Source organism: Cupriavidus sp. GW822-FHT03E04 (genome assembly GCF_058801495.1).
In genome coordinates this window covers 253,088-309,870 of record NZ_JBXANI010000006.1, presented here as the reverse complement: position 1 = coordinate 309,870, position 56,783 = coordinate 253,088, and the positions used below count along the sequence as shown (strand labels likewise).

The 56,783-nt window shown below is 63.3% G+C and carries 53 protein-coding genes and 1 tRNA gene (2 of these 54 running past the window's edge); 23 read left to right on the top strand and 31 right to left on the bottom strand.

Annotation, left to right across the window (positions count from 1 at the left end):
- Together AC1RQC_RS10585 and AC1RQC_RS10580 are read left to right on the top strand one after the other, a co-directional pair.
- A protein-coding gene (locus tag AC1RQC_RS10585; protein ID WP_492372290.1) for a heavy metal response regulator transcription factor crosses the window boundary here: on the top strand, positions 1–359 show its 3' portion. 328 nt of this gene lie to the left of the window's left edge; the window shows 359 of its 687 coding nt (coding positions 329–687); its start codon lies off the left edge, out of view; the stop codon is at positions 357–359.
- Positions 356–1,789, top strand: coding sequence for a heavy metal sensor histidine kinase (locus AC1RQC_RS10580; RefSeq protein WP_492883222.1), 1,434 nt, complete (start codon positions 356–358; stop codon positions 1,787–1,789). Before AC1RQC_RS10585 ends, AC1RQC_RS10580 begins: the two co-directional genes overlap by 4 nt.
- A 354-nt stretch (positions 1,790–2,143) precedes the next feature.
- Here the strand turns inward: AC1RQC_RS10580 and AC1RQC_RS10575 are convergent, their stop codons facing one another.
- The 3 genes from AC1RQC_RS10575 to AC1RQC_RS10565 all read right to left on the bottom strand — a co-directional run bounded on the left by AC1RQC_RS10575 (position 2,144) and on the right by AC1RQC_RS10565 (position 7,964).
- A complete protein-coding gene (locus tag AC1RQC_RS10575) occupies positions 2,144–3,592 on the bottom strand; it encodes an efflux transporter outer membrane subunit (protein ID WP_492372288.1) in 1,449 nt (482 codons plus the stop codon).
- A gap of 69 nt (positions 3,593–3,661) precedes the next feature.
- Positions 3,662–6,772, bottom strand: coding sequence for an efflux RND transporter permease subunit (locus tag AC1RQC_RS10570; protein ID WP_492883220.1), 3,111 nt, complete (start codon positions 6,770–6,772; stop codon positions 3,662–3,664).
- A gap of 1 nt (position 6,773) precedes the next feature.
- On the bottom strand, positions 6,774–7,964 hold the full coding sequence (locus AC1RQC_RS10565; protein ID WP_492812346.1) for an efflux RND transporter periplasmic adaptor subunit: 1,191 nt from the start codon (positions 7,962–7,964) through the stop codon (positions 6,774–6,776).
- 268 nt (positions 7,965–8,232) lie between these two features.
- On the opposite strand from AC1RQC_RS10565, the gene AC1RQC_RS10560 reads away from it, so the two are divergent.
- The gene (locus tag AC1RQC_RS10560; RefSeq protein WP_492883218.1) at positions 8,233–8,724 is read left to right on the top strand and encodes an MFS transporter; all 492 of its coding nucleotides are present in this window, start codon (positions 8,233–8,235) and stop codon (positions 8,722–8,724) included.
- Between the two features lie 44 nt (positions 8,725–8,768).
- On the opposite strand, the gene AC1RQC_RS10555 is transcribed toward AC1RQC_RS10560, so the two are convergent.
- Entirely contained in the window at positions 8,769–9,128 is a 360-nt protein-coding gene (locus tag AC1RQC_RS10555) for a hypothetical protein (RefSeq protein WP_492883299.1), read from the bottom strand.
- A gap of 166 nt (positions 9,129–9,294) precedes the next feature.
- The gene (gene dhaL, locus AC1RQC_RS10550) at positions 9,295–11,007 is read right to left on the bottom strand and encodes a dihydroxyacetone kinase subunit DhaL (protein WP_492883216.1); all 1,713 of its coding nucleotides are present in this window, start codon (positions 11,005–11,007) and stop codon (positions 9,295–9,297) included.
- Between the two features lie 227 nt (positions 11,008–11,234).
- Here dhaL and AC1RQC_RS10545 point away from each other — a divergent pair, with 227 nt between their 5' ends.
- The 8 genes from AC1RQC_RS10545 to AC1RQC_RS10510 all read left to right on the top strand — a co-directional run bounded on the left by AC1RQC_RS10545 (position 11,235) and on the right by AC1RQC_RS10510 (position 16,538).
- Entirely contained in the window at positions 11,235–11,549 is a 315-nt protein-coding gene (locus AC1RQC_RS10545) for an ArsR/SmtB family transcription factor (RefSeq protein WP_492883214.1), read from the top strand.
- Positions 11,546–11,905, top strand: coding sequence for an SRPBCC family protein (locus AC1RQC_RS10540; protein ID WP_492883212.1), 360 nt, complete (start codon positions 11,546–11,548; stop codon positions 11,903–11,905). Before AC1RQC_RS10545 ends, AC1RQC_RS10540 begins: the two co-directional genes overlap by 4 nt.
- 45 nt (positions 11,906–11,950) lie before the next feature.
- Positions 11,951–12,562 carry an ATP-dependent Clp protease proteolytic subunit gene (locus AC1RQC_RS10535; RefSeq protein WP_492830962.1) on the top strand — a complete coding sequence of 204 codons (612 nt, stop codon included), beginning with the start codon at positions 11,951–11,953 and terminating at the stop codon, positions 12,560–12,562.
- Positions 12,563–12,700: 138 nt separating this feature from the next.
- Complete coding sequence (locus AC1RQC_RS10530; RefSeq protein WP_492883210.1) at positions 12,701–13,588, top strand: DUF4261 domain-containing protein; 888 nt, start codon at positions 12,701–12,703, stop codon at positions 13,586–13,588.
- A 109-nt stretch (positions 13,589–13,697) separates the two neighbouring features.
- Positions 13,698–14,009, top strand: a complete 312-nt coding sequence (locus tag AC1RQC_RS10525) for a hypothetical protein (protein ID WP_492883208.1) — start codon at positions 13,698–13,700, stop codon at positions 14,007–14,009.
- An 82-nt stretch (positions 14,010–14,091) separates the two neighbouring features.
- Complete coding sequence (locus tag AC1RQC_RS10520; RefSeq protein WP_492883206.1) at positions 14,092–14,817, top strand: hypothetical protein; 726 nt, start codon at positions 14,092–14,094, stop codon at positions 14,815–14,817.
- On the top strand, positions 14,798–16,114 hold the full coding sequence (locus AC1RQC_RS10515; RefSeq protein ID WP_492883205.1) for a hypothetical protein: 1,317 nt from the start codon (positions 14,798–14,800) through the stop codon (positions 16,112–16,114). Before AC1RQC_RS10520 ends, AC1RQC_RS10515 begins: the two co-directional genes overlap by 20 nt.
- A 28-nt stretch (positions 16,115–16,142) precedes the next feature.
- Entirely contained in the window at positions 16,143–16,538 is a 396-nt protein-coding gene (locus AC1RQC_RS10510; protein ID WP_492883203.1) for a hypothetical protein, read from the top strand.
- 21 nt (positions 16,539–16,559) lie between these two features.
- On the opposite strand, the gene AC1RQC_RS10505 is transcribed toward AC1RQC_RS10510, so the two are convergent.
- From AC1RQC_RS10505 to AC1RQC_RS10490, 4 genes are read right to left on the bottom strand one after another with little or no spacing between them, the layout of a single operon-like run.
- Positions 16,560–17,237 (bottom strand): DUF2894 domain-containing protein, encoded by a 678-nt coding sequence (locus AC1RQC_RS10505; protein WP_492883202.1) that lies wholly within the window; start codon positions 17,235–17,237, stop codon positions 16,560–16,562.
- Positions 17,230–17,877 carry an OmpA family protein gene (locus tag AC1RQC_RS10500; protein WP_183035725.1) on the bottom strand — a complete coding sequence of 216 codons (648 nt, stop codon included), beginning with the start codon at positions 17,875–17,877 and terminating at the stop codon, positions 17,230–17,232. The genes AC1RQC_RS10505 and AC1RQC_RS10500 overlap by 8 nt, the downstream gene beginning before the upstream one ends.
- On the bottom strand, positions 17,874–20,861 hold the full coding sequence (locus AC1RQC_RS10495) for a DUF802 domain-containing protein (RefSeq protein ID WP_492883200.1): 2,988 nt from the start codon (positions 20,859–20,861) through the stop codon (positions 17,874–17,876). Before AC1RQC_RS10495 ends, AC1RQC_RS10500 begins: the two co-directional genes overlap by 4 nt.
- Positions 20,862–20,870: 9 nt before the next feature.
- Positions 20,871–21,614 carry a DUF3348 domain-containing protein gene (locus AC1RQC_RS10490; protein ID WP_492376289.1) on the bottom strand — a complete coding sequence of 248 codons (744 nt, stop codon included), beginning with the start codon at positions 21,612–21,614 and terminating at the stop codon, positions 20,871–20,873.
- Between the two features lie 299 nt (positions 21,615–21,913).
- Here AC1RQC_RS10490 and AC1RQC_RS10485 point away from each other — a divergent pair.
- Positions 21,914–21,988, top strand: a tRNA-Thr gene (locus AC1RQC_RS10485).
- Between the two features lie 132 nt (positions 21,989–22,120).
- Here the strand turns inward: AC1RQC_RS10485 and AC1RQC_RS10480 are convergent.
- From AC1RQC_RS10480 to AC1RQC_RS10430, 11 genes are all read right to left on the bottom strand, one after another.
- Positions 22,121–22,942 (bottom strand): DODA-type extradiol aromatic ring-opening family dioxygenase, encoded by an 822-nt coding sequence (locus AC1RQC_RS10480; RefSeq protein ID WP_492883198.1) that lies wholly within the window; start codon positions 22,940–22,942, stop codon positions 22,121–22,123.
- 40 nt (positions 22,943–22,982) lie between these two features.
- The gene (locus AC1RQC_RS10475) at positions 22,983–23,831 is read right to left on the bottom strand and encodes an IclR family transcriptional regulator (protein WP_492883196.1); all 849 of its coding nucleotides are present in this window, start codon (positions 23,829–23,831) and stop codon (positions 22,983–22,985) included.
- A gap of 49 nt (positions 23,832–23,880) precedes the next feature.
- Positions 23,881–25,011 carry an FAD-dependent monooxygenase gene (locus AC1RQC_RS10470; protein ID WP_492376292.1) on the bottom strand — a complete coding sequence of 377 codons (1,131 nt, stop codon included), beginning with the start codon at positions 25,009–25,011 and terminating at the stop codon, positions 23,881–23,883.
- Positions 25,012–25,521: 510 nt separating this feature from the next.
- Entirely contained in the window at positions 25,522–25,767 is a 246-nt protein-coding gene (locus tag AC1RQC_RS10465) for a helix-turn-helix domain-containing protein (RefSeq protein WP_492376293.1), read from the bottom strand.
- A gap of 239 nt (positions 25,768–26,006) precedes the next feature.
- Positions 26,007–26,804 (bottom strand): YdcF family protein, encoded by a 798-nt coding sequence (locus AC1RQC_RS10460; RefSeq protein WP_492376817.1) that lies wholly within the window; start codon positions 26,802–26,804, stop codon positions 26,007–26,009.
- Positions 26,805–26,889: 85 nt separating this feature from the next.
- Positions 26,890–27,384, bottom strand: coding sequence for a hypothetical protein (locus AC1RQC_RS10455; RefSeq protein ID WP_492830972.1), 495 nt, complete (start codon positions 27,382–27,384; stop codon positions 26,890–26,892).
- A gap of 157 nt (positions 27,385–27,541) precedes the next feature.
- Positions 27,542–28,162 (bottom strand): 3'-5' exonuclease, encoded by a 621-nt coding sequence (locus tag AC1RQC_RS10450; protein ID WP_253932072.1) that lies wholly within the window; start codon positions 28,160–28,162, stop codon positions 27,542–27,544.
- A gap of 55 nt (positions 28,163–28,217) precedes the next feature.
- Positions 28,218–29,192, bottom strand: a complete 975-nt coding sequence (locus AC1RQC_RS10445; RefSeq protein ID WP_492387154.1) for an oxygenase MpaB family protein — start codon at positions 29,190–29,192, stop codon at positions 28,218–28,220.
- A gap of 67 nt (positions 29,193–29,259) precedes the next feature.
- The gene (locus AC1RQC_RS10440) at positions 29,260–30,282 is read right to left on the bottom strand and encodes a cytochrome d ubiquinol oxidase subunit II (RefSeq protein WP_150986716.1); all 1,023 of its coding nucleotides are present in this window, start codon (positions 30,280–30,282) and stop codon (positions 29,260–29,262) included.
- Complete coding sequence (locus AC1RQC_RS10435; RefSeq protein WP_492883194.1) at positions 30,279–31,658, bottom strand: cytochrome ubiquinol oxidase subunit I; 1,380 nt, start codon at positions 31,656–31,658, stop codon at positions 30,279–30,281. Before AC1RQC_RS10435 ends, AC1RQC_RS10440 begins: the two co-directional genes overlap by 4 nt.
- Before the next feature lie 4 nt (positions 31,659–31,662).
- Complete coding sequence (locus AC1RQC_RS10430) at positions 31,663–32,280, bottom strand: GbsR/MarR family transcriptional regulator (protein ID WP_492883192.1); 618 nt, start codon at positions 32,278–32,280, stop codon at positions 31,663–31,665.
- Positions 32,281–32,735: 455 nt separating this feature from the next.
- On the opposite strand from AC1RQC_RS10430, the gene AC1RQC_RS10425 reads away from it, so the two are divergent.
- Positions 32,736–33,203 carry an FMN-dependent NADH-azoreductase gene (locus AC1RQC_RS10425; protein WP_492883190.1) on the top strand — a complete coding sequence of 156 codons (468 nt, stop codon included), beginning with the start codon at positions 32,736–32,738 and terminating at the stop codon, positions 33,201–33,203.
- An 81-nt stretch (positions 33,204–33,284) separates the two neighbouring features.
- Here the strand turns inward: AC1RQC_RS10425 and AC1RQC_RS10420 are convergent, their stop codons facing one another.
- From AC1RQC_RS10420 to AC1RQC_RS10400, 5 genes are all read right to left on the bottom strand, one after another.
- Complete coding sequence (locus AC1RQC_RS10420; RefSeq protein WP_492814323.1) at positions 33,285–34,379, bottom strand: transporter; 1,095 nt, start codon at positions 34,377–34,379, stop codon at positions 33,285–33,287.
- Between the two features lie 114 nt (positions 34,380–34,493).
- On the bottom strand, positions 34,494–36,143 hold the full coding sequence (locus tag AC1RQC_RS10415) for a bifunctional 3-(3-hydroxy-phenyl)propionate/3-hydroxycinnamic acid hydroxylase (RefSeq protein ID WP_492374891.1): 1,650 nt from the start codon (positions 36,141–36,143) through the stop codon (positions 34,494–34,496).
- Entirely contained in the window at positions 36,140–38,002 is a 1,863-nt protein-coding gene (locus tag AC1RQC_RS10410) for an acyl-CoA synthetase (protein WP_492374892.1), read from the bottom strand. Before AC1RQC_RS10410 ends, AC1RQC_RS10415 begins: the two co-directional genes overlap by 4 nt.
- 124 nt (positions 38,003–38,126) lie before the next feature.
- On the bottom strand, positions 38,127–39,005 hold the full coding sequence (locus tag AC1RQC_RS10405; RefSeq protein ID WP_416051824.1) for a fumarylacetoacetate hydrolase family protein: 879 nt from the start codon (positions 39,003–39,005) through the stop codon (positions 38,127–38,129).
- Between the two features lie 104 nt (positions 39,006–39,109).
- Positions 39,110–40,144 carry a VOC family protein gene (locus AC1RQC_RS10400; protein ID WP_492883188.1) on the bottom strand — a complete coding sequence of 345 codons (1,035 nt, stop codon included), beginning with the start codon at positions 40,142–40,144 and terminating at the stop codon, positions 39,110–39,112.
- 626 nt (positions 40,145–40,770) lie between these two features.
- Here AC1RQC_RS10400 and AC1RQC_RS10395 point away from each other — a divergent pair.
- Complete coding sequence (locus AC1RQC_RS10395) at positions 40,771–40,923, top strand: hypothetical protein (RefSeq protein ID WP_492374895.1); 153 nt, start codon at positions 40,771–40,773, stop codon at positions 40,921–40,923.
- A 202-nt stretch (positions 40,924–41,125) separates the two neighbouring features.
- Here the strand turns inward: AC1RQC_RS10395 and AC1RQC_RS10390 are convergent, their stop codons facing one another.
- From AC1RQC_RS10390 to AC1RQC_RS10375, 4 genes are read right to left on the bottom strand one after another with little or no spacing between them, the layout of a single operon-like run.
- Positions 41,126–41,734 carry a PqiC family protein gene (locus AC1RQC_RS10390; protein WP_492831783.1) on the bottom strand — a complete coding sequence of 203 codons (609 nt, stop codon included), beginning with the start codon at positions 41,732–41,734 and terminating at the stop codon, positions 41,126–41,128.
- Complete coding sequence (locus AC1RQC_RS10385) at positions 41,731–43,362, bottom strand: PqiB family protein (protein WP_492883186.1); 1,632 nt, start codon at positions 43,360–43,362, stop codon at positions 41,731–41,733. The genes AC1RQC_RS10390 and AC1RQC_RS10385 overlap by 4 nt, the downstream gene beginning before the upstream one ends.
- Positions 43,355–44,020, bottom strand: a complete 666-nt coding sequence (locus tag AC1RQC_RS10380; RefSeq protein WP_492831779.1) for a paraquat-inducible protein A — start codon at positions 44,018–44,020, stop codon at positions 43,355–43,357. The genes AC1RQC_RS10385 and AC1RQC_RS10380 overlap by 8 nt, the downstream gene beginning before the upstream one ends.
- A complete protein-coding gene (locus AC1RQC_RS10375; RefSeq protein WP_492374925.1) occupies positions 44,017–44,655 on the bottom strand; it encodes a paraquat-inducible protein A in 639 nt (212 codons plus the stop codon). The genes AC1RQC_RS10380 and AC1RQC_RS10375 overlap by 4 nt, the downstream gene beginning before the upstream one ends.
- 266 nt (positions 44,656–44,921) lie before the next feature.
- Here AC1RQC_RS10375 and AC1RQC_RS10370 point away from each other — a divergent pair, with 266 nt between their 5' ends.
- Positions 44,922–45,056, top strand: coding sequence for a hypothetical protein (locus AC1RQC_RS10370; protein ID WP_492374899.1), 135 nt, complete (start codon positions 44,922–44,924; stop codon positions 45,054–45,056).
- Between the two features lie 27 nt (positions 45,057–45,083).
- Positions 45,084–45,878 (top strand): TetR/AcrR family transcriptional regulator, encoded by a 795-nt coding sequence (locus AC1RQC_RS10365; protein WP_492814338.1) that lies wholly within the window; start codon positions 45,084–45,086, stop codon positions 45,876–45,878.
- 6 nt (positions 45,879–45,884) lie between these two features.
- Here the strand turns inward: AC1RQC_RS10365 and AC1RQC_RS10360 are convergent, their stop codons facing one another.
- The gene (locus tag AC1RQC_RS10360; RefSeq protein ID WP_492831777.1) at positions 45,885–46,598 is read right to left on the bottom strand and encodes a TetR/AcrR family transcriptional regulator; all 714 of its coding nucleotides are present in this window, start codon (positions 46,596–46,598) and stop codon (positions 45,885–45,887) included.
- Positions 46,599–47,085: 487 nt separating this feature from the next.
- On the opposite strand from AC1RQC_RS10360, the gene AC1RQC_RS10355 reads away from it, so the two are divergent.
- The 5 genes from AC1RQC_RS10355 (at position 47,086) to AC1RQC_RS10335 (ending at position 54,032) form a co-directional block, all read left to right on the top strand.
- On the top strand, positions 47,086–48,087 hold the full coding sequence (locus AC1RQC_RS10355; RefSeq protein ID WP_492374902.1) for an efflux RND transporter periplasmic adaptor subunit: 1,002 nt from the start codon (positions 47,086–47,088) through the stop codon (positions 48,085–48,087).
- Complete coding sequence (locus AC1RQC_RS10350; protein ID WP_492883184.1) at positions 48,084–51,137, top strand: efflux RND transporter permease subunit; 3,054 nt, start codon at positions 48,084–48,086, stop codon at positions 51,135–51,137. Before AC1RQC_RS10355 ends, AC1RQC_RS10350 begins: the two co-directional genes overlap by 4 nt.
- Before the next feature lie 38 nt (positions 51,138–51,175).
- Entirely contained in the window at positions 51,176–52,531 is a 1,356-nt protein-coding gene (locus AC1RQC_RS10345; protein ID WP_492374904.1) for a TolC family outer membrane protein, read from the top strand.
- Between the two features lie 12 nt (positions 52,532–52,543).
- Positions 52,544–53,278 (top strand): MgtC/SapB family protein, encoded by a 735-nt coding sequence (locus AC1RQC_RS10340; RefSeq protein ID WP_492374905.1) that lies wholly within the window; start codon positions 52,544–52,546, stop codon positions 53,276–53,278.
- A 397-nt stretch (positions 53,279–53,675) separates the two neighbouring features.
- Positions 53,676–54,032, top strand: a complete 357-nt coding sequence (locus AC1RQC_RS10335; protein WP_492374906.1) for a SpoIIAA family protein — start codon at positions 53,676–53,678, stop codon at positions 54,030–54,032.
- Positions 54,033–54,165: 133 nt separating this feature from the next.
- Here AC1RQC_RS10335 and AC1RQC_RS10330 read toward each other — a convergent pair whose 3' ends face one another.
- The gene (locus AC1RQC_RS10330) at positions 54,166–54,414 is read right to left on the bottom strand and encodes a Crp/Fnr family transcriptional regulator (protein WP_492883182.1); all 249 of its coding nucleotides are present in this window, start codon (positions 54,412–54,414) and stop codon (positions 54,166–54,168) included.
- Positions 54,415–55,206: 792 nt separating this feature from the next.
- Here AC1RQC_RS10330 and AC1RQC_RS10325 point away from each other — a divergent pair.
- Entirely contained in the window at positions 55,207–56,577 is a 1,371-nt protein-coding gene (locus AC1RQC_RS10325; protein ID WP_492883180.1) for a class-II fumarase/aspartase family protein, read from the top strand.
- Positions 56,578–56,610: 33 nt separating this feature from the next.
- On the top strand, positions 56,611–56,783 hold the beginning of the coding sequence (locus AC1RQC_RS10320; protein ID WP_492883178.1) for a cation:dicarboxylate symporter family transporter. 1,234 nt of this gene lie beyond the right edge of the window; the window shows 173 of its 1,407 coding nt (coding positions 1–173); it begins with the start codon at positions 56,611–56,613; its stop codon lies off the right edge, out of view.

Genomic DNA, 56,783 nt, shown 5'->3' with positions numbered 1-56,783 from the left:
GATTGCATGTGTTGATCCGACGCGGAAAGCCGCAGGAAATGGTGCATCTTCAAATTGCCGACCTCCACGTGGATATGTTGGCACGCAAGGCTTATCGCGGCAATGTGAGGCTGGAGCTGACCGCCAAGGAGTTCAATCTGTTGACCACGCTGGCGAGGCGTAAGGGAAAAATACTGTCAAAGACGGAGCTGGCGGAACTCGTGTGGGATATGAACTTCGACAGCAACACCAACGTGGTCGAAGTTGCGATCAAGCGGCTGCGGGACAAGATCGATGGGCCGTATGATAACAAGCTGCTACACACCATTCGTGGTATGGGCTACGTTCTAGAGTCCCGGATCAATGATGTGACGCAATGATACGCTCGATTGCATTCCGGCTCTCGTTACTATTCGGGCTGGTCGGCCTTATAGTGTTCGCGCTTTCAGGCATCGCACTATATCAAGGACTCCGTCATACGCTCGATCAGCAATTGGACAACGACCTGCGCGCGAAACTGGAGGTGGTCCAGAACCTCGTGGAGAAGGTGCCGTCGGTCGAGCGGTGGGGTGAGTTACGCGACGCATTGACCATGTTGACCACCACGGACGGAAACACTCGCTTCTGGATCTCCTGTATGGATCCCTCCCTGAATTACGGAAAGAATTTTCCGTCCGCGCTTCATCCGCCAGGGGACAGCCGCATCAAGCAATTGGTGCTCGATGATCCGCAGCACCCGCTGAGAACCCTAGGGAAAATGCTAAAACCTCTGGCGGACCATCCGGAGATCCATCTTGTTGTAGGAGTAAGCACAACGCAGATCGCGGAAACGATGCGAGCTTTCGCAGTCGGACTGACCATAATCTGCTTGTGTGGCATCGTACTCGTCAGCGGACTCGGCTACTGGGTGGCACGCGTTGGACTGCATCCGGTAGCGCAACTATCCGCTTGCGCGCAGTCACTCAGCCCGAGCAATCGGGCTCAACGTCTGCACCTTGTTCCGGCAGTTAGTGAGCTGACCCCTTTGGTATCATCGTTCAATGGCGCGCTAGACCGGCTTGAATCTGCCTATGCGCAGCTAGAAGGCTTCAGCGCCGACGTAGCGCATGAACTGCGAACGCCGATAGGAAATATGCTTGGAGCCACGCAGGTGATGCTCACTCGCGAACGCAGCGCGGCGGATCTGCGCAATGTATTGCAGTCAAATCTCGAGGAGCTCGAACGTCTCGGAGCCATCGTCAATGACATGCTATTTTTGGCCCGAGCCGACCAGGGAGAGGCTGCACAAACATTGAGGCAGACCAGGCTCTCCGACGAAGTGAAGAAAACGGTTGAATTCCTGGCGCCATTGATTGACGAAAGGGCTCTGACGGTCCAAACAGAGGGAGACGCAGAAACACTTGTGGACCGGGCGTTGTTCCGGCGAGCGATAACCAACTTGCTGCACAATGCCATACAGTACTCGTCCCCTAGTTCGAATGTGCGCGTAACAATGCGGGTGTGCCACGAAGGCGCTGAAGTTGCGGTGTCAAATGTTGGCGCCCAAATTGCATCGGAACACCTGAATCGTTTGTTCGACCGTTTCTATCGCATTGATTCATCACGCGCGCGAGGCTCGGACAGCCACGGCCTCGGCCTGGCGATCGTGAAGGCCATAGCACGCATGCATGGTGGCACCGTTTTCGCTAGCAGTAGCGAAGGCATAAACACCTTCGGTATGAGAATTCAAGGCAGTATGTTCGAGGGCCTTCAGAATCGCCAACGCCCCCGACCTGTCGGCGATGTCCGCAGGAGTCAGGTTCACCATTAGCAGCCGGCCATTCCTGCCCGCGGCAATATGCCACCTGCGCTAGACCAGCATCTTTCCCGCTTCCGGGTCGCACTCTTTCGTCAATGGCGCTTTCACGGATCGGCTATCCTGTTCCATATCCGAACCTGTGTACAGGTCTACGGCGAATTATCAAACGGGCCCTGATGTGCGCGCGGCGGCAGCAGTGGAGACACGCGACCCATGCAGCTTGGCGATGCGAACGCGATGGCATCCCTGTCTGTCAGTTGTCGCAAGCATTGTCCTGCAAGGCGAGGTCGCCTTCCCTGCATACCAGTCCGCGCGGTAACGGGTGCGCGTTGGCAGGATCGTGCAGTACCGGCCCGGAAGCCGGTGTCATGGCAGTGTCGCACTTGCCACCGGACCACTCTCCCTGAGCCCTCCTCCTAGGGCGCGATACAGGTCGATGGCATTGGCTAGGCGAAGCTGGCGCGCCTGTATTAGCGCCTGCTCCGCGGCAAGGAGCTGGCGCTGCGCATCCAGCGATTCCATTTGACCGCCCACGCCATTGCGCCATCGCTGGCTGACAAGCCGGTACCGCGCAGCCTCGGCGTCACGCACCTGCACCTGGCCCGCCACCGTCTCCTGCAAGGTGGCGAGCGCCGATAGCGCATCGGCCACTTCGCGGAACGCCACTTGGATGGTGCGCTCATAGTTGGTGGCCTGAATGCGCAGGCGAACCTCGGCCAGATTGAGATTCGCACGGTTGCGGCCTAAATCGAAGACCGGCAGCACGAGTTGCGGCGCGAATGACCAGGTAGCGGTGTCGGACCCGAAGAGGCTGGCGAGGGTAGGGCTGATGCTGCCCGCCGTCGTGGTCAGCGTGATGCGCGGGAAAAATGCCGCGCGCGCCGCCCCTATAACGGCATTGGCGGACTGCAACTGTTGTTCGGCCTGGCGGATGTCGGGTCGCCGAACCAGCAGGTCCGATGGCAATCCGGCCGGAATGTCGGCGATCACGCTGCTTTCCGACAGCGCGAGCGGCGCGGGTAGCCCTCCCAGTGCGGCCAACGGGGTTCCGATCAGCACTTCCAGCGCATTCTGCGCCTGCGCGCGAAGGCGGCCCAGCTCGGCCACGGCCACACGGGCCTGGGCGACCAGGGATTCGTTATCCTGCAGGTCCAGCGCCGCAGCCATGCCGGCGTCGTATCGCTGCCGGGTGAGCGCATAGGCGCGGTTGCGCGCGTCGAGCGTGGAGCGTGCGATGGCATACTGCTCGGCGTACGAGCGCTCCGCGAGATAGGCCTTGGCTACTTCCGCCACAAGAGAAAGCTGCGCGGCGCGACGTGCTTCTTCGGTGGAGAGGTACTGTGCGAGTGCCGCATCGGATAGGCTTCGCACGCGGCCGAAGAAATCCAGTTCGTAAGCGGTGACAGCACCACCGGCTTGGTAGGACTGTCGGATCTCGCCTTGACTATTGAGCGATTGCGCGGTGGATGTCCGCTGGCGCGTGAAACCCGCCGTCGCATCGAGCCGCGGCAGCAAGTCGGCGCGCTGCACGCGATAGAGGGCGCGCGCTTCGTCGATCCGGAGCGCGGCCACGCGCAGATCGCGATTGTTCTCCAGCGCGGCGGCAATCACGCCTTGTAAGCGCAGGTCGCGGAAGAATTCGCGCCAGCCGATGTCGCTGGCGCTGCGCGATGTGGCCGGGGCTGGCTTGGCAAAGCCTTCAGGCGCATCAGGGTAGGCGGGGGCCACTGGCGATGCAGGGCGTTCATAGGGGGGCGCAAGCGTGCAGCCGGTTATAAGGAAGCCGGTCAGCAGCGCGGACAGTCTCGGGATCATTTCAGGGTTCGGACGTGCGGTGGGCGCTGCCGCAGTTCGGCGGGGTCGTCGGGTCTGCATGGCGTCGCCCTATTCCGTGGCAGCCGCCGGCTGCTGCAATTGCACGGGTCTCCTGCGGTAACGCGAGAGCCTGTCAAGTCCCAGGTAGACCACTGGAGTGGTGAAGAGCGTGAGCATCTGGCTCAACAGCAAGCCGCCGACCACGGCCACGCCGAGGGGCTGCCGTAGCTCCGCGCCGGTACCGAAGCCGAGCATCAGCGGTACGGCGCCTAGCAGAGCTGCCAGCGTGGTCATCATGATAGGACGGAAGCGCGTGAGCGCGGCCTCATAGATGGCCTGTCCAGGACTGATGTCGCGCGCGCGCCGCGCTTCGAGCGCGAAATCGATTAATAGGATGCCGTTCTTCTTGACGATGCCGATCAGCAGGATTACGCCGATCAGCGCCATGATCGAGAAGTCAAAGCCGCCGAGCCACAGGAAGGCGAGAGCGCCAATGGCGGCCGACGGCAACGTGGACAGGATGGTGAGCGGATGGACCAGGCTCTCGTACAGCACACCGAGGATGATGTATACGGCGAGCAGCGCAGCCAGGATCAGGCTCGGCTGACCAGCCAGCGCCTCCTGGAATGCCTGGGCCGAGCCGAGGAATGTGCCTTGGATGGAGGCGGGCATGCCGATGCGTCGGCGTATCTCATCGATCCGCGCCACGGCGTCGCCGAGCGGCGCGCGCGCAGCCAGGTTGAACGATATGTTGACGGCGGGCAACAAGCCGTGGTGCAGGATCGAAACCGGCCCGGCACCTGGCGCGGCGATGGTGACGATGGCTGAGAGCGGCACCATGTCACCGGAAATCGGCGAGCGCAGCCGGAGCGATTGAAGCGTCTCGATATCGCCTCGACCGTCGCCGTCCACTTCCAGCACCACCTTGTACTGGTTGGTATCGGTCTGGAATTCATTGATCTGGCGCTGGCCGAAGGCGTTATATAGCGCGTCGTCTACATCGCCTGCGGTGAGACCCAGGCGGGCGGCAGCTGCGCGATCGATTTGCAGGCGAATGACGTTGGCGCCGAGCTGCAGGTCGCTGGACAAGTCGCGGTAGAGCGGATCCTTCTGTAGTTCAGCGGCCAGGCGCTGCGACCAAGTGTACAGATTGCCCGTGTCGTTCGCCTTCAGCACATATTGATATTGGGCGCGCGGCTGGCCCGCGCCGATGTTGATGTCCTGCGCTGCGCGCAGATAAAGCTGGATGCCGGGTATTGCCGCCAGCTTGGGGCGCAGCCGGTCGATTAGGGCACTGGCTGAAACATCGCGGTTCGAGCGGTCCTTGAGCACTATCCAGAAGCGCCCGTTGGCCAGTGTCTGGCTGCCACCGGTCATACCAACTGACTGGGTGATCGTGAGCACGGCAGGATCGGCGCGGATGATGTCAGTCAGCGCACGGTGCTTCTCGAGCATGGCCGTGTATGGGACATCGGCGGCCGCCTGGGAGGTGCCTACGATAAAGGCTGTGTCCTGCAGAGGAAAGAAGCCCTTTGGCATCAGCACGAAGCCGGCTGCACTGAGGCATACAGTGATGCCGAACACGCTTAGCATAAGGCCCTGTCGCCGCAGGCACCAGCGCAGTCCGACGGCGTATCGCTGCACGAGCCATGCGGACAGCCGGGATTGCTTGAAATCAACGCCATGCGCACCCCGGCGCATGGCCACGGCAGCCAGCGATGGCGCCAGCGTCAGAGAAATGACCACGGAGATCAGGATGGCCACGGCAGAGGTCAGCGCGAACTCGCGGAACAGCCTGCCGACCACGCCAGACATGAACAGGAGCGGGATGAACACGGCCACCAGCGACAGGCCGATTGATAAAACGGTCGAACCGACCTCTTCCACGCCGCGCAGCGCGGCTTGTCGCATGCTCAGCCCGGTTTCCTGATAACGATGAATGTTCTCGATCACGACGATGGCGTCATCGACGATGAAGCCAACCGCCACCACCACAGCGACGAGCGTCAGGTTGTTCAGGCTGAAACCCATCAGGTACATGGCCGCGAAGGTGGCCGCCAGGGACACTACTAGCACCGCCGCGACGACCAGTGTGGCAGACCACTGGCGTAGGAACAGCGCCATCACACCGATCACCAATGCGATGGTTATCACTAGCGTCAACTCGACCTCGTGCAGGGAGGCGCGAATCGTGCGGGTGCGGTCGTTGGTGATCTCTACCTGAATGGCTGCGGGCAGCGCTTCGCGCAGGGCAGGAAGCGCGCGTGCGATGCGGTCATATGTCCCGACGATGTTGGCGCCGGGCTGGCGCATGATCGACAGGGCGACACCTGGCCGGCCGTTAGGAAATGCGTTCACATAGGCATCCTCTGGGCCCAGCGCGACCTGTGCCACATCCTTCAGGAATACCGGGCTGCCCCCCCGCCAGGCAACCACGAGGTCGCCGTAGGCGCCTGGCTCGAGCAACTGGCCGTTGGTGTCGAGCGTGCTCACGCGCGTGTCGCCATATAGCGCGCCTTTCGGCGCATTGCGGCTGGCGGCGCGAATGGCGGTGCGGATGTCCGCCAGCGTCAGGCCCACGCCCGCGAGCGCCACGGGCGACGCCTGCACGCGAATGGCCGGTCTGCGCAGGCCGGTGGTAGTGATCAGGCCCACGCCGGGCAATTGGCCGATCTCGCGCACCAGAACACGCTCTGCATAGTCGCTGACCTCGGTCAGCGAGAGCGAATCGGAATGCACGCCAATGATCGCGACTGGGCTGTCGGCTGGGTTGACCTTGCGCCAGGTCGGCATGGACGGCATGTCAGGCGGCAACCTGCTGCTGGCCCGGTTGATCGCCGCCTGTACCTCCTGCACGGCGCTGTCGAGCCGTGTATCCAGCGTGAACTGGAGGACGATGCTAGCTGAGCCCAATGCGCTGGTTGACGTCATCTCCGCGATGCCCGGGATCGCACTAAACTGGACCTCAAGCGGTGTGGCGACTGACGACGCTATGGTGTCGGGACTTGCTCCAGGCAGTAGCGCGTTGACCTGGATGGTTGGCACTTCGGCCTCAGGAAGCGGTGCGACGGGCAACTGGAAGTAGCTGACTACGCCCAGCAGGACCAACGCCATGGCGAGCAGGACGGTGCCGATCGGGTGATCGACGAACCAGCGATAGAGGGGGGCTCGTTCTGTCACGTCAGATTCTCGCCTTCGTGGTGGCAGGCGGAACGGTCACGCGTACGCCAGGGCGCAGGCGCGACTGTCCGTCGGATATCAGCTGGTCGCCGGCGGTCACGCCATCGATCACGACTTGCTGCCGGTCCTGGTAGAGGACGTTGACGGGTATGATTTCCACTGTGCTGTCCGGCTTCAGGCGGAACACATACGGTTTGTCCTGCTCGCCATAGCGGAGCACCGCAGGCGTGGAAACCAGCGCGTCGTGCAGCAGCCCTGTCTGTAGACGCACAGTGACAAACTGGCCGGGCCAGAGCTGACCAGCACTGTTATCGAACTCCGCCTTGACACGTACCGCGCCATTGCTTGTACCCACGCGGCTGTCGATCACCAGCAGTCGTCCCTGCGCCACGGACGTTCCAGCCTCGCGAGATATCGCTTGCACAGCGGCCGGCGTGCCGGCGCGAATCAGGCTCTGTAATACTGGCAGCGCCGACTGCGGCATGGCGAACTCCACCGTTATCGGTGCGATCTGCGTCACTGTAAACAGCCCCTCGGTGTCATTCATACGGACCAGATTGCCTTCGTCGACATTGCGCAGACCGACCCGCCCAGAAATGGGCGAGCGTATCCGCGTATAAGACAGCCGCACTTCCTCGGCGGCGATCGCGGCGCGGTTGCCTTGCGCGGTCGCGCGTAGCTGTTCCACCAAGGCTACTTGCCGGTCGAGTGTCTGGCGCGGGATCGCGTTCTCGCCTATCAAGGTCTTGTAGCGCTTCAGATCCAGTTCGGCTATCCGCAGTTGAGCCAGGGTCAGCTCCAGCGTGGCGCGGGCCTGGTTGAGTGCCGCCTGGACGGGGCGGTCGTCCAGGGACGCTAGCAATTCTCCCTTCGTGACTTGCTGGCCTTCAACCACATAAAGGCGTGTGAGATGGCCATCGATCTGCGCCCGCACCACGACGTCGCGCAACGAACGCACTGTGCCGACGCTTTCCGCTTGGCGTGGCACATCCCGCGCCTCCACGCGTGAAAGCAGTACCGGAACGGGCGGGGGCGGCGCTGCGGGGGCGGGCGAATGGCTCGACTGGCTGCGCTGGAGCAGGCCCAGTGTGCCGAGCAGGATCAGTGCGAGGGCAGAACTGGCCAGAGCCGCGCGTCGCGAGCGGGTGGAGAGGGGCGGCAATTGCATTTCGGGTAGGCCATTGCGGGCCATGAATCATTGGCAAGGAATTTATAGCGGAAGATCGCTGGCGCCACGCTGACGCCACGCTGACAGTTGTGTTGGGCAGTACGCTCGCGCGCAATCGCGATGTCGCCGGCCGCGCATGAAATGGCATTCACCGGCCTGACAAATGTTGGCGTCAGGCTACCACGACCACGCGGCTCGCTATGACCGAAGACGGGGCGGCTTCCGTCATTCGTCAGGCTAGTTGTGAGTGGCCGGGGCTGTCCACCTGAAGCCGCTCCTGCTCGACCAAGGGATGAAGGCCGAGAACGTTGCCTGGGTAGCGGGCGTTGCGGGCGGCCTTGTCGGTGCCGTCGCCAGCATGATCGGCGGCTATGTCACCAAGCGGTATGGGGTACGCGCAACACTGCCTGCCGGCGCGTTGCTCAATCTGGCGGTGGTAGTGGCTTTGGCGGCTGCGGTCGCCGGCCACGCTCCGCACTCGGTGTTGATTGCCGCCCCCCTGTCGATTGCCGTGGCGATGGGGGCCGCCGCCGGCCTGTTGTTCGGCCTGATGACGTACCACACCCGCCCCGGCATGACCGCCCTGGACTATGGCATTCAGTCCAGTCTGTTCGCCTTGACGCGGATGGTGATGCCCATGCTGGCGGGCTTGCTTCTGGACTGGCTTGGGTACCTGGGAATGCTGGCTGGCATTATCGCCGGTCTGTTGGGGGTACTCATGCTCACCCTGCAATATCTCAGGGCCGCGCCGCTCGGCAGGCCAAATGTCGGGTCGCTCGGATAGCTCGTCGCCTCCGGCTCCATGGGCATCTTGACGTCAGCATAGGACTAGGCATGAAACATACCGATCAACAGAACATAGAACGAACTGGCGCCCCGGATGGGTGGGGAACCAGCGACCAATGATTGCTTGGGGTGGGCTTCATTCTGATCGCCTTGAACCTGCGAATCATCTGGCCCCTTGCTCAAGCGCCTGGATATCGATCTAACCATCACGCTGCTCGTCACCACCTTGCCTGCTTTGCTGCTGGGACTGTTTTCCGTCATCGGCTTGAAGCTGCGACACCGGCTGGGCGAAGAGCGGGCGATGCTGGTGGCGCTGGTGTTCTTGAGTGCCGGATGCGCGCTGCAAATCGCCAGTGCTTGCCCCCCCAAGCTCATCTGGCCGGCTTCCGCGGCATCCTGCATGCCGACGCGTATGCGGGCTTCAACGCCACTTTTACGGATGGCAGCTACAACGCTCGGCCTGAGGCACTACCGAAATCCTAGCGCCCCTTCACCACAGGGATGCCGATTCGCTTACTGCCAAGGGGCAGTGACTGGCCCATAATTCATTCCATCTGCCGCAACGGCACTATGTTTCCAGGGCCGAGGCGATGGCTTTCGTCCATACGCCAATGGCAAAGGCGCCGGGGTCCACATGCCCGAGTGCTCGTTCTCCGATGTAGGACGAGCGGCCTTTCAGCGGCATCATGTTGCGCGTCGCTTCCGCGCCACCCAAGGCTGCATTCACTACCTGAGCTGCGGCATGCAATGCGCTCTGACCTGCCTCCTGCGAGCGCAACGCGAGGGCCGCAGGCAGCAGGGCATCGAGCATCGTTCTGTCACCGGCTCCAGCGCCGCCCAGCCTGACCATGCCGTCGCAGCCTGCTTGCAGCGCTTCGGCCCAGGCGGATATCGAGGTGAGGCTTGTGCTGGTCGAAAGGGCAGCGCCGGCACGCAGGACAAATACCGCGTACAACGGGCCGGAAGTTCCCCCCAGGACCCGACGCAGGATGCCCGATATCTGCTGCAGGGCAATGGCCGGCCGATCCAAAGCGAGGGTATCGAGTGCGTCGTCGATCGCGCGTGCGCCTCGGGCGAGACTGATGCCGATGTCGCCATCCCCGACAACAGAGTCCAGCTCGGTCAGGATCTCCTCGTTTCGCTGCAGGGCTTGTGTGACGGACTGCAGGACACGCCTGAACACCTGGGCGTTGGCCGCAGGCCACGCAGCACCCTGGGTTGCGCTTTGTTCCGCCGCCTTATCACAAGACTGCCTGGAAATTCCAACTGCGGGAACGGTCATGCCGTGCCAGGCGGTGGCGCCGGCGGGGGCATTGAGGCGCGCCAGAATCGCATCGTCGACCCGCATGAGGGAGATCGAACAGCCGGCCATTTCCAGCGCGGTAAGAAAGGTGCCGACCATCGCAGCTTCCACCTTGATACCGTGCGCAGAGCATCTCAGCAGGGCCTGGCGGGTGACAATGTCCAATTCTTGCGCTGGTGTGGCGCCGAGGTTATTGACCATCAGCGCGACACGATCGCCTGCTTTCAATCGGCCCTGCTCGATGATTCGTTCCAAGAGAACGTTGACCATGTCATCCGCCCGCCGGATAGGGCCACGACGCACGCCACTCTCGCCGTGAATGCCGAGCCCGTATTCGACTTCGTTGGCTTCGATCTTGAAGCCCGGCTTTCCGGCGGCCGGTACCGTACAGGCACTTAGCCCCAGCCCCATGCTGAACAAACCTGCGGCTGCCTGTTGAGCCTCGGCCCTGACCTCCATGAGCGATAGGCCGGCATCGGCTGCAGCGCCCGCGACCTTATGAATGAATACCGTGCCGGCAATGCCGCGGCGGCCTACCAGACCGCCGTTGTCGTTCAGGGCAACGTCATCACCCACCACCAGCATCTCGACCTTCACGCCGAACGTTCTGGCAATCTCTGCTGCCAGCCCGAAGTTAAGGCGATCGCCTGTGTAGTTCTTCACGATCAAAAGCACGCCAGCCGGGCCGGCGACAGTCATGATGGCGTTGAGAACGGCGTCCACGCTGGGCGAGGTGAATACCGGCCCGGCAACGGCAGCAGTCAGCATGCCGCTGCCTACGTAACCCCCGTGGGCAGGTTCGTGGCCGGCGCCGCCGCCCGAAATGATGCTCACCTTGTTGGCGGCGGCGAGCGCCTGGAAGTCTTTGCGAACGACAGTGTTCTCGCCTGCCAGCAGCGTCAGCCTGTGGTCGGCCAGCACAACGCCCTCAAGCATTTCGTCGACCACTGAAAGCGGGTCATTGATCAGTTTCTTCATCGTAATGTTCCCTTTCGCCTGAATCTGTCGCCAGGAATGCTGGCTGGGGCACCGCCAAGGCATCCGTCCAGCGACGCAGCCAGCCACGGTGACAATTTCTTATAGTAAGCGGAATCAACTGGCCGAGGCTGAACGTGCAGCTACGCGCGTCAGGGGTACCGGAGAAATACCGCGCATCAACATTCGGAGTGCTTGTGATTCATATAAGTATACGCTAATGTATTGTCATGATTGAAAACGACATCTTCAAGGCGTTGGCCGATCCGACCCGCCGCATGATCTTCGAGAAGCTGGCGGCTGGCAGCATGAACGCCAGTGCCTTGCGGCAAGGCATGGAGATCAGCCAGTCGGCCATGTCCCAGCACCTTTCGGTCCTGCGCAACGCAAGGCTGGTGCGCGAAGAGCGGCAAGGCCGTTTCGTGAATTACGAGGTCAACCCAGAGGGCTTGGCCCTCATCGCCGGCTGGCTGGCTAAGTATCGCGCCTACTGGCCGGCGCGCGTCGACACGTTGAAGGCTTTGCTGAAGGACATGGACCAATGAACGACATGCAAACCGAAGGGCAGATGAAGGATCTGGTGCTCGAATACGAACTCGACGCGCCGCCCGAGAAGGTCTGGCGGGCAATCAGCATCCCCGCGTTTCGCGAGAAATGGCTGCCCCAGGGAGCATTGGCCGATGCCGAGCCGGTTTCTTCGACGCCAGACGAGGAAATTCGCTACAGGATGCGGGACGAAGAGCCGCCTTTCCTCGAAAGCACAGTGACGTTTCGGCTCAAGCCCAATGCCGTTGGCGGCACCGTGCTCAGAATCATCCACGTGCTGGAAGACGCTCGGCTAGAGCGCCACGCGCCGACGGCCGCGAACGACAGCTGGCCCTACCTCATGCGCGCCGCCTGACGCCTCGCGCCGGCAACCGCAAATCTGGAAGACAGGAGTTCGCCAATGCGCGAAATGATGCAACTCGTCCCTACGGTCGTCGAGCAATCCAGCCGGGGAGAACGGTCCTTCGACATCTATTCGCGGCTTCTGCGCGAGCGGATCGTCTTCCTGAACGGTGAGGTCAACGATGCGGTATCCGCATTGGTCTGTGCGCAGCTCCTGTTCCTGGAAGCCGAGAATCCGGCGAAGCCTATCCATCTCTACATCAACTCGCCCGGCGGGGTCATTACAAGCGGTCTCGCCATGTACGACACCATGCAATACATCAAAGCGCCGGTGCATACGCTGTGCATGGGAACCGCGCGCTCCATGGGCTCGTTTCTGCTGATGGCGGGTGAGCCAGGCGAAAGGGCGGCGCTCCCCAATGCGAGTCTGCACGTCCATCAACCGCTGGGCGGTTTTCAAGGGCAGGCGTCGGATTTCCTCATTCATGCCGAGGAGATGCAGCGGACCAAGCATCGTGTCACCCGGCTCTATGCCGAACATTGCGGGCGCACCTACGAGGAGGTCGAGCGCACCCTTGACAGAGACCGCTACATGACATCGGAGCAAGCGCTGGAATGGGGGCTGATCGACCGCGTCCTCACGCAACGGGAGCCGACACCGTTGCGGTGAGCGAGCGAGCCGAGCCTCCTGGCGCCGGCCAGTAGAACTCGGATCTTGATGCGGGAAGGCGACAGCTGTGATTGCGGCCTGTAAACTGGCGGCGCGATGCGTGGATTTCGCGCTTACCTTACTCCGCCCGTACAACAGATGAACATCTTCTCCCGCTACTTCGGACGCGCCGACGAATCTGCCGATGCCACCGCCCTGACCGCCAACGCCGCTATCGAGAATCCGCTTAGCCTGCAGGTGCTGTTCTGCGGACCGCTCACGATGCAGGCGGCTGCGTTGACGACCGCCTTGCGCGCCTTTCATCCCTCCATGAGCAAGGCCCGCGCCGAGATTGCGCCAGATATGCAGGAGTTGTTCGGGCTCATCGGCTGGGGCAAGCATGTGGTGCGGCTGATTGGTTTCGATGCCCCCTATCCGCAGGACTCGCTCGAAGCCTGCGTGGCGCCCGCAGCCTACCCGGCGCAGGTCAAGGACGAGGTACGCGCGCACACCAGCCACATCATCCTGTACTACGCTGGTTTTGACGACAATCCGCTGGAGCAGTACGTAGCGCTCGCCGCCGTAGCCGGCGCCCTGGCGGGCTTCGGTGCCCTGGCGGTGTTGAACGAGCATGCGCGCACCTCACTGCCCGCCGGTATCCTGGCGCCAGACAGTCTTGGCAGCGAGAGCCTGGAATTGCTGCGCAGCCTGCCGCTCAATGCCCTCTACTGCGGGTTCGTCAAGTATGAAGTGCAGGATGTACAGGGCGTGTGGATGCGCACCTATGGCGGCGACCTGTTCGGACTCCCCGACTTTGCTGTGCTTGCCAGTGGGCACGAAGAGGGCCAGCGGTATGCCGACATCTTCAACAACATCATGGGCTATATGATGGAAAGCGGCGCGGAGCTGGCGGCCGGGCATACCATGCAGATCGGCGAATCCACCTATATGAAACTGCGCGAGCCGGCCGAGGTGGAGTATTTCCTGGATGGCCCCGGAAAGATGCTGGTTGCAGAGGTGATTACGGAGGCGCAGATCAATCTGTAGCACTGCGTAACTGTTGCCGCTTGACGAATATTTGCGTGGCCCGGGGCCGGCATGCTCCTTCTCATGTGCCTTCGCGCGCGTAGGTGCGAGGCGGCCTGGCCGCGCGACAATGGCGCTGCCGGGAACGCATCAACCACACACTCAATGGAGAGTAGACATCGAAGACATCGCCTTTGGCCTCGGCCTGCTTGTGGGGGGCATCTCCGCAGCCGTCGGGAGCATGCAGCTGCGCTCGGTAATATGGCGCGTGGCTTTGCCGGCCAGCATGGCAATCGCAGCATTTGCCGCAGCGACAATCTGGGGGCGACCGTACTCGGGCCTTCTGGTTTTGTTCATCAGCGTGGCCACCGGCAGTGGTTATCTGATCGGCATGCTGGCAACCCTTTTCACGCGGCGCGCCATCCATCGAAGGACAGGTTGACGCGCGGATGAACCAATGCGCCAGGCTGTCGCCGATCCAATTGCCTCGTCACCTTTGAAATGCTCACACCAATCCCACCTGAATGTCCACCGCCTTGCAAAGACGCCTGACCACCCTGCGCCGCGCCGCGCAACAGAAGAACCACTTCGCCGTCGACATCATGAGAACACGACCTGGCAAGAGCGCAAGCATCCGGGCGCTGGCCTTCTGGATGCTCGCTCTTCTGTTCACGACGTCCGCATTTGCTCAGCAGTTCGACCGCGCGGCACAAGCGCAGCGTTATCGCGCATGGCAGCAGCAATTCGAAACCGACTTCGCCACGCTGCAGCAGCGGCGCAAGGCGGGCGCGCAGATCACTGAGGCGCAGATCGAGCAGGTTTTCGCAAAGTCAGTCGTGCCGGAATCGCGTGCCGTGCCGCTATTGAAGGCTCTGGCGGAACAGAGCGACATTAGCGCGGGCAGCGGCTTCGCGGTGGTGGGTGCGGGGCGCATCTTCTTCGACCTGCTGCGCGACGCGGTGCCGGCGGGTGACGGCGGCATCTATCCGGAGAACGAAGCGACGATCGGCGCGCACAACCTTAGCGTCTGGTATATGCACATCAACGGCGGCGGTGGCGACACCACGGAGCGCTACTTCAGCGACCCCAAGCGCTTCGAGCCCTATCGCCTGCCACCGGCGGGCAGGTTTGAGCGGCGTGCCTATCCCTTCCTGTTGATGGATGACAAGAGCGGCGCATTGCGCCTGGGCGGCGTCAGCGCCGAGTTCTGGAACCTGGTGTCCTACCTCCATGCCACGCAATTTCAATAGGCCTAGTCCAGCGCAAACGCTGGCACTGCTGCTCGCGCTTTCCGTCTCGCCGGTCGCTCACGCCGTGTGCGATCCGGCGGCCAGCGCCTCGGCTGCGATGACGCGGGTTGTGGTGGACTTTCCGCTGGACGAAGCGGGCACGCTGCTGGGCCTGGATGGCGCGCGCGTCAAGTCGGACAACCTGGACACGCCGCTGCGCATCTCCATTGCCGGCCGCGCGCGGGCTTTGCTATGGGCTGAGCAGGTCGACTGGTCGGTCTACGGCCTGCCCACGGACCAGCGCGTGGGCCCAACCGTGCTGTACTTCGATGATGCGGGCGACAGCGCGCGCCACCTGTGCCGCGTGGAGCAGTACCGCTTCACCGAAGCGTTCGAACAAAGGCGCGAGGCGCTGCTGAGTCCGGCGCAGAGCCTTCGTTACGCATCGGAGCGGCGGCACGGCCAGCCGGGCAATCGTGCCAACGATGCGCGTGCGGCCGGGCCTGAAGACTACAAGCGGGAGCGCACGCTCGTCCTGCGCTACGACGGCGCGGCACGCTTGGCTGGGTTCGACACGTATGACAGCGATGACGACGCTCCGCCAAAGCTGTCCAGCCAGCATTGCCTACGCTACGACAAGGCAGGCTGGCTTGCCTCGTCGGGCGAAGGGGCATGCGAGTCCGGCTCCGGCGAGACGGCCGCGCTGCGCTATGTGCATGATGCCGATGGCCACCTGCTGCACATGATCCAGCGCGATGCCCATGGGCGGCGTGTGCAGGTGCGCACCTTCGACGCGCAAGGCAAGCCACAGCACCTGTACGTCAAGGAAAGCCCGAGCGAGGGCTACTCGTCGATAAACGCAGGCCTGCCCTATCGCTTGCCCGAAAGCCTGGGCGCCCAGGAGGGGCGGGACTCAAGCTATGCCGCGAGCAATCCCGCGCAATACACCATGGTACTGAACGGCCCGGACTGGCGTGTTCCATCGGTGGAGTCCTGGCATTACCCATGGAAGATCCTGCTGCTGCCCGGCGACGAGGCCGCGGGCGACATGATGGCGTTCAGCGCCGGGCAGCGCGAGGTGCTCGCCGCTGGCAACAGCGGGCGGGGCAGCGACATCCGCCTCACCGCGCAACAGAAGCGCAAGATCTGGGAAACCGCGCGCGCGCGTCCGGGCCGGGTGTTCTGGAACTATGCGCCGGGGCAGGACCTGGTGCTGGTGGCGGCAATGCCGGAGGCGGTGTGGCGGCAGTGCGCGGATACATCGGAGCTCACGGCGCAGGCTTGCGAAGCGCCGCCGATCGCCACAGGCAAACGCTAGATAGACGACCAAGCAGACAGATCGACCCATGCCAAGCGTTTCATTCTCCATCCGTCTTCTCTTTGCCTGCTGTCTTTTGATCGCGACAGCCAATCACGTGCGGGCAGATTTTCAACATGGCTTTCTCTGGGACTACGGCTATGGGAATGGCGCGTACTGGGCCAGCCGGGTGTTCTGGGGCGCGCTGACGTTTGTCGATCCTTTGGCGGCACTGCTTCTTTTCGTCAATCCAAGGGTGGGCATTGCTCTCACCGCGGCAATCATCATTGTCGACGTCGTTCACAACACGTTTTACGTCGCATTGAATCGGCAGTGGTTCGAGCCGTTCTATCTTTCGCAGGTGGGGTTCCTTCTGGCGGTGCTGCTCCTCGCACCTGTGGCGTGGCATCGTACGGCTCGCCGGGACGAACTAAGCCGATATTGACCCGTCGTCCTCCAAGCTGCGCTAGCGTGGCCTGCTGCGAGCGCTCGGCTTGATGCTCCCTGCGCGCGGCGCGTCTTTACCCGCCATGACACCGCCGCCGTTCATCTGCTCCATCCACGACAAGGCATCGACGTACGACAAGAACTGGTGGAGATATTCAGGCGACAGATCGCGCATCAGGGAGAGCGAGCGATGCACGAGGCGGCTCGAATTGAGCGGGCCGGCATTATCGGGCACTTGCTCCAGCGACTGCCGCAACCGTCGATCGGTGCTGACCCTGGACCAGGTTTCCCGGAAGTAGTCGAGCACCTCCATGTCCGGTAAGGACGCGCGACGGGGCACGCCAGCAATCGCTGCGGGGGCGCCGCGGTCCGACGGCGCCCGGATGGCGATGTAGTTGACCAGTCCGGCCAGTGGCCCGCGAGGGGGAGCGCCTGGTAATGCTGTGCCGCCGAAGTTGCCGTCCTTGCTGTCGTTGCAACCGGCGCTTTCAAGATCGCCGGCATAGGCCTCGAGTAGTTTGGCCAGCCTGCCGTCCAGGATGTGTCGCGCATCGCCGCTGTAGGCGGCCGCGCGTCGGGCCAGCGCCTCGATGAATCGAAAGCGGACAGGATTCAGGCGATCGGCGCCACGCGCGCGCCATGCGTCGAGCGTGGCAAGGGCGTCGTGGCTTTCGCCACCAATCTCGCCACTAATCACGCGGCTTCCCCGTTTCGTTGGACGGCCTCGGAATCGGTGCGATTTCCACGCGCCGGTTCTTGGCCCGTCCCTCGTCGTTGGCATTCGAGGTCACGGGCTGCTCGGCGCCGAAGGCGGCCGCAAACACCGAGGAGGGCGGGACGCCTTCATCGATCAACGCGCGGGTTACCGTCAGCGCGCGCTGGGCCGACAGCTCCCAGTTGTCGGCAAAGCGGCGGTTGGCCTCGCGCACCTGGCGGTCGTCGGTAAATCCGCTCACCATCAGGATCTCCTCGCGGGCCTGGAGGTAAGCGGACAGCGGCGCGGCCAGGCTCTTCAACACCTCCCGGCCTTCGGGCTGCAATTGATCGGAGTTGAGGGCAAACAACACGCTGCCCTTGATGCCGATGCGCCCGTTGACCAGCGTCACCCGGCCCGCCGCCAGCGGGCCAGCCAGCGCTTGCTCAAGGGCCTCGCGGCGATGCTTCTCCACCTGCCGCTGCTTGACCTCCTCCTCCAGCCTGGTCGAGAGTTCAAGCTGCACGCCGATGACGCTCACCAGGATCAGCACAAAGGCGCCCAGCAGTACCGACATCAGGTCACCGAAGACGGCCCAGATCGGCACGGTCGGCTCCACGCCGGCGTCGATCTCCTCGCTCATGCCGCTTCAGCGCTGGCGGGCGCCCGCTGTCCTGCGAGATGTTGCAGGTTTTCGACGATCTGCTTCTGCGACAGCATGCTCAGGTCGATGACTTCCCTGGCCTGTGCGACGTAATAGGCAAGCTGTTCGTCGCTACGCGCGGCGGACTTGTCCAGCGCGGCTTCGATGCGCTGCAGGTGGGCCACCAGCTTGTCGTTCGACTCGCCGAACAGCTGCACCGCCATGCCGAAGGCTTCGCCCAGGCTTGCCACCTCGACGGCGCTGCCGGTGACCTGCGCGGCGACGGCTTCCAGCTTCCCGGCTTCAGCCTCGACCTTGTCGGTGAACCGGGTGCCAACACGATCCAGCAGATCCGCCGTCGTGCCCACCAGCGCGTCGACGGCCGTGCGCTGCTCGGTGGAGGCGTGGTTCACGGCATCGAGCAGGGTTTCGAGCGTTTCCAGCAAGCGGCCACGCTCCTCCAGCATCGCGTTGTCGCGGACCATGCTGTCCGAGAGCTTCTGGCGCAGTTCGCCAATGACGTCGGCGGCTGCCTTGGGGGCTTCCGAAGCGGCTTGCACGAGCCGGGCGATCTCGGCGATGGTGTTGCTGGCATGCGCCTGCGTCTGGGCCGAGATGTCACGCGCGGTTTGCGCCAGCGTGTCGCAGACTTCCTGCTGCCGGCTGGCGTTGTGCGTGCCTGCCTGCTCCCATTCCTGGCGCAGCGTCGCCGCCATCGTGCCGAGCGTATCGGTCCAAACCGCCAGCCGCTGCTGGTCCCGCGCGGCCAGTTCCGCTTGCAGGTCCGCATGCGATTGGCCCACGGTGCGCACCAGCGACGCAGAGTGCTGCTCGAACGTCGCCGCGGCCGCCGCCAGGGCGTGTTGGTTGTCGCCCGCCAGTTTTTCGCTGACGCGTTCGTGGTGGGAGAGCGCGTTGTTCCATGCTTCCGACATGCCGCTTGTTGCGGTTTCCAGGCGGGCGGAGACGCTTTCCAGCAGCTTGGGGGCCGCCGAAGCGGCTTGCACGAGCCGGTCGATCTCGGCGACGGTGTTGCTGGCGTGCGCCTGCGTCTGGGCCGAGATGTCGCGCACACTCTGCGCCAGCGTGTCGCAGATTTCCTGCTGCCTGCTGACGTTGTGCGTGCCTGCCTGCTCCCACTCCTGGCGCAGCGATGCCGCCATCGTGCCGAGCGTATCGGTCCAGGCCGCCAGCCGCTGCTGGTCTCGCGCAGCCAGTTCCGCTTGCAGGTCCGCATGCGACTGGCCCACGGTGCGCACCAGCGACGCCGAGTGCTGCTCGAACGTTGCCGCGGCCGCCGCCAGGGCGTGTTGGTTGTCGCCCGCCAGTTTTTCGCTGACGCGTTCGTGCTGGGAGAGCGCGTTGTTCCACGCTTCCGACATGCCACTTGTTGCGGTTTCGAGGCGGGCGGAGACGCTTTCCAGCAGCTTGGGGGCCGCCGAAGCGGCTTGCACGAGCCGGTCGATTTCGACGAGGGTGTTGCTGGCGTGTGCTTGCGTCTGGGCGGAAATGTCGCGCACGCTCTGCGCCAGCGTGTCGCAGATTTCCTGCTGCCGGCTCGCGGTGTGCGCGCCCGTCAGTTCCCACTCCTTGCGCAGCGTCGCAGCCAGCGTGCCGAGCGTATCGGCCCAGGCCGCCAGCCGCTGCTGGTCTCGCCCAGCCAGTTCCGCTTGCAGGTCCGCATGCGACTGGCCTACCGTGCGAACGAGTGCCGTCGATTGCTGCTCCAGGCTCGCCGCGGCAGCCGCCAAAGCGTTTTGATTGTCGCCCGCCATTTTCTGGCTGACGCGCTCGTGCTGGGAGAGCGCGTGGTTCCAGGCCGCCGACAGGCTGCCGGTCGTGGCTTCCAGGCGGGTGGAGACGCCCTCCAGCAGGCCTGCGGAGCGTTGCTCGAAGGTGTCGGTGAACCGGGAGAGCGAGGTGCGCAGGTCCTGGGTAAGCGCTTCGCTCGATCGCTGGTGCCCCGCCAGCGCATCGTTCCAGATGCCGGCCACGGTGGTGGTGGTCGCCTCGAAACCGGTCGACAGGCCGTCCAGCTGCCGCTGCACGGCCTGCGTGACGGTGTCTTGCAGCGCGGCTGTCCCGCGCGCGAGGCTTGCCATGGTGGCCTCCACCGCCGGCTGGAGCGCCGCACCGGCGGCGCGGGCGCTATCGGCGACGCTCTCCTTCAAGGATTGCTCCACCGAGGAAGCCAGGCGGGTGTACGCGGCCTCGGCCTTGCCGTGGAAAGCGTCCTGGCTGGCGAGCTGGCGCTCGTGCAAGGCCAGGCTCTGCTGTTCCATGGCCGCCATCATGGCCTGCAGCCGATCGACCAAGGTGGGCATCACCTCGGCCTGCCGCTGCAGGAGCTTGAAGGTCTCCTCGCGCTGGTGGGACAGCGAGTAGATGCGCAATGTCGTCGCGATCCTGGTGTCGAGCATCTGCGCCGCTTGTGTCCGCTCGCGGCGGCACAACGTCGAAAGCAGCCCCAGCATCGCGGAGGTGGCCACGCCCGCGACCGAAGTGCCGAATGCAAATCCCAGGCCCTTGACCGGCGCGGCCAGCGAGGCGCGGATGGCCTGCAAGTCCGTCGCGCTTTCCAGCGCCATGCCGGTGCCTTTCAGGGTGGCCACCATGCCCAGGAACGTACCCAGCATGCCCAGCAACACCAGCAAGCCCACCAGATATGGCGTGAGCGACGGACCCGGCAAGCCCACGCGCTCACCTTCGATGCGCAGGCGCGTCGCATTGCGCAGGCTCGCAGGCAATAGCGCCAGCCAGGCATCCAGGCTGGCCGGCGGCTCGGACAGGCCAGCTATGGCCCGCGCCAAGGTGGACGTGGCCTGGTGATAGCGCCGCAGCTCGAGTGCGCCTGCCACATAGCAGGCGCCGATCAGCATGGTGACAGCCAGCGCCAGGGAGTTCGAGCCGGCGTAGCCGACACCGATCCAGCACACCGCGGCCAGACCGACCAGAAAAACAGCGAAGTTAAGATATCTGGACATGGCGTCCTGTTAGCTGGAGCGAAGGGCGGCAAGCAGCCCTTCGACCGGTTGAAAACGAATATCCAGTTCGGCAAGCAGTACGCTGCGCATATCCCTGCGGAACACGTCCAGCCATGCGCCGGACGTGACCGCCGCGGGCTCGCCCGAGGCCTGGGCATCGGCCAGCATTGCCTGCTCGGCCTGGCGCAAGCGCGCGAAGTGACCTTCCAGCAAAGCGGGCACGCCACCAAGCAGGCTGCGCTCGCGCGCACCCAGTGCCCCCTCCATGACAGCATCCACCGCTGCGAGCTGCGACAGGGCGGGCGTCCTGGCGGCCAGCATCGCCCGCAGGCGGCCGCGCAAGCTGCCGATATCGGTCTCCATCGCCTGCTGCATTGAGAGATAACGCTGACGATAAGTCGCGTAATCGACCGCTGCATCCATGGAATCTCCCTGGGCAGGCGCTTGCGGTTGCCCGCGCCGCTTGGCGGAAGCAACGGCGCTATCGCCTGCGATGGCATTTGCCAGCGCGGCTCGCACACGGTCGCACGCAAGCGCCTCGGCGCTGCCGAAGGCGCGCGCGCCCGGGCCTACCGACGGCGGGTTGCCGTTCAGGGCCGTGGACAGTTCGATGGCATCGGCCCAGCCGAGCCACTGGCTCAGTCGGTCCGAGAGCGATTGTCTGGGTTCGGGAACATCGACGTCCGCAAGGCGCGCAAGCAAGCGAATGAGCGTCGGGCCGCTGCAACCTGTGTGCTGTGGAGCTTGCACCATACCGGCTGAATCAAAAACCCTGCAGTTTACACGCCAGCGAGGGGTGGACCTACCGCATTTCGCTTTGAATTGCGAATACCCACGCAGAGTCACATCGGAATCACATGCCGCGAGATATTTCTGCCGGAACAGAGATGGAAACTTTCGCGATTAAGGGGTTGCCGAGCAGGGTCGATTAGTCCATAATGCAGTCCATTGATTCGGCGGGAACTCAAAAAATTCCTTAAAAATCAATGGGTTAGAGTGATTTTTGGTGGTAAGGATAAAGCAGTAAGGTAGTAAAGCAACGCGCAATCGTTGCCCATGTGGCTCAGTGGTAGAGCACTCCCTTGGTAAGGGAGAGGTCGGCAGTTCGATCCTGCCCATGGGCACCATGTCTTTTCCCCAGGTCCCCAGGTTCGCGTTCTTCGCGCGGGCTCATCAAGCTAGCTGGCGCCGACAAGCTGTTCCTCCCGGCCCACGCCACTCTCGCCAATGCGGAATCCCGCACCGGCTGCCTTCAAGTTTCAGCTTCCCCCAAACATAAAGCTCGACACGGTGATGCCGCCGGCGAAGTCGTCTTCGTGGTAGACGCGCGTGGCAATGTCGTCTTCGGCCGCACCCACGGCAACCATCAATGGCAACAAGTGCTCTTCTCGCGGATGGGCCTGCCGGGCGGCGGGTGCGCTTTCCCAGCCTGTTAGCGCGGCAGTGCGCTGCGCTGGGGTGGTTGTCGTCAAGGCTTGCTGGAGCCAGGCATCGAATGCAGCCGATGGTACTTTCCCAGCGGGGCCGAATGCGCGCAGGTTGTGGTAGCTCAGCCCGCTGCCCACGATGAGGATGCCTTCGTGGCGCAGCGGCACCAACGCTCGCCCGAGTGCGAGATGCGTTTGCGGATCGAGCCCGCGCTTGAGCGAGAGCTGCACGGTCGGCATATCGGCGTCGGGATAGATGGCGGCCATCGGCGCAAACATGCCATGGTCGAAGCCGCGCAGCGGATCGAGCCGCGCGGCCAGGCCGGCGTCCTCGAGCAAACCTTGCACGCGCGCGGCGAGCTGCGGTGCGCCCGGTGCCGCGTACTGAATCTGGTAGGTGTAATCCGGGAAGCCGTAGTAGTCATAGATCATGGGCGGCTTCGGGTTGGCCATGACCGTGAATTCCGGCTCTTCCCAGTGCGCCGAAATCATCAGGACGGCCTTGGGCGCAATGCCCGTGCGTTGTACCAGTTGTGGCATCTGCTGCAGCGCGGCCTTGAGCTTGTCGTAGCGGCTGCCCATCTGGTCCTCCATCCAGGGCCAGGGCCCGCCGCCATGCGAGATGAAGAATGTAGGGAGTGCAGGCGTTGTCATCCGGGCGTCTCCTGTTGACGTGGTGTCAGTGTGGGTGGCGCTACCCGGCGGCGTAGCCGAGCAGGCCGGACAAATCGCGTGCGGCGCGCTTGACCTCGCGCTCTACGCGTTCGCGAAGATCGAGGTCGCGCTCGAAACGAATATCCGGGCCGGCCACGCTGATGGCAGCCACCGTGGCGCCACTGGCGTCGAACACGGGCGCCGCGCAAGAGTCGATGCCGGGCTCGAACGCAGAGAAGCTCCAGGCGCAGCCGCGCTCGCGGTCGGCGGCGAGGATGTCGCCCAGGCGGGCATACGTGGCCGGGCTTTGCCCTGTGGCGGTCGCGAGCGGTTCCTCGCCGAGCCGCTCGCGCAACGTATCTTCCGGCAGGCCGGCAATCAGCATGCGGCCGGGCGTGGTGAGGTGCGCCGGCACCCGGCTGCCAACCTGGATATTGCTGACCAGCGAGGTCTGCGGCATATCGCGCAGCAGGTAGAGCACGTCGCCGCCATCCAGCACGCCGAGATAGGCGGAGAGCCGCAGCGATTCGCTCAGGGTGGCCAGCACGCGCCGCGCAAAGACCGTGAGATCCTTGCCTGCCAGCACCTTTGCGCCCAGCTTGAGCAGAGCGAAGCCCGCCTGGTGGCCGCCCTGCGGCAGCCGCTCCACCATGCCTTCGTGTTCCAGCGTGGCGAGCAGGCGCATCACGGTGACGCGGTTCACGTCGATGCGCCGGCCGACTTCGCTCAGGTTGGTGGTGGACCCACCTTCCGCGATAAAGCGCAGCAGCCGCATGGCGCGGATCACCGGGCTGACCAGTTGCGTCTTGTCTTCGTCGCCGCCGTCGGCGAGATCGGCGGCATCGCTAGCGTCGGGCACGGGCTGGTTCAGCTTGGGGTTCTTGCTCATCGGTTCCGTGGAAAGGGGGGGCGGCGAGGTCAGCCTGCGGACTTGGTGCTTAGCCGAGGGCTACCTGCCAGGCGTTGTAATCGTACACCCAGTCCGCGTTGCCGCCTTCCTTGAGCCAGGCATTGCTGCGCGAGCCGATCTGGATGCGGCTGGTGCGCTCAAAGCGCGCGGCCCGGTAGCGTGCGAGCGCGCTGGGGATGTCGTCGCCATTGGCTTCGGCCAGGCAGCGCGCCAGTACCACGCCATCCTCGATGGCCATGCCGGCACCTTGCGCCATGAAAGGCATCATCGGGTGGCAGGCGTCGCCCATCAGCGCGACGTTGCCGGCCGACCAGGCGGGCAGCGGGTCGCGCACGTAGAGGGCGGAGATCAGCACGTCGTCGCAGGCATCAAGCAGCGCGCGCGCTTCGGCATGGAAGCCAGCGTAGGCTGCGCGCACGTCTTCCACACGACCCGGCGTGGTCCAGGATTCGTTGCGCCAGGCTTCCTGCGCCACGGTGGCGAAGATAAAGATCTCGCGCCCGCGGTTGAGGGGGAAGGTGACGATCTGCGACGTCGCCTCCGGGCCCCACCACTTGGTGAAGGCCTGCAGGTTCGGCACGCCGGCAAGGCGCTCGGCGGGCACCACCGCGCGGTAGGCCACCACGCCGGTGAAGACCGGATGCTCGGGCCCGAACAGCGCGGTGCGCACGGCCGAGTGGATGCCGTCGGCACCGATCAGCACATCCACGTCTTCCTGCGTGCCATCGGCGAAATGCAGCGTGGCGCCGGCCGCATGCCGCTCGATCTGCGTCGCCTTCTTGCCCAGCTTGACACAGGCTGCCGGCAGCGCGGCTTCCAGCGCGGTCATCAGGTCGCCGCGGTGCATGGTGAGCTGCGGCGCGCCGTAGCGGATCTGCGCCTCGTCGGACATGGCCAGCCGCGAGGTCTCCTCGCCGGTGTTCCACACCCGGCTGATGCGGTGGCTGGGCCGCGCGGCGGTCTCGCGCAATGCCTCGCCCACTCCCAGGCCATCCAGCGCGCGCACGGCATTGGGCGTGAGATTGATGTCCGCGCCGACCCGCGCAAAGCGCGAGGCTTGCTCGAACACCACCACGTCCTTCCCGAGCTTGCGCAGCGCAATCGCCGCGGCGAGTCCGCCGATGCCGGCGCCGTTGATGCCAATCTTTTGTGAAGCCATGGTGCTTGTTCCTCTGGGGTCGCCTTGGTGTGGGCCCGGGTGTGCGCCTCGCTGCTCAGCGGTTGCACTTGCCGGTGTATGTTCAAATATGAACGTAGTGTTCATAAAAGAATATAAAGACGAGGTGGGGATGTCAATCCGAGGGTTTACGCGGGGAGGACGAAAAAAGAGGCCGCATTAGGGCCTCAGGGGAAGTGGAGTGGGGGAGTGAGGGCGATGGTGCGTTGGCGGTAGTGCGCCGGGGGTTCTGGCCGGCCGGAAACCGAAGCCGGCAGCTTGCTGCCGAGCGCTGATCACTACGAAATCTGCCGCCATACGCCAGCGGTGATCTCCACCTCTGGAGCGTCGTCGTTGGCAATGGCTTGGCAGGCACGCAGCGGCATGCCATGTCTGGGACCCCAGAGCATCGAGCCGGGTTTGCCGTTGTTCGCCGCCGGTCAGAGTGCAAGCGTGGGCCGATGCCCGGCGTGTTCCTGGAGTTGGACCTCCCGAGTCGGCTAGGGTTGACGCTTAGAGCTTGGCAATACCCATCAACTCCGCGACCGTAACGTCAAGCGCAGTCGCAATTCTCAAAAGATGCATCATCCCCAGGTTTTGCCCTCCGCGCTCCACCGAACTCATATAGGAGCGGTCGATGCCGGCCCGATGGGCAAGCTCTTCCTGGGAAAGGCCACGCCGAAGGCGGACCTCTCTGATCGCGGATCCCAACTGAACAAGAGGGGCGGCACCACCGTGCCTTGGGGAAGCTATTGGCATTTAGAATGTTTGGCGGGCAACTGGCTGTTGAGTATCTGGAGAGAGCGAGGCAATCGCTGCCCCCTCGGCCGGTCGGCCTTGGGAGGAGTGGGGGCGATTCATTGGCGGCAGTCCACCGGAGATTCTGGCCGGCCGGAAACCGAAGCCGGCAGCTTACTGCTGAGCGCCGATCACTCACGCACTTCGTCACCTCGGTCTTTCATCGTTTTCCTTTCATCGTTTTCCTTGCCTCTTTCCGGTCAGAATTCACGCAATACCCAGCCACTGATAAACGCAAAATACTCGCGCAGCCAGGCGTTGTAACGCAAGTAAAGCGGCGTTGGCGCTCCTGCGCCAGACACTGCCTGGAACCCAGCCTTACGCGCGATCCGCTTTGCGCGCACCAGATGAAAATCACTGGTCACCAGCACCAGCGGGTCTGCGGCGCTCACGCCCTGTTGCGCAAGCAACCGGTGGCTGAAGAGCAGGTTTTCCTCCGTGCTGGTGCTCCGGTCCTCCCGGATCAGGCGCTGCGGTGCCAGGCCGTGCGCGATCAGGTAGTCCGCCATGATGTCCGCCTCACTGCACCGCAGCCCGAAATCCTGGCCGCCGCTCACCACGACTCGCGCTGCCGGCCATTGCCGCGCCAGCGCCAGCCCTTTGTCCAGCCGTGCAGCCAGGGTGGGCGACGCGGCGCAACGTGGCGTGCCGGAGCCCAGTATGAGGATGGTGTTTGCCGTCGGTCCCGTTGCCGGGAAGTTCGCGTTGCTGGCGCTGATGAAATAGAAGAACATCCCGAGCGTCACCAGCCACACGGCAAATGCTGTGCGGCCCAGCGCCCAGATCCATCGATGCCGTGGGCTGGCCGCGCGCCATCGCGCTACCCGCTCCCAGCGCCATGAGAGCGCGAGAAAGGCCGCGCCGATCGCCAGAGGGAGGACGACCCCGAAGTTGAACAGCCCCATCAGCATCAGGGCGATGGCATCGGCCACCAGCAGTGCGCCAAGCAGGGCAAGGCAGGCGCGCCGCCAGAATGCGCCAGTCTTCAAGTCATGCATTGTTGTTTGGACCCATATCGTTAGTCAGTATGTTTAAGCGTGATGCAAGGCCAGGCGCTGGCTGCCTGGCCATGCGGCCTTCAGATCAATCGACAATGACGGGCGTGTCACCTGCATCCAGGCAAACGGTCAGTTGCGAGCCTGCTTTGCTGAAGGCGCAATGCGGTAGCGGCGCGCGCAGCGCGTTGGCGAGGGGGATGGCGACGAAGATCAGGATCAATGAGCCGGCAACCACGGACCGCACGAGCGTCCTTGTGCTTGATATCGGGCGATGGCGCTGTGCGCGGGCCGCTCTGACATGCAGGAATACCCCGCCAATCAGTAGCGCCACGCCGACCAGCATCGCCGCGGCAATCTCTTCCCGCTCTGGCGATAGCAACAGGTTGCCATCGTGCGTCGCGGGATAGTGCACCAGCCACCAGGCCCCCGCGCCTGTCTGCACGATCCCGGCCATGCACCAGGCTGCGCGGTGCCCGTCCAGACGAAATGCCGTTGCCAGGAGCAAGCCCGCCATCGCCGCGATCCAGGCGCCGGCATACATCATTTGATTGAAACTACCGCCGAACAGGGTGCCGCCCACGTCCAGTGGCCGCATCCCATGGAAGTCGATCAGGCCAAGACACGTCAGGATGCCCAGAAGGGCAATCCAGCTCAGCGCGGTGTCCAGCCATAACCACCGCTTGGGCACAGGATGCGTCATTGCGTCACGGGTGCATTGCCGGCGTTCGGCCCACGCATCATCGAGCCTGGCTCTCGCCCAGCGAACGCAGGAGGGCCGGCACCTTGGCGCTGCTGGTGGCCTGCACGCGGGTGATGAGATCGTAATCCACCCGGCGCATGCCGTAAGTCTCGGCGATATCGTGCTGCAGGCGGTGCCAGAGGTGGCAGGTCATCTGCGCGTCGGCCATGGCCCGGTGGGCGCGCCCGGCCTTCGGCAGGCGCAGCATATCCACCAGCGTCGACAACCTGTGGTTCTGCGCATGCGGGTAGACGCGCCGCGAAACGAGCATCGTACAGGCAAAGGTCTGATCGGCCGGCATGCCCAGCAGCGAGAGCTCGGCTTGCCAGAACCTGCGGTCGAACCCCGCGTTGTGGGCCACCACGGGATGCTTGCCGACGAACTGGGCCACCTCCCGCATCACCTTCGACGCTGCGGGTGCCGATGCAATCATGTCGTTGGTGATGCCGGTAAGGTGCACGACGTCCGAGGGAATGCGTCTGCCCGCGTTCATCAGGCTTTGATACTGGTCGACGACTTCCCCGTCGCGCAGCAGCATGACTGCGATTTCCGTGGCACGGTCGCCTTGACGCGGTGACAGTCCTGTCGTTTCAAAATCCAGAACCGCAACGGTCTGCATGGTGTTCTTTTCCTGTTTCCTATGGTTAGTGAATCGCCCGCCCCGGGGTGGCGGGTCAGGACGACTGCGTCTGCGCTGCCGGTGCGGGCTGCATCGCCCGCCGCCGCGCGCGCGCCGCCAGGCCGCTGCCCAATGCCCAGCGCAACGTGGGCGCCAGCACGCGCATTCCGGCCAGCGAGACCGGACGGCGGATCGCGGTGCTGCCATGCAGCCCGAGCTCGCGCTGCGCCCAGCGCGGCAATAGCGCAATGCCAGCGTCTCCCATGACCCGCACCGCCGGCACCAGCAGCGGGCTGGCCACCGGCATGGCCATGACCAACCGCACCACTTCGCGGGTGCGCTCGCTCACTACCAGTTGAGGGCGCATGCGCTCCAGGTAGCCGGCGATGGCGTCGGCGCTGCGTGGCACGCCGGTGGCGCCCAGGCGCTCGGCGATCTGTGCCACTTCCGCGTAGTAGCGGTCCTGCTCGGTGACCGAGAGCGGGCCGACATAGCGCAGGTAGGCGGTGAGAAAGCTCGACACCTCCGCCACATGCACCCAGGTCAGCAACGCCGGATCGTCGGCCGCGTAGGGGCGGCCATCTGGCGCCGTGCCCTTGATCGCCGCGTGGATGCGCCTGACCCGGTCAATCAGCGCCAGCGCATCGGCGCGGTTGCCGTAGGTGGTGCCGGCGATGAACTGCGCGGTGCGGCCCAGGCGGCCCTGCATATCGGTACGAAAGGTGGAATGATCCCATACTCCGGCCAGCGCCAGCGGATGCATGGTCTGCATCAGCAGGGCGCTGACGCCGCCGGCCAGCATCGCGGGGAAATCCGCGTGCACGCGCCAGCAGACTGCGTCCGGCCCGAACAGGCCGGAATCCCCGGGCGGGTTGTCGTAGTCGAGGCTGAGGCCGGAGTTGCTGCGGGTCAGGCCCCGCACCTGCGCGCCGGCACGGGCGCGCAGGCGGTCGAGCAGCCGCCGGGGGAGGGGGACGGCCTGGGGCGTCGAGGGTGGGGTGCCGGGTTGTTGGCCTTGCGAGCCGCTCATAGGTGCCTGGGGTGCGAGATATGCGAGGTTGATCGAGCGCCGCTCAGTCAATGCTCAGTGGGAATGCTCAGTAGTAATGCAGGTCGGTCGCCTTCCCCCAGAATACACGGTAGGCATACACCGTGTAACCCAGGATGGTCGGCAGCACCACTGCCGCGCCCACCAGGATCACCCCCAGCGACTCCGGCGCGCTCGCAGCTTGCCAGATATCGATCTTGTCCACCACCAGGTACGGGAAGATGCTGTAGGCCAAGCCGTTGAACGCCATCAGGAAAATCACCGCCGTGCCGGCGAAGGGCACCCAGCACCAGCGGTCGTTGCCGCGGTCGTGCATGGCCGGCAGGCGCCGCAGCAGGCGGTCGATGAGGATGAACAGCGCCACCGTGACCAGTGGGATCGGCGCCAGCAGGATGATGTTGGGCAGCGAGAACCATTTGTCGAAGATGCGCTGGCTCACCATCGGCGTGACCAGCGAGATCGCCGCCACGCCAATGCCCGTCAGCCACAGGCTGCGGCGCGCCCAGTACATGGCGCGCCGCTGCAGGCTGCCGCTGGTCTTCATGATCAGCCAGCCCGCGCCCAGCAGGCAGTAGCCCGCCACCAGGCACAAGCCCACCACTACCGCAAAGGCCAGGTCGAGCCAGCCGTGCTGGAATCCCGTGATATACAGGCCGAGCATCAGGCCCTGCGAGAACGCGGCCAGCAGCGAGCCGGCGTAGAACGCGCGGTTCCACCACGGCTTGTGGTGCGCGCGTGCCTTCACGCGGAAGTCGAACGCCACGCCGCGCAGGATCAGCCCCGCCAGCATCAGCGCCACCGGCAGGTAGAGCTGGGTCAGGATCACGCCGTGCGCAATGGGAAAGGCCACCAGCAGCAGGCCCACGCCCAGCACCAGCCAGGTCTCGTTGGCATCCCAGAACGGGCCGATTGAGGCGATCATGGTGTCCTTGTCGGCATCGTCCGCGCGGCGCAGCAGCACGCCCACGCCCAAGTCGTAGCCGTCCAGGATCACGTAGACCAGCATGGAGATGCCCATCAGGGCCAGGAACACCAGCGGCATCCAGCCGGCGGGTTGGGTCAGGTCGGTCATTCTGCGCTCCGCAGTTCGCCAGGCAACACGGCTTGAGGGAGGGCGGTCCGCGGGTTATCCGCCTTCGGGTCGGTCCCGGCCTTGCGCGCCAGGTGGAACACCACCGAGACATAGGCCGCGATCAGCGCCAGGTAGAGTGCCAGGTACATCGCCAGCGTGGAGGCGATCATCGCCGCCGGCACCTTGGACGCGGCCTGCGCTGTGGTCAGCACGCCGTACACCAGGTAAGGCTGGCGGCCAATCTCGGTCACGTACCAGCCAGCCACCAAGGCCACCCAGCCGGAGAAGGTCATGGCAATCAGCACGCGCGCCATCCACGGCGCGGGCCGGCCGCCACGGCGCAACTGCCACGCCGCCACCCAAGATGCCGCCAGCATCAGCAGGCCCACGCCCACCATGATCCGAAAGGCGAAGAACAGCGGCGCCACCGGCGGGTGCTTGTCGCCAAAGGCATCGATGCCCTTGATCTCGCCATCCATGTGATGCGTCAGGTAGAGCGAGGCCAGCTTGGGAATGGCGATCTCGAAATCATTGCTTTGCGTGCTTGCGTTGGGCACGCCGAACAACACGGCGGGCGCGCCCTTCTCCGTCTTCCAGATCCCCTCCATCGCGGCGATCTTGGCCGGCTGGTGGTGCAGCGTATTCAGGCCATGCAGGTCGCCCGCCACGATCTGCAGCGGGATCAGCACCGCGGCAATGGTCACACCGGTGCGCAGCGACGACAGCACCTCCGGCGCGCGGTCGCCACGCAGCCAGCGATAGGCCGAAATGCCTGCCAGCAGGAACGCCACGGTCAGCCCCGACGCCAGCAGCATATGCACGAAGCGGTACGGGAACGACGGGTTGAAGATCACCGCCAGCCAGCTCGTCACGTGCGCGCGGCCATCGATCATCTCGAAGCCCGCGGGGGTTTGCATCCACGAATTCAGCGCCAGGATCCAGAACGCCGACAACGTGGTGCCGCCCGCCACCAGCAAGGTGGCGATGGTATGCGTGCGGTTGCTCACCCGGCGCATGCCGAACAGCATGATGCCGAGGAAGGTCGCCTCCAGGAAGAACGCCGTCAGCACCTCATAGGCCAGCAGCGGACCGGCCACGTTGCCCACGGTCTCCATATAGCCCGGCCAGTTGGTGCCAAACTGGAAACTCATGGTGATGCCGCTGACCACGCCCAGCGCAAAGGTCAGCGCAAAGATCTTCACCCAGAAACGGTACGCCGCCATCCAGCGTTCATCGCCGGTTTTATTGAAGCGCAGCTTGAAAAACAGCAACACCCAGCCCAGCGAGATGCTGATGGTGGGAAACAAGATGTGGAACGTGATGTTGGCGGCAAACTGCACGCGCGCAAGCACCACCGGGTCGAGCGACGAGAACATGCAACTACTCCTTCCGGGTGCGGATCGTCTTGGCTTTCACGGCACTGGCAGGGGGCGTGCCGGCGCGGGCTTTTCCGCCGATGGCAAGGCTGAGCTTGTCCTTCACGTCCAGCAGCTTGTTGACCTTGGAGCCGAGCTTCATCAGCTTCTCCAGCGTGGCCACATCCAGCTTCTGGATCTCGCCGAACCAGCTCGTCACCAGTAGGATCAGCCCGTACATCTCCTTCATCCGCTCCTGCGCATGGCGATCGTCCGGATCGCTCACGGTCTCCAGCTGGACTTCGCGCAGCATGGACAACGTGGGGTCGATCTCGCGCCGGCGGCGTTCCTCCGCCAGGGTGCGGAAAATCGCCCAGACATCGTCAGGTGCCGAGAAATACTCGCGGCGGTCGCCCGGCTGGTGAGATAGCTTGACCAGGTTCCACGACTCCAGCTCCTTCAGCCCGATGCTGACATTGGAGCGCGAGAAGCCCAGCGCCTCGGCGATTTCGTCGGCGTTGAGCGGGCGGGAGGCGGTAAACAGCAAGGCATAGATTTGCCCAACCGTGCGGTTGATGCCCCAGCGGCTGCCCATTTCACCGAAGTGAAGCACGAAGCGCTGGATCAGGGGCGACAGATGCATCTTGTTTGTTTTGAATTTTTAGGAAGTTGTGAAAGTTTAGTACGAAAAGGCGATCTATGCTGCGGTGCGGGGTGCGACAACGGGTCGCTGCTGTCTGGCGTCACTGTCACGTCTCAAAGTTAGTGGGTAAGAAGCGCTGGCGATGTAGGTTGCGCCACGCATAGGCGGGGCTTGGGATGTGTCCGTCCCGCATTCCAAATATGCGCCGCGCAGGAGTATTGATAGTTCACCGATGCTGGCCTTATCCGTGCAATCTTCTCCGCAGACGGAGCGGCGATATCCCGGAAAATTCGCTGTCTCCTTGACTAGGGCTGCTCAGATTCGGAATTCCTTTCGCTGAGGTCGAACGCCTGTCTCGCCTTTTCAATGGCCGGGAGATGCGCGATGGCCCATAGGCCGAGTGCTTCCACAGGTGTCCTTAGCGAGTGGCCGAGGGAGGTCAATGCATTCCTCACTTGTCCGGCGCATACTTCGCCGCATCCCGTGATCCCAAGGCGCCGAACGACGCAGCGCTTCTGCGGGATATTGAGTTGGGACGCGCCATCCTGGAAGAATTCCTGGCGGTCGACGTGGTGGTCATTGGTGTCGCATTTTACAATTTCAGTATCGCCAGCCAACTGAAGGCTTGGATCGACCGCATCGCCGTCGCGGGAAAGCCCTTTCGCTATACGGACAGAGGTCCAGAAGGGCTCGTGACCGGCAAGCGCATCATCCTGGCCGTTGCACGTGGCGGGTACTATGGCCCCGGTTCGCGCAACGCGGCACTGGAGCACGCGGAAGCCTATCTCCGGAGCGTATTCTCGTTCGTTGGCGTGTCCCAGCTCGAAGTGGTCGCCGCCGAGGGGGTATCTGCCGGTGCTGAACAAAGGCAAGTCGCTATCGAGCAGGCACAGCGAAAGATAGGCGATCTGCTCCCGACCTGAGTGCAACCAAGTCGTCGGGCCGGGGGGCAGGGGGGCCAGGGGAAACGGCGAGACACGATGGCAGTTGTCTCGCCATCGTCGTCAGAATAGCTTGATCAAACGGATCTGGGTCATGCTCCCGACCTTTGCATTGCGCGAACTGGTTGTCGCCATGTATTGCAACGTCAACGCAGCGTCAATGCCGGGCACCATCGCGGTATAGAACGCACCGGCATTGAGGGATCGGTAGCGGCTTGGGCCCCAGGGGTTGTTCGAGTCGTCCTGGTATTGTTGAACGAAGACAGTGTGCAGTCCGAGCACGCCAATCCCGGTCTTGTATGCCGCCGCGCCTTCCAATCCGATCCAGTTTCCGCTGCGGAGGTCATTGTCCCGATTCTTCGTATTCAGGCCCAAGGTCACCTTTGCCGCGATGGCGATGTCCGGCGTCGGCAGGTAGGCCACTTGCACCGACGGCCGCAGCGTGTAGAAATTACCGGTGCCTATGTCGGGTGCAGGCGATGCGTTGTAGCGCCCTGTCGGAATGACGAGGGATGCGCCCAGCAATACGCGCAGCTGTTCGGTCGTATAGAGCCAGCCGCCTTGCAACTCCAGGTCGCCGATGCCCGATACGTCGCCACTGGAACTGGCTGCTTCGCCGGCGAGGCTTGACTGATATGTCGCGCCGAACTGGCTGGCGATGGCCTGCTGTGCGGCCGCGGGGACCGCGGGGTTCGCCTGCACGGCTGGCGTTGCGGCAGTAGCCCTGACCGATTGGGACTTGACGCCATACGGCAGAACGCCGCCGAATGCGAAGCGACCGCCGCCATAGTCCGCGTTGGTAATGTAGCCAATGCCGAGGTTGAACAGCTTGAAAGTGCCTGAGGCAGGGATCTGGGCGGTATTGGCGCCATACGTGGGATACGCCGTCACGGGGGTAGGGGATGGAAGTGGAATGGCGCCACCGGGGATCGGCTTCGTCAGTGTGTTGCCATCGTTGCCGGTCACCTTCCTGATGTCGATGTAAGTCGCTGCGACACCAACTGCGAGCCCGGCGGCATCCGGGGGGGTGAACATTTCTCCTCCGATGCTGCCTGCGACGTTGTACCGCACCTGAAAGTCTTCTCCGGCATGTGCGGTCATGCTTGCAAGGCAAGTGATTGCCGCGATGGAAAGGCAATAAGCAGAAGTCTGCAACACAAGGGTCTCCTCCTTGTTATTGAAGCGGCGTAAAAGAAGCCCCGCCCGCAGGCGCCATGAACTGGCGCCAGAAGGTTTGTTGTTTGTTATCTGTCTGCGGGGCGACGGGTGCCTTCAGGCAGCCTTGGGGAGGCGTATGTCGAGGCGTACCTGCGGCGGATCGATCAAATCAAGGGCGCGCTGGAGGATGTGCTCGGCTTGAGAGGCCGGGCCTTCGGCGAGCACGCATCGGTCCGGGCGGACCACCACCATCCAGTCGAGCGGGGCCACGCGGGGCAACACGACCTCGTCCAATGCTTCAAGGCGCCGGCCTTTGGGCGCGAGATGCTGTGCCTGGGCACGTTGGCACCATTGCCACACCTTGCCGCCGGCGAGGGACCAGCGGACCATGAGCTCGGACGAGAGACGCGTCGCGGGGTCAAAGCCAAATCCGATGACTGCACACTCAAGCCCCAGGCAATCGTCGCTAAGTGTCGGGATTCCGCATTCTGCCGGTCGGACCCACCCCTGTGGAAAGCTCGAACCGGCACGCAGCTTCTCGGTGCCGCGCACGCGCAAAAACAGGCCTTTGTCGAACGTGTTTGCGGGCTTCACTTTCAGGTCTTCGAACAGGGCTCGGCCGCGCGGCAACAACCTTATCGCGCTCATGCATCCGTGTATGGCGAGTGCGGCAGCTCTGTTGCGTGGCATGACAAGTGCTCCAAGAAAGCGCGCCAGGTTGATGATCTTCCTTGCGTGAGGCCGGCGTTCCTGATCATAGCTGTCGAGAATCTGCTCGCTCGCCTGACCGCGTAGCACCCACGCCAGCTTCCACCCAAGGTTTGCCACGTCTCGCAGGCCGGCCACCAATCCTTGCCCGGCAAAAGGAGGCGTAATGTGAGCGGCATCACCGGCCAGGAAACATCGGCCTTTCGAGAACGATTTGGCTTCACGTGCGTGAAACCGATACACGGCGGTGCGTTCTATCTGGATCTTGTCTACATCGCACCACGGCGCGAGCAGCTTGCGCACCGATTCAGGCCGCTCCATTTCCGCAGCGCTTTCGCCCGGCTTCAACATGAACTCCCAGCGCTGGCGGCCTCCTGGGGCGACCATATGCGGCGTTGGCCGTGCCGGGTCGCAGACGAACTCGCAATGGTCAATGGGATTCGGCACGCCAAGCGCGTCGACAATCAGCCAGTCCTGCTGGAATGTGCGGCCCTCGAAATCAAGCCCCAGCTCACGCCGGACCAGTGAACCTGCGCCATCGATGCCCACCATGTACTTGGCCCTGATCTGCTGGTCGGAGGCGCCAGCTGATTTCACGACGGCATGCACACAATGACCGTCATCGACGAAGGACTGGAGTTCAGTCCCGAGGCGAACGTCGACGGTGGGGTGCGCTGACAGCTTCTTGCGCAGCACGGCCTCCAGCTCTGGCTGGTAGAACGTGACGAGCGTCGGATGGCCGTCGACAATTCTCGCGCTGTTGATGCGCGCAAAGCGGCCGAACAGTGGCGAGCGGTATTGCACCTTCGGAATCGCCACCGTGGCGAATTCTCCCTCCGCTACGCCCACGAGCTGCAGAATGCGCAGGGCCTCGTTGTCCAGCGCGATTGCGCGCGGTTTGGCAAAAATCTCCGTGGCGCGGTCGATGGCCAGGACGCGGATCCCGTAGCGGCCAAGCAGGTTGGCCAGCGCTGCCCCCACCGGCCCCAGTCCAACAAGCAGGACATCCGTATCGAGCATGTTCCCCTGCGGGGTCTTCGTGGTGTCCGTCATCATTGCTCCTGCCATGCGGGAATCACGGGATAGCGGGCTACCAGTGCTATCGCCGCCTCACGTGACGCGACCGGACCGGAGATATCGGCTATGGCACCGCGCTCGGGGCAGAGGCGGGCCTTGACGCGGGTGTCGGACATACCATGCTCGGCAAGCGCCGCCTGGATGACGTGCTCGATGGTGAGCAGCCGCAGGTCCGGCTTGGAGACCTTGCCGACGGCGGTAAGGGGCAGTGCTGGCATGATTTCGATGCGCACTGGCACCGCCGCACGCTCAGGAATCCTCTCCCGCGCGTATGCCATCAATGCTTCGGTGCAAGCTTGTGCGCCTGGCCTGAGTACCGCGAAGGCTACCGGCAATTCACCCGCATGGGTGTCAGGCTGTCCGACCGCAGCGACCATGGCGACTTCGGGGTGTGCGGCGATCGTATCCTCGATCATCGACGGATCGATGTTGTGGCCGCCACGGATAATCAGGTCTTTCGCGCGGCCGCACAGCGTTAGAGATCCATCCGCGTCAAAGCGGCCCAGGTCGCCCGTGTTGAACCATCCGCCCTCGATCCAGATGCCACGGTTGTCGGCTTCCCTTAGGTAGCCGGGAAACACATTGGGGCCGCGTATGCCGATCACGCCGGTCGTACCGGCTTCGGCAAGCTCGGCGGGCCTGCCGTCTGCATGTAGCTTGAACAGCTTCAATTCCTGATACGGAATGCGGATGCCAACCGTACCCGCCTTGGGCGCGGCTTGTGGCGGGTTGACGGTCGATACGCAACTACCTTCCGTCAGGCCATATCCCTCGTGGATGCGAACACCAGTGAGCGTTTCAAACTCGTGTGCAACCTGACTGGGTAGCGGCGCGGCACCACAGAGGACGTGGCGCAAGGTCGGGATCCCGTCCGCAGGCAGCGGCCTGGAAAGCAGTGCCGTCAGGATGGTTGGCACGGCGGAAAACGTGGTGGCCCCAAATCGGTTGGCAATCTCCCAGAAGGCGTCCAGCATGCCCGGCGTCCGATACCCGCCTGCTGTCAGCATGACGATTTCCGAACCGCTGTGAAGCGCACCGAGTCCGGTCACCATGGCGCCATTCACGTGGAAAAGGGGCAACCCCGCCAGCATCACGTTATGCCGGTCGTCAATCCTTTGAAGGATCCATGCCATCACGGCTTCGTTCAGGTGACTGTGCACGGCCACCTTGGGATACCCGGTGGTGCCACCCGTATGAAAATAGGCGCACGGCTCGGTGGGCGTGAATCGCCGCCCGCTGATCAGCCGCGTACTGTCGGATTCGGCCAGCGCGTCATGGAAGTCAAGCACCTGCACGCCGGGGCGGGTCGGCATCTTGCCGCACGGGATGTGACCGCCGGATCCGGTACGCCGCCCCATCGCGGCCGTCGGGTCGACCTGCAGGATCGTCTCGACCCGAGGCAGCCTGTCCGCGACTTCCACGGCTTTTTCCCAGATACCCCCTTCCGTGGTGGGCCCCAGGGCGATGACAACCTTGGCTCCCGTCTCTTCGCAGATCCGGGCAATGTAGCTGGACTCCAGCATCGGGTTGATCGGGCTGGCAATGCCGGCAGCCTCGGCGCCCCATAGTGCCAGGTGGCTCTCGATCAAGTTCGGTAACAGGATGGCAACCGGCACGCCCGACCTCACGCCGAGGCGGTGGAGTGCATTAGCGGCGCGATGGATGCCTTCCAGCAATTCTGCATAACGGGCGTCGCGCGTCGGCGCGGAGGCGCTGCCATCCAGTAGTAGCCGCAGGGCCACGCGTTCCGGCCAGCGCTCGCAGGCGGTCCGTAGTACATCGTAAGTGTTTGTGGCGCGGATTACGTACTGCCAGGGCATCCGTTCGATCTGTTCCACGTCCTCCAGTCGCCTGACGACCTCTGGCATGGCGCTGATTGCAAGGCTACTCATAAGACTTCACTCTCATTCCAAATACTGCGATGGGATGTGCCACATGTTTCGTCGCCAACTGGCGTAGTCGTCATGCTGGGGCGATAACGGTGGTCTGCTCGCCCAGGTCGATGGTGCCGTCATCCGTGCGAATCGAGGCCCGGATGCTATCGCCGGGCCGAAGGTAGGCGGGATTGGTCATGCCGCGGCGCACAAACATGCGCCATTTGCCGGCGTCGCTGAGAAAGTGTTTCGCCAAGAACATGGCGAGCTTTCCCGGCGCGCGCGCCGCGCAACCGGCAGGCGTACCGGTGGCGATCAGGTCGCCTGTGTGAACGTCGTGCATGGATGCCAGTTCCGTCAAGGTTGAAGCCGGCGCGTGGATCATATCGGCGCAGTAGGCGTCCTGCCGGGGCTGTCCGTTGACATCCAGGCGCATCCGCAATTCCGGCCAACGTTGCCACTCTTCCGGTGTCAGCAATATGAGCCCAGGGCCAACAGGCCCGAAGCCGCGATAGCTCTTTCCCTTGTAGAACTGACCCTGCGGCAATTGCACGTCACGCGCCGACAGGTCATTGACGATGGTCACGCCGCCAAGCCAATCACCGAGAGCGTCGGGGCTGACCTTCACGCCAGGTTGCAAATCCCGCCGCAGCACCAGCCCGAGCTCGATCTCGTAGTCGAGCAGCTTGACGTGGGCTGGGGAGGCAACCGGAGCATCCGCGGCCGTGATGCATGAGGATGCCTTCGTGAAGATGGTGTTGAAGGGAAAATTCTCGACACGCAGACCGGATTCCATGACGTGGCTGCGGTAGTTGATGCCTTGGCAGAGGAATTGCTGGTTCTGCGTGACGGGTGCGAGAAGCTGGACGGCCTCGCGCGGAATCGTTGCCTGCGCCGCTGGCACTTGCCAGATGCTTTGCCAGTGTTTGGCAAGCAACTCGCCTGTGGTCGCGGCGTTGGCCTGCAACGGCGCGATGCGTGCGCCAAAGAGAATGCCCCATCGCGGGCCATCCGTATGGATATAGCGAATTACGGTACGAGACATGATGCTTCCTAGGGAATTGCTTAGTTCTAAAGCCAGGGTCTGGCGGGTGCACCCAGCGCCGTTTCGATCAGCTTGAGCCGCGCCGGCGCTATCGCCTTGCGCCGTACCAGCCTCAGCACCTTCAGCACATTGCGCAAAGTCTTTCTTGGCTTCATGGAAGCCGGTGCGTCGGCGCCCCAGGCCCAGATGCCGCCGAAATCAAGCGGCGAGTAAGCGGTTTCGAAATCCGCGGTGAACAGGTCACCATCGGTGTAGTGCTCCAGTTCGAAGCCGTCCGGATCGCGCCAGTAGTCGAACAACTGGCTTCCCAGCAAATGCCGCCCGATGCCCCACATATGCGAATGGCCTTGCGCACGCAGCACCTGTTGACCTTGCCCGAGCGCATCGAGATCGATGACTTCGTACGCGCTGTGCTCGTATTTCTCTTCGATGCCACCCACCAGTACGAGGGTGTGGTGGTCGGCTGGCGCCTCACCAAGGTCGAGCCGGCAGAAGGCCAGGTTGGGACTGCCATCCGCGAGGTACTGCACATCGGTCGGAATGACACCCAGTACGGTCATGTACCACGCCGCCATGGCGGAAAAGTCCACGGTTTGAAATACAACATGACCCAGCCGGACAATACTGGCCGGCTCAATCGGGGTGCGAACAGTGCGGTTGACTCGCGGCGCATGTTGCGCCGTGTTGGTCAATGTCATGGGTGGGCGCATGGGCAGCGCTTCGACACGCTGCTGGCCTTGCACGAGCCAGACACTGCGCCCGGAAGGATCGAATAGCTCGACACCGCGCCCGCCTCCGGGAATCTGCTGGTCGGACAACCACGTGGCGCCAAAGCGATCGGAATACCGATGCAAGTCGGTATCGTCGGACATGCGAAAGGCAGGCCCAACGAAGCGGCTCGCCGCCGAACGTTCGGCCACCGCAATGCAGGGGGCCGTCCCGACGCCACGGGCCGTGAGCCGCTCAGGCGAGTCGCTGGCCACATGCATGCCGAAATCGCGCCAGAAGCGTTCAGTCGCCGCCAGGTCTTTCTTTTCCCAGCGAAGGAACGCCAGTTCCACGGCTCTACCGAGCGGCTTTGGGCGAGTGAGCCGTTGCACGCCAGGTGGCAGCCGGCTCTCCGGGTAAGACTCCGGCTGGCGGAGCATGACAGTCGATTTGGGCATGAGGTCTCCAACCGCTGAGCGGTCCGTTTGTGATTGTTTTGGATCGACGCCGTGCCTGCAGGTGCTGCCAAGGAGGTGCCACGGCGCTTGCGACGTCGGAATGCGGTGTCAAGCGACGTCGTTCATGGTCGTGATAATAGTCTATTTGTCAGGATGACTAATATCTCGTTAACACCTAGATGATGTGACAAGGTGGGTTGGTTGCAGCGCCCCGCCGTGCGCAAGGTGCGGGGCGTTTCACGTCTAGCCGCCAAGGGGTGCACTCCGCTTGCAATATGAGCCGCAGTTTCCCGATACACATTCGCCACGCCCCCCAACTGCCCGGGCGCTGGCACCTTTGTTTCGGTGCGGCCGCTCAGGACCTTGGCTCTGGGCTGCATGCTTTTCCTGAACGCGGGAGAGTCGGGCGCTATCTATCTCACGGCGGCCTATCAGCTGGCATTGGCGCATGATCTGCCGAGCCTCGCTGCAAGTGATGCACTCACGGCGGGACGGGAGATGGCTGTGCGGAGGGCGACGCCTTGCTGCGTCTCCGCGTAAGCCTCCAGGCGGCACTTGACTGGATCAACGATTGTTCGTCCGGCAACCCGCTGGCCGACCTCGCGCCGTTGGTATCCAACGATTGTTCGGGAACTGCGCGGCAGGCCGGCGTGATGCTGATTCAGCCGCTGTAGGACTTGACCGCTGCGATCGCTTGCAGCACGGCAGCCTGACCATCACGTTTGCCGACAACCAGGCGGTGTGGCGAGTCAGCCTGGTCACGCTCTTGGTCAGGCGATGCCCTTCACAAATCTGGCTATGTCGCTAACGCCTGATCGGTCGATATGCCGGGTTGGTCGCCGCGCCACTCCGCTAAAGGTGGGTAACGGCACACATTTAGCGACTAAGCGACTCCACGCCGACTGCTATATCGGCAGCGGTTGCTGCGAGGATTTCCCGATACGCATTCACCACGCCGTCCATCTGCCCGGGCGCGGGCACCTCTGTTTTGGTGCGGCCGCTCAGAACCTTGCCGTCCGGCAGTCGCCGCACGGTCCAGGTGATGGTCGCCGCTGCCCACTTGCCCACATTGGCGTCGAGGTTTACCACCTCGGTCGTTACCCGAAAGGCCGGCTGCGTCGCCGACAGGCCGTGCTGGTAGACATCCAACGCGTCAAGCGTCGATTGCAGTTGCTGCGACAGTGCATCGCGTAGCTCGTCGGGCAATGGGGACGTCCAGCGCGATGTGTCGAGCAGCTTCACCTCCCCGCTGGTGCCGTCACGCACCACCAGCTGAATGCGGTTCAACCGCTCGGGCACGCGCACCGGCGTGACCTCGATCCATAACGGTTCGCTGCGACGGCTGGCTCGCCCTGTCACGGCCGGCGCGGCGTCGGAGCGATTGGCAGCCAGCGTGTAGTAGCGCGCCTCGGGTGACGCGCAGCCGCACATCATGGTCGTGGCCGCGGCGGCCAGCGTAACAAACAGCGTCATACGTTTCATCATTTCTCTTCCCTCTTGCCTTGCAGCAGTGCTTCGGGATGCCGCTCGAGATAATCGGTCAGCGTGCGCAGCGAGACTGCCGTTTGCGTGAGTTCCTGCATCATCCGACGCGTATCCTGCTGCAGCGATGCGTCGGGCGCCAGCGCGCCATTGGCCGTGGCGAGCGTGCGGCGCACATCCTTGAGCGCGGCGAGCACTTCTGGTGCCACATCGCCATTGACCTGTGCCACGAGCTTGTCCGCGTTGACGAGCATTTTGTTCATAGACACCATCGCCGTGCGCGCGTCCTGCCCGATCTGGTCGAACGGCACTTTGCCGATCTTGGTCACAATGTCGCCAAGCTTGGCTTGCAGTTCGTCGAAGGTGCCCGGCGTGGTGGGGAACTCAGGCAGCGACCCGTTCAGGTCCAGATCAGCCGGCAGAGTTGCCTTCGGAAAGAAATCGAGTGCCACATAGAGCTGGCCTGTCAGCAGGTTGCCTGTGCGCAACTGCGCACGCATGCCGCGCTGTACGAGGCTATGCACGATGGCGAGCTTGCGCGCGTCGTCAGCCACGTCTTTCTCGTGCAGACCCATGCGAGACGGATAGAGTTCCACCACCACGGGCATGCGGAAGGCCTTCTTGTCACGCTGGTATTCGATACCGATCGAGCGCACTTGCCCGACGGTCACACCGCGGAAATCGACTGGCGCACCTGGAGACAGGCCGCGCACGGACTGATCGAAGTTGAGCACTGCCAGTGCGGGGGCGAGTTCCTCCGGCTCTTTCATGGCTTCCGATTGGTCCGCCGCTAGCAGGAACTCGGTGTTCTCGGCGGCTGTGGCGTGCGCAGTCGAGTGCTCCGGCGCCTGGAAGGCCAAGCCACCAAGCATCACGGTGACCAGCGACTGCGTGGACAACTTCAGCCCGTTCGCATCGAGCTTGAGGTCGACGCCGCTGGCATGCCAGAAGCGCGTATCGGCGCAGACGAGCTTGTCATAGGGCTTGTTGACGAAGATCCGCAGCGTGATGTCGTGGCCGTTCGGCTCGAGTTGATACGCTACGACATGGCCGACCTGCACGCGACGATAGTAGACCGGTGAGCCGATGTCGAGCGAGCCCAGGTCTTGCGCACGCAGCACGAACTGCCTGCCTGAGGCGTCGGCAGTGACAGTCGGCGGGACTTCGAGCCCGGTGAAGCTACGCGTCGTCTCGCCTGACTTGCCGGTATCCACGCCGATATATGCGCCCGATAGCAGCGTCTCGAGCCCCGACACGCCGCTGGTTGCAAAGCGAGGCCGCACCACCCAGAAGCGTGTGTCGGCCACGGCGAAGGTCTCCGCGTCCTTGGTCAACGCAATCGTCGCGATCACATGCGAACGGTCCGCTGCCAGCCGTGCCGTCTTGACCAATCCGATATCGACGTCCTTGTAGCGCACGGGGGTCTTGCCCGGCGTCAGGCCTTCGGCGGTGCGAAATGTGACGGTGATCTCGGGCCCGCGCGATGCTAGCGTGTTGATCAACAACGAAAGCCCGACTACCGCCGCAACGAGGGGGATCAGCCAGACGAGCGAGGGTAGCCAACGCGCGCGAGGCTTGCGCCCGGGCGGCGGTACATCATGAGGTGGGGGATGATTAGTGTGTTCAGGCATGATCGGAGTGCGGAAATTCGATGGGGGGAGGCGACGTGTCAAGCGCATCCCACAGCAGACGGGGGTCAAAGCTCAGTGACGCGAGCATGGTCAGCACGACAACCGAGGCAAAGGCCAGGGCCCCGCCCCCGGGCGTAATCGTGGCCAGCGCCCCGACCTGCACCAGCGAGGCCAGCAGTGCCACGACGAAGATGTCGAGCATGGACCATCGGCCGATGACCTCGACCAGCGCGTAGAGCCGGGTCTGTTCTCGGATGCGCCAGGTCGATCTGCGGCGCACCGATACCAGCAGCAATGTCAGGATCATCATCTTCAGCAGCGGGACAACAATGCTGGCGATCAGCACCACGAGCGCCAGCATGTGCGAGCCGGACAGCCATAGATAGATCACGCCGGACATGATGGTGTCGCGCTGTGTACCGAGAATTGACTGCGTCACCATCACCGGGAGCAGATTGGCTGGGATATACAGAAGGTAAGCGGCCAACAGGAAAGCCAAGGTGCGCGACGCGCTGGCTGGCTTGCGATGATGTAGTACGGCGCCGCAGCGGGGACACGGTCCGGCCTCGAGCGTCATCGGGCTGAGCCGGTCGCAAGCGTGGCATGACAGCAGTCCGCGCGAAGCAGCGGTAGCGTAAGGCAATTGAGTCGCGGTCATGTTGCGGCGTCCGGCGAGCAGGTTTGTATGTCATCTGCACCGTTCGCATCGAGGTGATGCCACAGGTCGCGCGGATCAAAGGACAGGATGGCGGCAAGTACGACCACGAGGGCACCGAATGACCAGAGCGCGACGCCAGCAAGCACCTGCGCTATGGTCGACAGCTTTACCACCGTCACCAGCACGCCGATCATGAATACCTCGATCATGCCCCACGGCCGCGTCAGGAGAATGCCGCGCACAAGGCGGTCGAATCCGGGGGGCATGCGGTGCTGCGCCATTGGCACGAGCAGGTAGCACATCATGAGTAACTCGGCCAGCGGAAGCAGGATCGTCGTGGCGAACACGAGCATCGCCACCGGCGACATGTCATGCGCGTAGAGTGCTTGCACGGCGCCCCATAGCGTGGTCTCCACGCGCGAGCCCTTGAGTTCCATAGCGACAATCGGGTACGCGTTCGAGATCATGAACAGGATCAGAGCGGTCACAACGAGCGGCAGCAGGCGGCGATAGGCAAGTGAACTGTTGCGATAGAGCGCACCGCCGCAGCGCAGGCAGGTGGCACGTTCGCCCGGTTGCAGTGTCACGCGCATATGGAGTGCGTCGCAATGCTCGCACGCAACCAGCCGGTGCATGTCCTGTGGTGGATCTGGCGGCGGGAGGTGGTTCTGATGCACGACGTGTCCTGGGATGGTTATCGGCCTCGTTGCATGAGGCAAGCAGTGCGTCGAGCGCACCGGAATCTTTCGAGATTCCCGCATTCTGCTACAAAATGACTTGTGTGTCATCATGACAATAAGTATCTTATAGGGAATGCAACGGGCAATTTTGCTGAAAAACACCTCCTTGTCCCACCGTTTCCAGCTGTATGCAGGCTCTTTCTTTCCTCAGAACGCTGTCCATGAAAGTTGTCTGCGAAGTCGAAATTCGCGATGGCCTGCCGCATGACATCTTTGCCGTGGCCGAACGGCTGGTCGTCGTGGCACAGACACTGCACAACGCTGCGCACTCGGTGCGCAGCCGAGGACGGCACTGAGCTTGTTCGTATCAAGGAGGGCGGGACGTGGCCTACGCCATGGTGTCGGCGTTGCAGCGGCGTATTGATATAATCATCCAATCACATAAGGTCCTCAAATTGAAGATGCCTGCCGCCCCTGATCTTAAAGACCATCGCCCTCGCGTTGCAGCCGAACGGCGTGCACGGATGCGCATGCGTCTCATTGAAAGCGCGATGATCGTCTTTGCGCAAAGAGGTATCGGAGTCAGCGTGATTCCGGAAGTCATCGCGGCAGCTGGCGTCTCACAAGGTTCCTTCTACAACTACTTCCGTACTAACGACGATCTGCTGGCGGCTGTCAGCGAAGCGCTCAGTCACGACATGGTGCAAATGATCGAGAGCGTGGTCGGCAATATCGAAGACCCGGCGTTGCGTGTTGCAACGGGTATTCGCTTGTATCTGCACCTTGCGCGATCCTATCCCGTGGTGGCGCGGTTTCTTTCCGGCACAGGCCTGACCTTGGTCGGCAAGAAGAGTGCCGTGTACGAGTACCTGCCCTCGGATATCAAGGAAGGCCTGAAGACGGGCACGTTTGACGAGGCCTCGGCCGATGTTGCATTGGACATGGTGGCAGGCGCAGGGGTAATCGCCGTTCACCGTATGGCCCAGGGAAAAACGACCAAGGATTATCCCGAGCGGATTGTGCGGGCGGTGTTGCGGTCGCTCGGCGTGTCTGCATCGAGTGCCACAAAGTTGACCTCTGCGCCTTTGCCAAAGCTGGTCGTTTCGCCTGAGTCACTGCTCGAAAAGGCACAGGAGAAGCTCGCCGAAATGGCCGAGCCCTCCGACCCGCGCGCGTAGCCAACACTACGGTGCTTCGCCGCTCGCTTGGGCGAGCAAGCCATCGAACAGCACCTCACTCGCATCCAGCGGCGACTTGGATATCGCATCAGCCACCGCTTCTTCCACGCCTAAGGCGCGCAATGCCACGGCGGCGGCGAGCTCCGAGAAATCTTCGCGACATTCGGTTTCAAGCATGCGGTGCATTGCGCTCATTGCCGCGCCGGCAACGATATTGAACCCCAGGGCGATCGGCATGCGCTTGAAGCGCTTGCGTCGAACACCTTCCTCTATGTCCCTGCGGACAAACTCCAGCATATTGGGTGCCTGGTAGCCAGCCCAGCCCAGCCGGCCCAGGATTGCAGCCACACCCGGCTGGCGTATCGTAAGTATCGACGCAAGCCGTATTCCCCTGGCGATGTGCTCGGCCGGGTCGTCATGGCTGCGCACAATGGGGTCAGCGGCCCGCTCCCATTGTTCAGCAACCTTCCCGACAAGCTCCCGCACGATCGCGTCAGACGACGGAAAGTACTTGTAGAACGTGCCACGTGACACCCGTGCGGCCGAAATGATGTCGTCGATGGAAGGCGTCTCGGCGCTGTTCTCTACCATCAAGCGCATCGCACTGTTCAGCAATAGCGAGCGCATACGCTGCCGCCGCTTTGCCGCAACTCGCTGACGGTGGTCGCGAGTCTCCGACCGTTCTGTTTCAGCTGCCAATCTCTTCTGTATCGGGGTCATTGATCTGTTTTTTCCTTATGGTCAATGAGTCGACATAGCCGCGCGCGCAGCACTTCCTGCGCCTTCGGTCTATGCCCATCACGTCACTCCGCGTCCAGTGCTTGTCTCTGCGCGTCCACTTGCTTGTGGTCGCCACGCACCTTCCTCGTCTGAGGTGGAATCCGGTACGTCATAGTCGTCCCGTTCCACTCATAAAATAAATTGTACGTCATCATGACATTAGAGTCAGTATGATGTATATTCCGGGCTATCGGGAAGGGAGAAATCCCTAACAGGCCTGCCGTCGCTGACGCCAGCACGAGTCCGTGGAGCGCCTCGGTGGCGTGGATCTCTGATGACTCGCAGGGGAGCGACGGACCTTACTGGAGGGCAGAAATTGAACAGGAACTATCGAGCGGCAGCTCTTATCATCATCGCGGCACATCTGCTAGCCGCCTGTACACCGCACCCCACATCCGGACACGCGGACGTAAGGCCGGTGCGGACAGTGGTCGCCGGACGTACCGCCGGGTCGGTCGGCGCGACCTATTCAGGCGAGATTCGCGCGCGTTACGAAAGTCAACTTGGATTCCGCACAGCCGGCAAGATCGTCGCGCGCATGGTGGAAGTGGGCAGCCACGTCAAGCGCGGCCAGCCGTTGTTCCAGCTCGACCCCACCCAGGAGACGTTGCAGGTGGCTGCGGCGGGTGCGGAGGCTGATGCGGCAAGGGGCCGGGTAGCCCAGGCGCGGGTGGATGTTCGGCGTACCGAGCAATTGCTCGCGCAGAACTTTGCCTCGCAAGCCGAGTTGGACCAGCAGCGGCTGGCGCTCAACCAGGCGGAGGCACAACTGCGCTCTGCCCAGGCGCGCCAGCAGCTGAATGCCAACCTGCGCGGCTTTACCACGCTCGTGGCCGACCGCGATGGCGTGGTCAGTGCCATCAACGCGGAAGCCGGGCAGGTGGTCGCGGCCGGGCAGTCGATCGCTACCGTTGCGGCTGACGGCGAACGTGAGGTCTCGATCAGTATTCCGGAGTCGCGAGTCGACGAACTGCGTAAGGCGTCGATGCTGAAGATCACGGTCTGGGCGCATCCGGGCAAGTCCTGGACGGGCAAGCTCCGGGAGCTTGCGCCGGACGCGGACAGCGTCACGCGGACGTACTCGGCCCGCATTTCCATTCAGGACGCGGATTCGGATCTCCTGCGGCTAGGCATGACCGCGTCTGTCCTAGCACCCGACGTGGACGGCAACGGCGTTGTCCGCGTGCCGCTGACCGCCATTGTCGATCATGAACATGGCCGGCAGGTGTGGGTGGTTGACCCGAAGACGTCGCGGGTGATCGCGCGTGAAGTCAAGCTGGGCGCCGCGCAGAACGACAGCGTCATCGTGGTTGGGGGACTGGCGGGCGGAGAGACCGTTGTGAGTGCCGGCGTGCATATGCTGCAGCCTGGCCAGCAGGTGAAAGTGGCCGAGACGGTGTCTGTCGCCAGGGCGGGAGGTGTTAAGTGAAAGGCATCAACCTGTCCGAATGGGCGCTGAAGCACCAGCAGATGATCGGGTTCCTGCTGTTGCTGTTGTCCGTGGCCGGCGTACTGGCTTACAGCAGCCTGGGTCAGAAGGAGGACCCCGAGTTCACGATCAAGACCATGGTCGTGCAGGCGTACTGGCCGGGGAGCTCCGCGCAGCAGATGGCCGATCAGGTGACCGACAAGATCGAGCGCAAGCTGCAAGAGGTGGCGGAGATCGACTATACGTCCACCTACGTGAAGCCGGGCGAAACTCAGGTCAAGGTCAACCTGCGCGAGGACGTACCACCGGGCGCCGTGCCGGATGTGTGGTACCAGGTCCGGAAGAAGATGGAGGACATCCGGCATACCTTGCCACAGGGCACGCAGGGCCCATTCTTCAACGACGAGTTCGGAGACACGTTCGGCAACCTCTATGCCATCACAGGTGATGGCTTCGACTATGACGACCTGAGACGGATCGCGGACGCCGCACGAAATGAGTTCCTTCGTGTCGGCGACGTCAACAAGGTCGACCTCGTAGGCAAGCAGGAACAGAAGATCTATGTGGAAGTCTCCACCGCCAAGCTCGCCTCGCTGGGGATCGACCCGGCGTTGATCGCGTCGACGCTCGCACAAACCAATGCCGTGACATCAGGCGGGACTGTGCAAACCACCGCGGAACAAGTGCGGCTGGCCGTCAGTGGCGAGTTTGACTCTGTCGAAGGGATTCGCGCCATCGGCATCCGTGCTGGCCAACGTACCTTCCGTCTTGGCGATATCGCAGACGTCCGTCGCGGCTTTGTGGAGCCTGCCACGTCGAGGATGCACTTCAACGGCCGCGAGGCGATTGGACTTGCGGTGAGCATGCGCAAGGGCGGTGACGTGATCCGCCTTGGAACAAAGCTGGAAGAAACGGTAAAACGCATCGAGTCCAACCTGCCGGTGGGCGTGCAGATCCATGCGGTCAGCGACCAGCCACGTATCGTCGAGCATTCTGTCTTCGAGTTCAAGAAGAGTCTGGCCGAGGCTGTGGTCATTGTGCTCGTCGTGAGTTTCCTGTCGCTAGGCTTGCGGACCGGACTGGTCGTTGCGCTCAGCATCCCGCTCGTTCTGGCCATGACATTCCTGGCGATGTACGTGATGGGCATCGACTTGCAGCGCATCTCGCTCGGTGCGCTGATCATTGCGCTCGGACTGTTGGTGGACGATGCCATTATTGCCGTCGAAATGATGTCGCTGAAGCTCGAGCAGGGCTGGGACAAGTTCCGCGCCGCCACATATGCGTACACGGCCACCGCCTTCCCGATGCTCACGGGCACGTTGATCACAGCTGCGGGCTTTCTTCCCGTCGGCTTTGCGAAGTCGGGCACGGGCGAATATGTGTACTCCCTGTTCCAGGTGGTGGGCATTTCGCTGGTGCTGTCATGGATCGTGGCCGTCCTCTTTACACCTTACATCGGCTTCAAGCTGTTGAAAGAGCATGCGCACGCGTCGCATGATGAGGAGGCGGTCTACCAGCGCGGCTTCTACGTCAAGTTCCGCCGCTTCATCAATTTCTGCCTGGAGCATCGAGTGTGGGTGATCGGCATCACGCTCGCTGCGTTCGTGGGCGCACTGGTGCTGTTCAAGGCAGTACCCCAGCAATTCTTTCCGGCATCCGACCGGGCCGAACTGATTGTTGACCTGTGGATGCCGAGGGCGTCGACCTTCGAGGCGAGCCAGCGCGAGGTACAGACGCTGGAAGGCCTGCTCAAGGGCGATCCGGACATCGCGGCGGTGACCAGCTTTGTTGGCAACGGTGCGCCACGGTTCTACCTGCCTCTCGATGCGCAGACGCCTAATCTGAACCTCGGCGAGATGCTGGTGATGACGAAGGGCGGTGAGGCACGAGAGCGGGCGAAGGAGAGGATCGAGAATCTGCTCGGCGAGAGATTCCCGAATGTGCGGGGCCGCGTCAATCGGCTGGAGAACGGTCCGCCTGTCGGATACCCGGTGCAGTTTCGCGTGTACGGGCAGGACAACGTCAAGGTTCGTGCGATCGGTCAGCAGGTGGCGGACATCATGCGTGAAGAGCCCCATGTGCGGCAGGTCAACCAGGACTGGGGCGAACGCATCAAGCGCGTGCAGGTCGATGTGGACCAGGATAAGGCGCGTGCACTGGGCATCAGTTCAGGCCAGATCAAGGAAGCCCTCGAGGCCTCGTTGTCGGGCACGCCAATCACGCAGTACCGTGAGGAGGACCAAGGAATCGACGTGGTCTCGCGCCTTGTCGCGGCGGAGCGCACGGACCTGAACAACCTGAAGGACGCCAAGATCTATGTGCGCGACGGCAAGTTTGTGCCGGTCTCGCAAGTGGCCCGGCTCACGCTTGACAGCGAGGACAGCGAGCTGTGGCGGCGTAACCGCGTGCCAACGTTGACCGTTCGCGCCGATATCGCAGGGGCGCAGGCACCTGACGTCACGCGTGCACTACAACCGAAGATCGACGCACTGGAAAAGGCGCTACCGCTCGGCTATGGCATCGAGATCGGCGGCGCTTACGAATCGAGTGCGAAGGCCCAGCATTCCGTTTTCGCGGTGATGCCTGTGACGATCATCGCGGTGCTCGTGCTGCTGATGATTCAACTGCAGGACATGAAGAAGATGGCGATGGTCCTGCTGACGGCACCGCTCGGGCTGATCGGTGTCAGCGCGATCATGGCCGCGTTCCGGATTCCATTCGGCTTTGTCGCCATGTTGGGCGTTATTGCCCTCGCTGGAATGATCATCCGCAACTCGGTGATCCTGGTCGTACAGATCGATCAGGACGTGGGCGCGGGCGTCGGACTGTGGACGGCCATCGTCGAGGCGGCGGTGCGGCGGCTGCGTCCGATCGTGCTGACTGCTTTGGCGGCAATTCTGGCGATGGTGCCGCTTACACACTCCGTGTTCTGGGGCCCCATGGCGTGGGCAATCATGGGAGGGCTCGCCGTTGCCACGGTGCTGACGCTCGTCTTCCTTCCCGCTCTGTATGCGACCTGGTACCGGGCCAAGCGCCCTGCGACCGTTTGATCGCAGATGTGACGTTAAGAGTAAATGCGATGAATAGAATGAGTATGGCCTTGCGGGCCGGGCAGGTGGCTTTGGGCTGCATGCTTTTCATGAACGCTGGAGCGTCGAGCGCTATCGATCTCGTGGGGGCCTATCAGCAGGCATTGGCGCATGATCCGACGAGCCTCGCCGCAAATGATGCGCTCACGGCGGGACGGGAGAAGGCTGTGCAAGGCGACGCCTTGCTGCGTCCCCGCGTAAGCCTCCAGGCGGCGCTGGACCGGATCAACAATCGGTCGTCCGCCAACCCGCCTGCCGAGCTCGCGCCGTTGGTCTCCGCTGATAGTTCGGGCACTGCTCGCCAGGCCGGGGTGATGCTCGTGCAGCCGCTGTACGACAGGAGCGCTGTGGCCACGAGACGGCAGTTGCACGAGCAATCCAACCTGGCGCAAACGCAATTCGACCAGTCTCGCCAGGACTTGGCTTTGCGGGTGGCCGAGGCATACTTCGGCGTGGTGTTGGGCGAGGAGACGCTCCGCGTGGTGCAGGCCGAGAAGGCGGCGTTGCGACAGCAACGCGACCGCGCGAAGGCACGCTTTGACATCGGCCAGGGCAAGATCACCGATCTTCATGAAGCCCAGGCGCGCCTGGATGGGGTGGAGAGTCGCGAGGTCACGGCACAATCTGCGCTCGAACAGCGACGCACGCGATTCCTGGAAACCGTCGGCATGCCGCCCGATCGGCTCAGCGGGTTGGCGCCTGGCTTCGCACCGCGGCCGCCGGAACCGGACAATCTCACGGCGTGGCAGGCAAAGGGTGAAGAACAGAGCTACCTCGTCAAGACCAGGCAGTCGGAGCACGACATTGCCGGCGCGGAAATCGATAAATACCGCCTCAGCAGTCGCCCGACCGTCGCGCTCGTGGCGCGTTATGGCGCACAAGGGCAAACCGGCAACCTGGCTCCCTGGATTGCTGGCAGCAACACCCGAACCGCGACGATCGGCTTGCAGCTCAACATTCCGTTGTACGCGGGCGGCGGACTGGATTCGCGCGAGCGGGAATCGGCCGCGAGGAAGAGTCAGGCGGAGCAGGAGATTGCCGCCGCCCGGCGAGACGTGCGTTTGAGGGTGCAGGACGGATTCCTCTCAGTGAAAACGGGCGTGTCGCGCGTTGCTGCACTCGAGCAGTCGTTGACTTCGGCGCGTAGCGCGCTCGCGGCAACGACGCTTGGCCGGGACGTTGGCACCCGTACGCAACCCGACGTACTGGATGCGCAGCAGCGCGTGTTCGCCGCTGAGCTTGACCTGGTTCAGGCACGCCTGGACTACCTCCTTGGCCGTCTGCGGCTTGCCGCCGCGGCGGGGGAACTGAGCGAGGAAACCTTGCGCTCGCTGAATGCCTGGCTCGCAGCCTGATCGCGAAATCCTATGCTAGGAGATCTGCAGCACTATTGGAGCGGCGCCTTTCTCGCCGCCAACGCGTTCATCGGGCTGAACATGGTGGGCGCGCTGCTGCTCGGCATGCTGGTAGGCTACGAGCGCTCGTACAATGGCCGCGCCGCCGGCATGCGCACCTACGGCCTCGTGTGCATGGCGTCCACGGCGCTGACGGTGTTCGTCGGCCACGCGCCGCTCTGGTACGGCGGCGCCACAGCGCACATCCAGGCAGACCCGACCCATACCATCCAGGGCGTGGTCACCGGCGTCGGCTTCCTCTGCGCCGGGGTCATCATGAAGGACGGCATGCGCATCCGCGGCCTCACGACCGCGGCATCCATCTGGGCTGCCTCGGCCATAGGCGTGTTGCTCGGCGTTGGTTTTTATGCCGCCGCGTTGCTGCTCGCCGTGCTATGCGTGAGCTCGATGTCTCTGTTGCACCGACTTGAATCCAGGCTTCCGGGGCGCACGACGCTGGATGTGTCTCTGACTTTCCAACCCGGTGAAGCGCCGGATCTCGATCTACTGATCGACAGGGCAAAGTCCCGCGGCTATCGCGTGCTGCACGACAGCCTGACTATCACGTTTGCCGACAACCAGGCCGTGTGGCGAATCAGCCTGGTCGCGCCGGACAAGGCGCGCGCACTATCGCCGGCAGGACTGGCGGCCGAGATGGCTGCAACCCAGGGTGTCTCCCGGTTCAGCATCGTGCCGGTGCGCAGTTGAGCAGGGTAGCGTCTTGGCCATCGCCGCCGCACCGCGCAGCGCATCTGACGCACGTTTTCCAGTCCGCGCTGGACGGCATCACGTCTCCATATGCGCATTAACTGTGAGACAAATCGTGCCGTTCGCCCACTAACTTTGAGAATCCTGCTCAGCTTGTTTGAAACTCGGCAAGCTAAGTCATTGATCCTTTGTACACCCGTTGCCTAATAGATTTGAGACGGAACAGTCACGTCTCACGGTTAGTGGGTTTTGTCTCACAGTTCCTGGGTCCAGTTCTGGCGAACCAGGAACCCGTGCGGTCCGAGCCGTGCGAAAAGGCGTACCATCAGGAGGTGATCGAGCGCTAGGTTCGTCCGTGCCTGAGCGTGTTACGCCTCCCCAGCCAAGTGGTCCTGCCATGATCCTGTATCACACTGACCCCGATTCCCCGGTCGTCGAGATTTCCGTCGAAGGCAAAATCACTGACCGCGATCTGCGCGAAGCCATCGAGCGCCTGCGAGGGGATCTCGAACTGAACGGCAAGACCCGCGTGCTCGAACGCATCGAGCATTTCACCGGCATCGAGCCAAAGGCACTGTGGACCGACCTGACGCTCGGCGTTTCCGTGGCCCGCAAAATCACGCGCGCCGCCGTGGTGGCCGACGCGGGATGGATCCACGCCTCGATGCATCTGGCGCGGTTCTTCACGAAGGCCGAAGTCAAGGTGTTCCACGTCAACGAGCTGGATCAGGCGCGCGCCTGGATCAACGCCTGAGCGCCGCCCGGCGAATCTCGTATCGTCCCAGGCTATCGCCGAGTTGGGGCCAGTCCGCATTGCGAGCTAGGTCACGGATCGATCGGTAGGGGACATGGACCCCGCCAAGCGGCCCGGCACTGAAATGCCCGTGTCAGGTGTCGTCCTCATCCCGCAAGCGCTCCGGATCCATCACGCGAATGCTCCGGAATGCGATCTCGATCAGCCCGCGCTTCTCCAATTGCTTCAGGAGCTTATTCAATGTCTGGCGGGACACACCAATCATCGCGGCAAGATTGACCTGCGAAACCTTCAAGGTGACGGGACCGCCTTGAGGCACCAGCGGGCGCTGCAACAGCAGGAGTTCCGCCAGCCTCGCGCGTACGCGAGCCTCCGGGGCCATCAGTTTTGTATCTGAGATATAGCGAAGGACGCCGGCATGCCGCTGCGCGATGAGCAGCGCGAAGTAGCGGTAGGCCGTTGGTCCTTCCTTGACGCTCCGCGCGAACTGCGCCCGCGAAAGGACAAGCAGTCTTGCGTCCGTGTCGGCAGTATGACGGCGCCGGCGTGCCAGTCGAATCGGTGGCCGACTATCTGATCAAACCGGCGCCTGGCGCCATCAATCCTTTCTTGCCGGGGGCTGAGCGCGATGCCAGCGCCCGGACATACTCGCTGGCGGTTGCTGATGGCGTACCGCCGGCCGACCAGCCGGTCGGCATGAATCAGGTTGGCCAGCAGCGTGCGACATTGCATGCTCCCAAGTACGGAGCCGCATCTATGCGCGTGACAAGGGGACAGACGAGACCGGCGGCGCCGGGCTGCCGGTCCCAGTGCTGACGTTGGCAGACGGCAAGGTGTTGAAAGGCGATGCGGCTTGCCCAGCCTTGCGGAAAAAGCAGCCGCTACATGTCGACGTCCGCATTTGAAATTTCGCATGCCTTGCATGCCTGCCAAGCCCTGATCCGAGGCGCTGCGGACGCGCCCCCAATGCAGCGGCCGTAACGCGCCTCGATCAAGGCGCTGATCAAGATGCCAGGCGATGCGAAGTTGAGCTTCGGCATGGCGAGGGGAGCGGGCGGTTTCATGGCGCTAGGGTAAACCCATGGTTGTGAATATGTTTGAACATATTATAGTTGGATATGTTCGAACATATTTGAGCGTGTTCGCGAAACCAGCAATTACCTCAGAGGCCGATATGTCCACTTTTTCCGTCCCCATGGCTAGCACCGTTGTTGATTCGATTCTGTTCCGCGATGCCTTCGGCACCGCCAAGATGCGCGAGATTTTCTCCGACCGGGCGCTGATCCAGCGTTACATTGACGCCGAGATCGCCTTGGCGAAGGCCGAAGCGCGCGTCGGCGTGATCCCGGCCGAGGCGGCGGAAGTGATTGCGCGCGAGTCGCGCATCGAGCGTATCGACTTTGACCATATGCGTGAGGAGACGGACATCGTCGGGTACCCGATCCTGCCGCTGGTGCATCAGCTTGTGGGCATGTGCGGCGATGCCGGCCGCTACGTGCACTGGGGAGCGACCACGCAGGACATCATGGACACCGCGGTGGCACTGCAGGTGCGCGACGCGCTCGACAGCATCGACACCGATGTCCGCGAACTGCGCGCCATCCTGGCCGGCCTGGCGGTCAAGCATCGCGATACGCCCATGGCCGGCCGCACCCACCTGCAGCAGGCGCTGCCTGTCACTTTTGGCTACAAGGTCGCGATCTGGCTCGCCATGTTCGACCGCCACCAGCAGCGTCTGGCGGAATTGCGCCCACGGGTGGCCGTGGTGGAGTTTGCCGGTGCGGCGGGCACGCTGGCCTCGCTGGGCGACAAGGGCTTCGCGGTGCAGCAGGCGATGGCCGAGGAACTTGGGCTGGGCGTGCCGGCAACCACCTGGCATGTGGCACGGGACGGCTTCGCCGAGGCGGTGAACCTGCTCGCACTGATCACAGGTTCCCTTGGCAAGATCGCACTCGACATCATGATCATGGCGTCGACCGAGTTCGCCGAGGTCTACGAGCCCTTCGTCAAGGGTCGTGGCGCCTCCAGCACCATGCCGCAAAAGCGCAACCCGATCTCCAGCGAACTGATGCTGGCCGCCTCGAAGGCAGTGCGCCAGCACGCCGGCCTGATGGTCGATGCCATGGTGCAAGACTTCGAGCGCGCGACCGGCCCATGGCATGCGGAGTGGATTGCGATTCCCGAGAGCTTCATCTTCACTGCGGGTGCCCTTCACCAGGCGAAGTTCGCGCTTGGCGGCCTCATCGTCGATACCGAACGCATGAAGCACAACCTCGGCATCACCCGTGGCCTGATCGTGGCCGAAGCGGTGATGATGGGCATGGCCCCCTTCACCGGCCGCCAGCAGGCGCACGACATCGTCTACGACGCCTGCCGCACCGTAAACGAGAAGGGCGGCACGCTGGCCGAGGCGCTGATGGCACTGCCTGAGGTCACGCAACACTTCGATCGTGCGGCGATCGAGCGTTTGACGGATCCGGCCAACTATCTCGGCCTGGCGCCGCAGATGGTGGACCGCGCCATCGCGCTGTCGAACGGTGTGTAAGAAACAGCATCAAACAGCATCGAGGAGACAGATATGGAAAACCATTCATCCAGCGCAGATGCGCTGATCTCGCCCCCGAGAAAACTACCCTGGTATCGCAAGCTGGGTATGCAAGTGCTGGTGTCCCTGGTGCTTGGCATCGCGGTGGGCTTCATCTTCCCGAAGTTCGCCTCGCAGCTCAAGCTGCTCGGCGACATGTTCCTCTC

Excerpts from the sequence above, each read along its gene's own strand:
- AC1RQC_RS10530 (WP_492883210.1), top strand. The coding sequence starts at position 12,701 with ATGAACATCTTCTCCCGCTACTTCGGACGCGCCGACGAATCTGCCGAT.
- AC1RQC_RS10465 (WP_492376293.1), bottom strand. The coding sequence starts at position 25,767 with ATGCCAATAGCTTCCCCAAGGCACGGTGGTGCCGCCCCTCTTGTTCAG.
- AC1RQC_RS10535 (WP_492830962.1), top strand. The coding sequence starts at position 11,951 with ATGCGCGAAATGATGCAACTCGTCCCTACGGTCGTCGAGCAATCCAGC.
- AC1RQC_RS10450 (WP_253932072.1), bottom strand. The coding sequence starts at position 28,162 with ATGCAGACCGTTGCGGTTCTGGATTTTGAAACGACAGGACTGTCACCG.
- AC1RQC_RS10380 (WP_492831779.1), bottom strand. The coding sequence starts at position 44,020 with ATGACCGCGACTCAATTGCCTTACGCTACCGCTGCTTCGCGCGGACTG.
- AC1RQC_RS10540 (WP_492883212.1), top strand. The coding sequence starts at position 11,546 with ATGAACGACATGCAAACCGAAGGGCAGATGAAGGATCTGGTGCTCGAA.
- AC1RQC_RS10375 (WP_492374925.1), bottom strand. The coding sequence starts at position 44,655 with ATGCACCGGCTGGTTGCGTGCGAGCATTGCGACGCACTCCATATGCGC.
- AC1RQC_RS10445 (WP_492387154.1), bottom strand. The coding sequence starts at position 29,192 with ATGAGCGGCTCGCAAGGCCAACAACCCGGCACCCCACCCTCGACGCCC.
- AC1RQC_RS10565 (WP_492812346.1), bottom strand. The coding sequence starts at position 7,964 with ATGGCCCGCAATGGCCTACCCGAAATGCAATTGCCGCCCCTCTCCACC.
- AC1RQC_RS10515 (WP_492883205.1), top strand. The coding sequence starts at position 14,798 with ATGCCACGCAATTTCAATAGGCCTAGTCCAGCGCAAACGCTGGCACTG.
- AC1RQC_RS10475 (WP_492883196.1), bottom strand. The coding sequence starts at position 23,831 with ATGAGCAAGAACCCCAAGCTGAACCAGCCCGTGCCCGACGCTAGCGAT.
- AC1RQC_RS10345 (WP_492374904.1), top strand. The coding sequence starts at position 51,176 with ATGAGTATGGCCTTGCGGGCCGGGCAGGTGGCTTTGGGCTGCATGCTT.
- AC1RQC_RS10330 (WP_492883182.1), bottom strand. The coding sequence starts at position 54,414 with ATGGCCCCGGAGGCTCGCGTACGCGCGAGGCTGGCGGAACTCCTGCTG.
- AC1RQC_RS10370 (WP_492374899.1), top strand. The coding sequence starts at position 44,922 with ATGAAAGTTGTCTGCGAAGTCGAAATTCGCGATGGCCTGCCGCATGAC.
- AC1RQC_RS10340 (WP_492374905.1), top strand. The coding sequence starts at position 52,544 with ATGCTAGGAGATCTGCAGCACTATTGGAGCGGCGCCTTTCTCGCCGCC.
- AC1RQC_RS10480 (WP_492883198.1), bottom strand. The coding sequence starts at position 22,942 with ATGACAACGCCTGCACTCCCTACATTCTTCATCTCGCATGGCGGCGGG.
- AC1RQC_RS10440 (WP_150986716.1), bottom strand. The coding sequence starts at position 30,282 with ATGACCGACCTGACCCAACCCGCCGGCTGGATGCCGCTGGTGTTCCTG.
- AC1RQC_RS10430 (WP_492883192.1), bottom strand. The coding sequence starts at position 32,280 with ATGCATCTGTCGCCCCTGATCCAGCGCTTCGTGCTTCACTTCGGTGAA.
- AC1RQC_RS10415 (WP_492374891.1), bottom strand. The coding sequence starts at position 36,143 with ATGATGACGGACACCACGAAGACCCCGCAGGGGAACATGCTCGATACG.
- AC1RQC_RS10510 (WP_492883203.1), top strand. The coding sequence starts at position 16,143 with ATGCCAAGCGTTTCATTCTCCATCCGTCTTCTCTTTGCCTGCTGTCTT.
- AC1RQC_RS10525 (WP_492883208.1), top strand. The coding sequence starts at position 13,698 with ATGGCGCTGCCGGGAACGCATCAACCACACACTCAATGGAGAGTAGAC.
- AC1RQC_RS10385 (WP_492883186.1), bottom strand. The coding sequence starts at position 43,362 with ATGCCTGAACACACTAATCATCCCCCACCTCATGATGTACCGCCGCCC.
- AC1RQC_RS10575 (WP_492372288.1), bottom strand. The coding sequence starts at position 3,592 with ATGATCCCGAGACTGTCCGCGCTGCTGACCGGCTTCCTTATAACCGGC.
- AC1RQC_RS10545 (WP_492883214.1), top strand. The coding sequence starts at position 11,235 with ATGATTGAAAACGACATCTTCAAGGCGTTGGCCGATCCGACCCGCCGC.
- AC1RQC_RS10490 (WP_492376289.1), bottom strand. The coding sequence starts at position 21,614 with ATGGTGCAAGCTCCACAGCACACAGGTTGCAGCGGCCCGACGCTCATT.
- AC1RQC_RS10390 (WP_492831783.1), bottom strand. The coding sequence starts at position 41,734 with ATGATGAAACGTATGACGCTGTTTGTTACGCTGGCCGCCGCGGCCACG.
- AC1RQC_RS10495 (WP_492883200.1), bottom strand. The coding sequence starts at position 20,861 with ATGTCCAGATATCTTAACTTCGCTGTTTTTCTGGTCGGTCTGGCCGCG.
- AC1RQC_RS10560 (WP_492883218.1), top strand. The coding sequence starts at position 8,233 with ATGAAGGCCGAGAACGTTGCCTGGGTAGCGGGCGTTGCGGGCGGCCTT.
- dhaL (WP_492883216.1), bottom strand. The coding sequence starts at position 11,007 with ATGAAGAAACTGATCAATGACCCGCTTTCAGTGGTCGACGAAATGCTT.
- AC1RQC_RS10335 (WP_492374906.1), top strand. The coding sequence starts at position 53,676 with ATGATCCTGTATCACACTGACCCCGATTCCCCGGTCGTCGAGATTTCC.
- AC1RQC_RS10580 (WP_492883222.1), top strand. The coding sequence starts at position 356 with ATGATACGCTCGATTGCATTCCGGCTCTCGTTACTATTCGGGCTGGTC.
- AC1RQC_RS10500 (WP_183035725.1), bottom strand. The coding sequence starts at position 17,877 with ATGAGCGAGGAGATCGACGCCGGCGTGGAGCCGACCGTGCCGATCTGG.
- AC1RQC_RS10520 (WP_492883206.1), top strand. The coding sequence starts at position 14,092 with ATGTCCACCGCCTTGCAAAGACGCCTGACCACCCTGCGCCGCGCCGCG.
- AC1RQC_RS10555 (WP_492883299.1), bottom strand. The coding sequence starts at position 9,128 with ATGCAGGATGCCGCGGAAGCCGGCCAGATGAGCTTGGGGGGGCAAGCA.
- AC1RQC_RS10325 (WP_492883180.1), top strand. The coding sequence starts at position 55,207 with ATGTCCACTTTTTCCGTCCCCATGGCTAGCACCGTTGTTGATTCGATT.
- AC1RQC_RS10435 (WP_492883194.1), bottom strand. The coding sequence starts at position 31,658 with ATGTTCTCGTCGCTCGACCCGGTGGTGCTTGCGCGCGTGCAGTTTGCC.
- AC1RQC_RS10460 (WP_492376817.1), bottom strand. The coding sequence starts at position 26,804 with ATGCATGACTTGAAGACTGGCGCATTCTGGCGGCGCGCCTGCCTTGCC.
- AC1RQC_RS10470 (WP_492376292.1), bottom strand. The coding sequence starts at position 25,011 with ATGGCTTCACAAAAGATTGGCATCAACGGCGCCGGCATCGGCGGACTC.
- AC1RQC_RS10360 (WP_492831777.1), bottom strand. The coding sequence starts at position 46,598 with ATGACCCCGATACAGAAGAGATTGGCAGCTGAAACAGAACGGTCGGAG.